The following is a 57,671-nucleotide window of genomic DNA, read 5'->3' as shown; positions in this document are numbered from 1 at the left end:
CTTCATTAATTAACCACGCAACCACCACCACCTGCGGTACCGTCAATACCGGTAGCAACAAAGTCATCTTCCAGGATTGCGTGGTTTCTTTTAACACCAGAATTTCAGTGTAATCAGTAGCTACCCCAGACATTAGAAATGCAAAACTATTACCGGGAGCATTGGCGCGGGTTAATAGATCCGCTGCTATCGGCGTTGAACCTTCAGAGCAGACTTCCAATAGGGTGGCGACTAATACCGTTAAACCGAGGCCGGCAACCGTGGGGCCAAAGTAATGGCTAAAAGTATCGGGTGGCACTAAGGCTCTGAGCAGCCCTGCCAATACGATGCCAAAAAAAATCCAGCGCAGTATCATTCTTGACTCCTTAAGACCGTCCCAAACTAAACTGCGGCAAAAGCTTATATCAAATACGACGGTGGCCAGGCTTTTTTTAGCATTGCGCCAGAATTTAAAATCTGGCGGTAGTACCAGGGTGTTAGGGTTTTGCGGAAGCTTGCCGGCAGCTAGCAACTGCTCAAACACCAGCCCGACACTAAGCGCAATCATTAGCGATAAGACAATAAAAGCCAGCGTCCAGCCAATACCGATCAAGGCAAATAAAATGAAAGTGAGTGAAAAAGAATTCCAGGGGCTGGCAATAAGAAAGGCCATAACCTGGCCAATACTGGCGCCGCGGCGGTAGAGAGTGGCGGCCACCATTAAAATGCCATGGCTACATAAATCCAGTAACACACCAGCGCCTGCTGCTCGCAACAATCCCTTAAGTCCAGTGTTAGTCCCCAGCAGGGCAATCACAAACTCACGTGGTATTTTGGCTAATACCGCTACCATCACAATCCCCAGCGCTATTCCCCACCACATAGTATTGATTAACTGAAAAACCGATAAAGCCAGGGTTTGATACCAGACGGTATCAGGCAGGGTATGAGGGTACCAGAGATATTGGCTATAAAGTATGGCGATAACAGCCGCCGAACTCCATAACAAATAATCCGGTGGACTATTATGTCTGGTCTTGTGGCATTGCATTATTTTCCCGCTAAGAACCTGCTATGAAAATAGTGGCCTGTTCCAGAGATTGTACAGAGCGTGACTGAATGGGTGTTGATTTAGGTCAATCACTACGGATGATATTTACGCCAGTGGTTATTCCAGTGCATATTCGCTGCATGATTAACCGGCCTGTGCCGGTGGAGTAATAACTTATGCATCTCATCAACAATAATAAGTATTAACGCAATCATTAATAAACGGCTCCATAATTCCAATGTTACTGGTTCCACATTGAGCACATCCTTTAAGCCGGGGGTATACATGGCCGCGATATGAATACCTTGCGCTGCCAGCATGCCAAATAATAATAAAGGATTGCCAAAAAAGTCCTGCTTAAAAATAGACCGCGATTCAGAACGACTATTAAGCACATGAACATTTTCAAATAACACCATCAGCAATAAAGTGGTATTGCGCGCCGTCTGTTCACTCATCCCCTGGTCCAGGGACCAGATAAACACGAGAAAAGCCAGTGTTCCCATTACCACCGCATTAATCAGAATGCGTTGTAGCATAATGCGATTAAAAATCGTTTCCTTGGGTGGGCGTGGGGCTTGTTGTAATTCATCGCCTTCGGCAGGTTCAAAGGCCAGCGCCACATCCTGGATACCATTGGTCACCAGGTTAAGCCATAGTAGTTGAATGGGAAAGAGCGGAATAGGAAAGCCAAATAAAACGCTCAATATAAATAATGTAATTTCAGCCGCGCCAGTAGAGATAAGCAGAAACACCACTTTGCGAATATTGTTATAAACAATTCTTCCCTGTTTGATGCCCTGCACAATAGAGGAAAAATTATCATCGGTAATAATCAGGTCTGAACTTTCCCTGGCCACATCGGTACCGCGTTTACCCATGGCAATACCCACATGGGCATGGCGTAGGGCAGGGGCATCATTAACACCATCGCCGGTAACGGCAACAAAATGTCCATCGCTAATCAGTTGTTGGATAATCTGCAATTTCTGGGTGGGTTCTACTCGGGCAAAGACTTGTGTTGATTTCACCAGCTTGGCAAATGCCTTTGCGCCTTTTTCCCGAGCTGCATTTAATTGAGTGCCGCTTACCGCTACGGAGTGCTGGTCCGCAATCCCTAACTGACGCGCTAAGGCCAGTGCTGTTTTGGGGTGGTCGCCGGTAATCATACCCACCTCAATGGCCGCGTTATGGCAGTCTTTTATTGCTGTTACCGCTTCCGGGCGCAAGGGGTCGATCATGCCCACCAAACCCAGAAAATCCAGATCCTTTAATTGTGATTTTGGGTCCAGTGTTGCGCCACTCGTGTTGTTATCCCCCAGTGTTTTGCTGGCGAGTGCCAATACACGGTAGCCCTGATTGGCCAGTTGGGTCATTTGCCGCTCAATAGCTTTGGTATTAAACGCTGTACCCCTTGCCGATTGGCTACACATGGGCAGAATACGTTCCGCACTACCTTTGGCAAACAGGCAGGTTTTATCATTGACGCGATTAATACTGGCACTGTAGGCATTTTCAGATTCATAGGGTATAGCCTGGATTTCAGGGTAGAGATGCTGTCTTTGCTGGGGTTCAAACCCGTATTTGGCGGCCAGTACCAAAAATCCCACATCGACACCATCACCCCTTGCCAGCCAGTGGGATGAATGATTTTCCGGTGGCGATAGTTCAGCCTCGTTAGCCAGTAGCCCGGCCAGTAGAACCGGTTCTATCGCTTGCGCTTGCGCCCGAAGCCCGCCCCGGTCGCGAATATCACCGTGCACATTAATCCCTTCACCGCTGACCTCATAGCGGCTGCCATCACTAAGGATTATTTTCTTAACGGTCATTTTATTGACTGTTAAGGTACCGGTTTTATCGGAGGCGATATAAGTGCAGGAACCCAAAGATTCCACCGCAATCAGCTTGCGTACAATCACATTCACTTTCGCCATTCGTCGCATACCAATGGCCAGGGCAACGGTAATGGCAGCAGGCAAGCCTTCGGGGATGGCGGAGACTGCCAGCGCAACACCTAACAGAAAGACAGTGGCAAGGTCTTCGCCCCTTAAGAGGGTAATAGTAAACAGCAGGGCAATCACCACCAGTACGCTATAAGAAACCCGCAGGGTAAAGCGTTCGATACGCTGTAGTAGCGGCGGTTTGGTGGTTCCGCTCACACTAACGTCCTTTGCAATAAGCCCAATCTGCGAGCGGGCCCCAGTGGCAATCACTTCACCCTCGCCCCGGCCATGGTTGACGACAGTACCGGCAAACACGCGGTTGGATTGTTCTGCCAGTGGCGCGTCGTCGGTAATAAACTGTTCGGCCTGCTTGCTGGCGTCCATCGACTCGCCAGTAAGAATCGATTCATTAACCAATAATTCCTGGCAGTTAAGCAGTTGTAAGTCAGCGGGGACTTTATCCCCCGAGGCTAACTTCACAATATCCCCCGGCACAATGTCGGTGCTGTCCAGCGTGCAAATAACCCCATCGCGATAAACTGAAGCGGATTGCGGCACCATTTTACGTAGCGCAATAGCAGCCCGTTGTGCCGAGTATTCCTGCAGGGTACCGATGGTGGCATTAATCAATAGCACCGCAAAAATAAACAAGCCATTGACATAATGATTAAGCACAAAGGACAGCAGGGCGGCGACAAATAACATATAGATAAACGGGCTATTAAATTGCCGGATAAAAATAAGCCATAAACCGGCGCTGCGTTTTTCAGGCAGGCTATTGGGGCCATATTGTGTCAATTTTTCATTGGCCTGTGCGGTGGTTAAACCAATCACCCTGAAATCTCCCATTGTTATCAAGCTCAGTGGGGTAAATAGTAGTGGATTGATTGCACCGGATACTGACGGGGGACAACTTTTATGGTTTTTATTGCCGTATCTTTTTCCGCTACAACCATTGAAGCTAAAGGCGGAGGTATTTATGGAACCCAATAAAAAAATTATCTGGTTTGAGAAACTCAGGCTTGATGACTTACCGCTGGTCGGTGGCAAGAATGCCAGCCTGGGAGAAATGGTGCAGGCCCTGCAAAGCCATGATATTAAAGTACCGGCGGGTTTTGCGTTAACCGCCTCCATGTATTGGGATTTTTTGCGCGATAATGATTTGGACGACGCTATTACCGATCAGTTAGCCGCTTTAGATAACGGGGGTAAAACTCTGGCTGAAGTGGGTGCCGCTATTCGGGCATTAATCGGGGCGGGCGAGTTTTCAGCGTCGCAACGTGAGTCTATTGTTAATGCCTATCAGATGTTATGTCGACGCAGCGGCAAAATAGCAACCGATGTAGCGGTGCGCAGCTCTGCTACGGCAGAAGATTTGCCCACCGCCAGTTTTGCCGGTCAACAAGAGAGCTATTTAAATATTTGTGGCGCAGAGGCCTTATTGGCCGCCTGTAAAAAGTGCTATATGTCCTTATATACCGATCGAGCTATTGCCTATCGTCAGCAACAGGGCTTTGAACACCAGGCGGTGGCGCTGTCGGTAGGTGTGCAACAGATGGTGCATGCCGACAAGGCCTGTTCCGGTGTAATGTTTACTTTGGATCCCGACAGTGGTTTCCCTGATGTGGTGAGTATTAGCGGTTGCTGGGGGCTGGGGGAGACGGTGGTCAAAGGCAGGGTCAACCCTGATAGTTTTCTGGTCTATAAACCGTTTTTGTATGATTGGCATCTGGTGCCGATTATTCAGCGCACTATTGGCAGTAAATTGGAAAAAATGGTTTATGGGCGCTCTGGCATTGGCACTAAAACCCTGCCCACCAGTCAGGAAGAGCGTAATACTCAAGTATTAACGGATCAAGAGATACTAACACTGGCGCGATGGGGGCTGGTGATAGAGCGCCACTATGATGGCTTTATGGATATTGAGTGGGCGAAGGATGGTGATAGCGGCGACCTTTATATCGTCCAGGCCAGACCGGAAACGGTTGAGTCCAATAAAGACGTTGCGCTATTAGACAACTATCAGCTACAACAAACCGGTGAGGTGTTGGTTGAGGGAACCCGTGTTGGTAGTGCCATCACCCGTGGCAAAATCGTCTACCGGGCAGATGCCGGTGACTGTGATGACTTTCCGGAAGGAGCCATCTTATTGGCCGAGCGCACTGATCCGGACTGGGTGCCAATAATGCGCAGGGCTGCTGGTATTATTACTGACACAGGTGGTCCCACCAGCCATGCCGCCATTGTTTGCAGAGAATTAAAAGTGCCAGCGATTATTGGTACGGGCAATGGCACGACCCTACTTAAAGACGGCATGGAGGTGACGTTGGATTGTACTGATGGCGCTATGGCAAAAGTCTATGCTGGTTTATTGGATTACCGGGTTAATACTATTGCGTTGGATAAGATTCCCAAAACAACAACAGAATTAATGATTAATGTAGCCATGCCCGATACGGCGTTGCGCTGGTGGCAACTACCGACGGCGGGTATCGGTTTAACGCGAATAGAGTTTATTATTGCTGACCAAATAAAAATTCACCCCATGGCGCTATTGCACCCCGAAGCTATCGATAATACAGAGGTGCTTGAGGAGATTGAATGCATCACTCATGGTGTTATGCATAAGGAACTGTATTTTGTGGAGCAACTGGCGCAAGGTATCGGAAAAATTGCCGCCTCTTGTTATCCCAGGCCCGCTATTATTCGCTTCTCGGATTTTAAGTCCAATGAATATCGAGGTTTATTGGGAGGCGCGTTTTTTGAGTCCGAAGAGCCAAACCCTATGCTGGGCCTAAGGGGCGCTGCCCGTTACTATCATCCCCGTTACCGTGAAGCTTTTGAGCTGGAATGCCAGGCAATAAAGCAGGTGCGTGACACTATGGGCTTTAGCAATATTATCGCGATGATTCCTTTTTGCCGCACAGTAAAAGAAGCTGATGAAGTCCTGGGGATAATGGCGGGGCAGGGTTTGCAACGTGGCGTTAAAGATTTCCAGGTGTATATGATGTGTGAAGTCCCATCGAATGTAATTTTAGCCGAACAGTTTGCCCGGCACTTCGATGGATTCTCTATTGGCAGTAATGATTTAACTCAGTTAGTGCTGGGTATAGACCGCGATGCCTCGGAGCTAAATCCGTTATTTAATAGCAGCGATGAAGCGGTAAAACGGATGATTGTCGAGATGATTAAGGTGGGACATCAGCACGGTTGTAAAGTGGGGCTTTGCGGGCAAGCACCTTCAGATTCCTCGGAGTTTGCTGCGTTTTTAGTGGGTGCGGGTATTGATTCAATTTCGCTAAATCCCGATGCTTTTATAGCGGCCGCAGAGTCGGTTTATAGGGCGGAGCAAAGCGACATCGTCGTTCCCGCTAAGGCGGGAATCCAGCGCTGAAGATTTCCGCTTTAGCGGAGATAACAGCATAAGCATGCAGTCTGGATTCCCGCCTTCGCGGGAACGACGTTTATATTTGTGAGGGAATGACCAGTCCCGGATCAGTATCTCCTGCAGATAACTGTTGGTAATGATCCCACCGATAAGTCGGCCCATCCGCACAGCCATAACTATGGTGCAAATAACAATGCCCACATAAACCCACCGCACAATGCATCCTGCGTTCAATCGACAGCCAAATAGAGCTTTCAGCTAAACCTTTATCAATAAACTTTCCAGCCATCTTCTGCATCATAATTTCCGGCCCACATAATAATAAGGCCGTAGGAAATTCCCCTAACTGCCCCAGCACTGTATCTAACACATCAACCGGGGTGCCAGTTAATTCACTCTGCCCCGGCGCTTCTAATACTGTATACATCGGCATCTGTTGTTGCCAACGCAATCGTTGCGCCTTGAGCATTTCGGTTTTTTGGCTACCCGCACCATAGAGCAAGGCCAGGCTTTGATAAGAATTTTGTTGCAGTAGTGTCTCCGTTAAATTAACCAGTGGTGCAATGCCGCAACCACCGGCAACGATCAGAATTCGCTGCCCTGCCAAGGTTTTGATTGGCCAGCCTGTCCCAAAGGGGCCGCGAACACCAAGAGTGGTCCCCGCTTGCTGATTAAATAATGCCCGGGTGACTTTACCTACAGATTTTATCAGCGCATAAAAAACACCACGGCTATCCGGTGGTGTAGTAAAGGTAAAGGGCGCAGCGCCGATGCCGGGAATATGCAACATAAAAAATTGCCCAGGCTGCGTTTTTTTTATGGCCTCTGGGTCAAGTAGACGAAAACAAAAATGGCGAGTATCTTCACTGTCATTATAATAACTGACCAACTCAGTGGGCATGGGGGTAAGGCTTAGCATGGTGCTGATTCCGCTTGATAAGCCACAATACGTTTCATGGTTGAGTGCACGCCAACAACACCAGGGCAGGTTTGCTCACAACGACCACAGCCAACGCAGCCATGGCGACCAAATGCTTTAACGGTTTGTTGGCTGAATTTATGGGTCCAAAACCGTTTTAGCCTGGCTCCGGCTTCTTCCGATGGATTATGTTGGCTGGCCTCCCGTTGAAAACTTTCATACAGGCAAGAGTCCCAAAATCGCTCTTGATGCTGTCCCGTATCATCCACAAAGTCGCGTGTGCCATAGCAGGAGCAGGTTGGGCAAAGGGTGGTACAGCCGGAACAGGATAAACATTGCAGGCCCAGCTGTTGCCAAAAGTCGTTATCGATAGTTTCATTGGAAAGCTGGTCAATACCTTGTGCAAGGCTGGGGTCTTGTTCAAATTGTTCGATGCAGTTTTTCACCTGTTGATCACGGCCAACTAATGCCTGACTATCTGCGGCTGGTAAATTTAATCCCCTTAATGCTTGCTTTCCCTTAAGGCTGCTGACTAACACTAACCAATCCCCTCCGGGTTGGCGATGCAAAATAATATCGGCGCAATCAGGGTTAACCCCGGGACCGGCGTTAACCGTATGGCAAAAGCCATACTCACAGGGGGTGAGGCAATCAAAACCGACTAATAAAGCTTGTTTCCGTCGAGCCTGATAATAAGGGTCTTCGGCAAAAAACTGATCCTGGTAGGCAATCGCGGTTAAGTCACAACTTTGCACCCCAAACAGCACAAAGGGTTCTGGCTCCGGTACCGTTTCACGAAAACATTCACCATCAAAACTAAACAGGTTTTCCCGCTCGCTAAAAAAGAATTGTTTGGGTGAGCTAATCGGCAGTTTTTGCAGCGGCGTCACAGGTTGGGGTGACTCCATCGATTGCCAGTGGCTATCACCATTTTGCAGATCCACCCGTTGGTAAATCTGGTAGTGGTCCGCCAGATGATATTGCAGGGTTTGTGTTGTTTCCAATTGGTAGCTTTGCATTTATCGACTCCTGTGCAAGGTATCACTATCACGGGGTTGGCAGCCTGCAGCCAACGGGGTGACTGCCACTGCGCAGGCTTTTAATTCCGGCATTTTTGAAACCGGGTCCTGGGCGTTATTAGTTAACTGGTTTGAGGGCGCTTCGCGAAAATGATAAGGCATGGTAACCAATCCCGGGGGAACATCCTCGGTACAAATCGCCCGGGTTTCTATATAACCACGGCGAGAGCGAACCGCCACTGGGCCAAGATGGTGGATCTGGTTGGCGTCAGCATCTGCGGGGTTAATAAATAAAATTCCGGCGGGGGTTTCCCGTTCCAACAACGGTGACTTTCTTGTCATTGAGCCGCAGCCATAGTGAAAGTGAAGGCGGTTGGTGGTCAGCGTTAGGGGATACTCCGTGTCAGTGGTTTCATCAATGGCCACGGGATGCACGGGGATTAACTCGGCTTTGCCGGTACTGGTAGCAAACTGTTCCCGGTGCAAAATGGCGCTGCCCTGAGGGTATTGTTGATTACAAGGCCACTGCAGGCCATGGTTTTTTTTCAGCTTTTGATAGCTCATACCGCTATAGATGGGAGTTAGCCTGGCCATTTCGCTAAACACCGCTTCGCTTGTTTTCCAGTTAAGCTTATCGCTGCCAAGCTGTTGGGCTATATCAGCCAGCCACTGCCAGTCTGTTTTGGCTGTGCCGGGTGGTGATACTACCTGCTGGATATATTGCACCCGTCGTTCGCAATTAGTGAAGGTACCGTCTTTTTCTGCAAAGGAGGCGGCGGGTAAGATCACGTCCGCGAGCTTTGCCGTATCGGTCATGGTCAGTTCTGCCACCACCAATAGATCCAGTTTTTTCAGTGCGGCGCGCACCTGATTTTGGTCGGGGTCAGTAACGACCGGGTTTTCACCAAATAGAATTAAGCCATGGAAATCACCCTGCAGGCTGGCGGTGGACATCCCCAATGAGGTGAGGCCTTTCTGTAAGGACAAATGGCAGCCCCAGGCTTGACTGAATTTTTCCCGGTTGGCGATATCATCCACCGGTTGATAACCGGGGTAGACGTTGGGCAGGCAACCCATATCGCAGGCACCTTGGACATTATTTTGCCCCCGCAGGGGATTAATACCGGTACCGGGACGGCCAATATGGCCGCAGACTAAGGCGAGGTTGGATAGAGAGATAACATTAAAGGTACCACTCACATATTGGGTAATTCCCATACCGTATAAAATCATCCCATTGCTGGCCTGACTATAGGCTTTAGCGGCAGCATGGATTAATGCACCATTCACACCGGTGGTTTTTATCGCAGTGGCCATGGCGCCTTCTAACGCTGCGGCCAGACTAACAAAACCTTCGCAACGCCGGTGAATAAAATCTTTGTTATGCCATTGCTGTTCGATAATTTCTTCCAGCATGGCATTGATCAATTCAATATTACTGCCGGCTTTTAGTTGCAGATGGATATCCGCTAATTTTGCCAAGCGCGTTTTGCGCGGGTCAATCACAATCAGTGTGGTGCCCTGTAATTTTGCCCGCATAATATGGCCACCGAGAATAGTGTGGTTTTCTGTGGGGTCGGCACCGATGACCATAATCACATCGGCGGCAAAAATATCACTGGCGCTATTGGTCATCGCACCGGAGCCCAGCGTCATATTTAAACCGGCCACCGTTGGGCTATGGCAGATACGGGCACAGTGATCCACATTATTGGTATTAAAAACGGCCCGGGCTAATTTTTGTGCCGCGTAGTTATCCTCATTGGTGGCTCGGGCGCTGCTGATTATACCGACCGCATCCGCGCCATGGTTGGCGATAATGTCTTTGATTTTTTTACCGATAAAAGCCAGGGCATGGTCCCAGCTGGTTTCCTTAAATGATTGCTTATGGCGAATCAAGGGCTGGGTGATACGGTCATGGGTATCGATACCGTAAGCGGTACTCCAGCCTTTGGCACAGAGTTGCCCGCGGCTAATGGGGTGGCTGGCTTGAGGTTCAACACCAGTAATAGTGTTGTTATCCAGCAGCAGGTTTATGCCGCAGCCGACTCCGCAAAAAGGGCAGATGGTTGATTTTGAGTGAATAGTCATAGTGAATCATTCTCACCAAACTGCAGGATTTAAAGTTGACCTCGGTCATCTTTAAGGTCGGTTTGGTGGATTACAATCCACCTTCTTTCTTACCAGGCTTATACAAATAACAAAGCCAATAAACCATCGCCACCAACACACTGCCGCCAATAATATTCCCTGCTGTAACAGGTATTAAATTATTGGCGAAATCCATCCAGCTAATGGATGTGTCACCCTGAAAGATAACGCTGCTGATTAAATACATATTGGCGATGGAGTGCTCAAAACCCAAGGCGACAAAGGCGGTAATAGGGAATCCAACGGCGAGGATTTTTCCGCTAACAGTATGCGCTGCATAACAGAGCCAAACGGCAAGGCAGACTAAGGTATTACACAGCACTCCGCGCACAAAGGCTTGCAGGGGACTAAGGGCTACTTTGTGTTCGGCAATACTGATCGCGGTTGCAGCTACAGCACCTTCATTGCTATTCATTATCCCGGAAAATACGACCAGCCCGGCGCTACCCAGTGCGCCGATAAGGTTGGCAATATAGACCAATAGCCAATGTCCCAGCAGCACATCAATGGAAATCTTTTTTTCAGCCCAGGCAATAACGATGAGGTTGTTGCCGGTAAATAGCTCCGCTCCGGCAATAATGACTAATACCAAGCCAAGACTAAAAGCCATGCCACCCAGTAGCCGGGTAGGCCCAAAGCCCAATAGGCTGTCGGTAATCACCAGTGTATAAAACATCGCACCAAAGGCAATAAAAGCCCCCGCCAATATGCCAAGGGTAAGGGTTTGCAAAACGGGAAGTGTGGCCTTGTTAACACCGGCATTGTTAACGCGCTCGGCAATTTGTTGGGGTGAGTAAGCATCATTAACGGGGTCCATGGTTATCTCCTTTTGGTGCTGATTATGTGATAGAGGTGGCTATTAGAAAATATAAAAAAGTCGTTAAAATTGACGTCGGTCATTATCTGCCGAGGTATTGTTGATTAGAGTCCTCACTACAGTCTAACCATTAAGGAGAAAACCATTATGAGCTTACTACCACGAACCACTGCTTTTGATTTTGGTGATTTTGGCGATTTTTTTGATAGTTTTTATTCGCCGCTTTCCAATCAGCAAAGCCCGGAATTTTTTAGCCCTAAAGTGGATATAAGAGATAGGGCAGACCACTATGAAATTATTGCCGACCTGCCGGGGATTGATAAAGATGATTTGTCAGTGACTGTTGAAAATAATGTACTGACCATTGAGGCCAGTGCTGAAGAGGAATCGGAAGAAAAGCAAGGGCGACTGCTTCGCCGGGAGCGCCGTGCGGGTAGTTATTTGCGCACTTTTAATCTGGGTCATGAAATTCGTGAGGCGGATATTAAGGCATCCTTTAAAAATGGTGTGCTGACGCTGGAGGCGCCCAAATCAGAAGAAGCTATGCCCGACAGGAAAAGGATTGAAGTTCAGTAGCTGGCAGCTAGAAATAAATCGATGCAATTTAGTTTGGAAAATTTTTGTCAGGTGACGGAATTACCCACGAAAATCGTTATTGATATAGTGGAGGAGGGTATTGTAGAGCCCCGCGGTGAATCTCCAGACACCTGGCTTTTTGACAGGAAAATGGCCTCTATAGCGGAAAAGGCTTTTCGCTTGCATAGGGATCTTGATATTGAGTGGGCGGGTATTGCCCTTGCGATCAGTTTATTGGAAGAGTTGGAGCAGGTGCGGGCGGAGAATCAGCAGTTGCAAAGGTTGCTGCGGCGTTATGTTGATCGGCGTTTGTGATTGTGATGTAGGGTGGATTGTAATCCACCCTACAGCTTATTCTGGTATCAATATCAGGCCTGCTAGAGGAGGTAGGGTAAGAGCAATAGACTGCTCATAACCCATCCATGGAATGGTATCGACCTTAACCTCCCCCCAATTACCCACATTGCTGCCATCATAAATACTGGAGTCGGAGTTTAACTGTTCTCGATAGCGCCTGGCCTTTGGCACTCCGATGCGATAAGTGTATCTTGGTACCGGGGTGAAGTTTACTATCACAATAATATGTTGGCCCTCACCATAACGACTATAACTCAATACCGATTGATCACTATCATGGCAATCCAGCCACTGAAAACCAGCTTCAGAAAAATCACCGGCATACAGTGCCGGTTGTTGGCAGTAGAGTTTGTTTAAATCACTCACTAACTGCTGTACTCCACGGTGAGACTGGTGTTGTAGCAGCGACCAGTCCAGACTCTGGTCATGGTCCCATTCATTGCGCTGGGCAAATTCACTGCCCATAAATAATAATTTTTTACCGGGGTAGGTGAACAGGTAGGTATAGAGCAGGCGCAGGTTGGCAAACTTTTGCCAGTTATCACCAGGCATTTTTTCCAGTAGCGATTTTTTCTCATGCACCACTTCGTCGTGGGACAGGGCCAGGACAAAGTTTTCAGACCAGGCATAGAGTAAACCGAAAGTGAGCTTGTCATGGTGGTAATGGCGGTAAATGGGGTCCTGCTGCATATATTCCAGGGTGTCGTGCATCCAACCCATATTCCATTTCATGGAAAATCCCAGTCCGCCCAGATAAGTGGGGCTGGATACCTGCGGCCAGGCAGTGGACTCCTCGGCTATCACTACCACGCCAGGGTGGTTATGGTGGACCCTTTCATTGAGGGTTTGCAAAAACGTTACCGCTTCAAGATTTTCATTACCGCCATGGATATTTGGCTGCCATTGACCCTCGGGGCGGGAGTAATCCAAATATAACATTGAGGCGACCGCATCAACGCGCAGACCATCAAGATGAAACTCTTCTAGCCAGAACAGGGCATTGGCGATTAAAAAGTTTTTGACTTCATTGCGGTCATAATCAAATACCAGGGTGTCCCAAGCCTGGTGTTCACCTTTTAAAGGATCTCCGTATTCATACAGGGGGCCGCCATCATATTCCCGCAGACCATGATCATCTTTCGGGAAATGCGAGGCCACCCAATCCAACAGTACACCGATATGGTGTTGATGGCAGTAGTCCACAAAATAGCGAAAGTCATCGGCATCACCAAAACGGCTGCTAGGGGCGAAGTAGCCCAGGGTTTGATAACCCCAGGAACCATCAAAGGGGTGTTCGGTGATGGGTAGTAATTCAATATGAGTAAAACCTAAGGATTGAATATAGGGGACCAGCTGTTCGGCAAGCTCGCGGTAATTTAACCATTGACCATGCTTATGTCGTCGCCAGGAACCCAGATGGCATTCGTAAATTGACATTGGCCCATGCTGCCAGTCACGTTGTAGCCGCTGTTCCAGCCATAGCTGGTCATGCCAATGGTAATCGCTGTTGGCTTTAATCACCGAGGCAGTTTTTGGGCGCAGCTCAAACTGCTGGCCATAGATATCCATTTTTTGCAGCAGCTTGCCGCTATCCCGATGGCAAATCTCAAACTTATAGCAATCACCCGGTCGCACTTCGGGAATAAACAATTCCCAAATACCTGAACTGCCACGGCAGCGCATAGGGTGGCGCAAACCGTTCCACCGATTAAAATCGCCAATCACACTGACCCGCTGGGCATTGGGTGCCCAGGTAGCAAATAGCACGCCACTAATCCCGTCGACCTCACGATGGTTAGCGCCCAGTACCTGATAAATTTTGTGGTGTTTGCCTTCTTTGATCAGGTGTAAATCAAAGTCTGTAATTTGCGCAGCAAAACTATAGGGGTCGATCGTGCTAAACGTTTGGCCCTGCTTATCTTGCCACAGCAGCCGATAGTGTGGTGGCAGATTTTCATAACCGCTGTACTCGAATAGATCGGTTTCCCCGATACGTTGCATGATTAAGTCAGGTCGCTGGAAAATGGAGTGGTTAAAATCCGTATGTTCTATCCGCACCTTGTTTGCCCCGGGTAACCAGGCGCGAATAATGCTGTTATCAGCGATGTAATGTTTACCCAGTACTATAAACGGGTCGTGCAATCGTCCCTCGGTAAGCCGTTGCATATCCTTGCTTAATTGCCGAGGGGTTAGTCGTTTACTGGATGCTGTAGATTTTTTTACCATACGGCTAAGTTAACGGCCTAAAACATCCCCAAGTTGACCAGCGTCAATATTTATTGGGTAAAAATATCGGCTAATGACCGCTGAATAAAGGTGAACAGGGGAAGCTATGGACGGGGGAATCGATGGATAACCACGCCGGGGTCGTGACAAACTATCAATCACGCTTTGTTAGCAAATTAACCAAAGATACCCTGGCGCTGGTGTTGGCTGGCGGTCGCGGTTCGCGGTTAAAAGATTTGACCACCTGGCGGGTAAAACCGGCGGTGCCCTTTGGTGGCAAGTACCGGATTATTGATTTTCCTTTATCTAATTGTGTGAATTCCGATATACGCCAGATTGGCGTGATCTCTCAATATAAAGCTCACTCTTTGATACGCCATATCCAAAAAGGCTGGCAGTTTTTTCGCGGTGAGTTTGGCGAGTTTATTGAGTTATTACCGGCGCAACAACGTTTGGAGAACTCCTGGTATTTAGGCACCGCCAACGCGGTTTACCAAAATCTGGATATTATTCGCAGCCATAACCCGGGGCTGGTTTTAGTGCTGGCCGGGGATCATGTTTACAAAATGGATTATGGTCCCATGCTGGCTTTTCATGTAGAAAATAGTGCCGCCCTGACCGTGGGTTGTATTGAAGTACCTATTGCCGATGCTGGTTCTTTTGGGGTAATGAGTATTAATAGCGATAAACGTATTCTGGCTTTTACGGAAAAACCGGAACAGCCAATCCCCATGCCTGATAAGGATAATGCGGCTTTGGTGTCTATGGGGATCTATGTGTTTAATACGGAATTTTTAATAGAGCAATTAATTCTCGATGCCGACAACCCCAATTCGATACATGATTTTGGTTTCAATATTATTCCCAGTGTGATTGATCAGTATCGGGTTTTTGCTTATCCCTTTTACGATGGTGCCAGGGGCCGGCAAGCTTATTGGCGGGATGTGGGTACGGTGGATTCTTATTGGCAAGCCAATATGGAATTAATCGGTGTGTCACCGGAACTCAATTTGTACGATAAAGAGTGGCCCATCTGGACCTATCAGGAGCAGGCGCCGCCGGGCAAATTTGTGTTTAATGATAATGAGCGTCGGGGTAGTGCGCTGGATTCTTTGGTGGCCGATGGCTGTATTATTGCCGGTGGCGAGGTGGTGCATTCGATGCTATTTAATAATGTTAGGCTTGATGCCTATTCGATGATTACGGATTCTGTTGTGCTGCCTGATGTGCATATTGGTGAGTACTGTCGAATTAGCAAGGCGGTTATTGATAAAGGGGCGGTGCTGCCAGCAGGTACGGTGATTGGTCAGGACCTTGCGCAGGATAGTGAACGTTATTATGTGACCGAGCAGGGGGTTGTTTTGGTGACGCCGGATATGTTGGGGCAGAGTTTGCATTTTGCTCGTTAAAGGTGGTTTCGACCTTTAAGCTAACCAAGCTCGTCATTCCCGCGCAGGCGGGAATCCAGACTGCATGCTTATGCTGTTATTTCCGCCAAGGCGGAAATCTACAGTACTAGATTCCCGCCTGCGCGGGAATGACGAGCTTGTTTCCTGCCTATGAAAAACTATGAGGCAGCAGTGGATTATAATCCACTCTACAGCCAGCGCATAAATCCCATTTCAAAGTTATGGCTGAGTAAGGCATGGAAGGGATATAGGCGCAGTTTGTAATGGTAAATACCCGAGCTTTGCGGTTCTATTTCCAGACGATAAACCACTTCTTGTGGTGCTTCAGTATCGGCGGCAGGTTTTGACTCGACGTTAAAGGTATAGCTAGTATCCAAACGAAAAGCATTAGTGGCATCCAGATAACCGCTTAGGCATTCGACAATAATATCTTTTGGTGACAAGCCATTAAGATCCACTCCCAGTGTTATCGATAATTTATCACCATAATGTATACCCAGCGCGGACTGTTCAATGACCCGGGCCTTAACCCCGGGCCAGCAGCTACGTATCTGTTGTTTCCACTGTGCCAGAATGATCGCCGCCGAGTGCTTATTTTTCCCCAGGCGTTGGTTTTGCCGTTTCGCGGGCAGATAAAATTTTTCTATATAATCCATTAGCATACGCTGGGCAGAAAATTGGGGAATACAGGATTTCATCGATGCTTTGGACAGCCTTAGCCATTCAACAGGCAGGTCGCTATCATCCCGCTCAAAATAGGCCGGTATCACCTCATTTTCAATAATATCCAACAGGTCGCTGGCCTCCTGCTGGTTTCGGTAGTCGTCTCCGTATTTATCGCTATGGGGTTCAATGCCCCAGCCATTCTTTTCATTAAAGCCCTCAGCCCACCAGCCATCCATAATGCTAAGATTAACCACACCATTAATGGCTGCCTTTTGCCCCGAGGTGCCGCAGGCTTCTAACGGATAAACCGGGGTGTTTAACCAGATGTCACAGCCAGCGACCATATAGCGAGCCAGAGCCAGGTCGTAGCCTTCCAGTAAAATAATTTTACCGATAAACTCCGGCCGTTCGGAAAATTGGTGAATATCCCGGATCAATTGTTGTCCCGGTTCATCACTGGGGTGGGCCTTGCCGGCGAATAGAATGATCACTGGACGCTCTGGATTATTAAGAATTTTTTCCAGCCGTGGCAAATCTGAAAACAATAAGGTGGCGCGCTTATAAGTCGCAAAGCGCCGGGCAAAGCCCAGCACCAGAATATCCCCGGCGGTATTTTTTATCTGGCAGGTACTGGATTTTTGCAGGGCCAGGCTGCAGGCATTGCGCTGTTGTTGAATCGTTAGCCGCTTACAGGCAACGCTTAACAGCTGCGATTTTAATGCCCGGTGCGCGCGCCAGTAAATCCCATTGGGAATATTGTCGATACACTGCCAATAATCCTTATCCAATAGATGGTGTTGCCATAGAGATAAGTGCTGGTCAAAAACGGCGGCCCATCTTTTTGCTAGTATGCTATTGATATGCACACCGTTGGTAAGAAAATCCAGCGGGTTATCTTCCGGCGGGACTTCCGGCCAGATATAACTTTCCATAGCCGAGGCAATACCGCCATGAATTTTACTAACACCGTTATGAAAGCGCGATCCGCGCAGGGCGAAGGCGGTCATATTAAAGGGTGAGTCGTCGCCGTTGGCATAGCCCAGTGCCATTAAGGTTTCAAACTCGATACCCAGCTGCTCGGCCATCTCGGCAAAATAGTTTTCCATGGTGTCACGACTAAAACTATCATGCCCGGCAGCGACCGGGGTATGGGTAGTAAAGACCGTAGACCCTGCCACCCATTCAAGGGCGGCATCAAAAGGCGTACCCTGTTCGACACCTTCCAGGCAGCGCTGCACAATCTGGAATGCAGCATGGCCCTCATTGATATGCCAAATATTGGGTTGCAGACCCAATGTACGCAGGGCTTTAACGCCGCCGATGCCCAGTACGATTTCCTGTTTAATGCGGGTGTCCACCCCGTCACCGTATAACTGCCGGGTAATGCTGCGGTCTTCTTCCCGGTTGCAAGCAAGATCGCTGTCCAGCAATAATAATTTAACGCGGCCAACCTTTGCCTCCCATAATCGTAATGTTAGCTTGCTGCCATTCAGGCTTAACTCGCAATGTAGCTCATTACCCTTGTCGTCCTTTAGCAGGCTAATAGGTAAATGACCAAAATAGTGATTAATATTGGTGGCAATTTGGTTGCCATCGGGGTCAATGGTTTGGGTGAAGTAGCCTTGATGGTATAGCAGGCCCACGGCGATAAAGGGCAGACAAATATCGTTGGCTGCCTTGCAGTGGTCGCCGGCTAAAATGCCCAGACCACCGGAATACACCGGTAAACTTTCATGCAAACCAAACTCACTGCAAAAATAAACCACTAAATCTTTTTTGGGGTTAAGTAAGGTGTTGGTATCCTGGTTGGGTGGCCCGTTACTGTCCTGATAATGCCGGTACCACTCAACAGTCTGCCGGTATGCGGTTAGGTAATCAGCATCAACGGCGGCCTTGTCCAGTTTATGTTGTTCAATACGGCGTAAAAATACACTGGGGTTATGGCTGCAATGTTCCCATAACTCTGGGTCAAGTCGAATAAATAATTGCCTGATGGGTTCTTTCCAGCTGTAGATAAGATCTTTTGATAACAGGGGTAACTTGGCTAGCTGGGGTGGGATATTAGGTTTGACTTCGAAGAGGTAGTGTTTGGCTGTCATTGTTAATGCCCTGTTGTTTAGAGGCTTTAAGCCGTCATCCCCGCGAAGGCGGAGATCCAGACTGCATGCTTATGCTGTTATTTCCGCAAAAGCGAAAATCTACAGCACCGTACCCCCGCCTCCGCGGGGATGACGGGTTGTTGGATAAAAGCTTTTCTACGATAAATTACAATGGTGTAAATTTATGCCGATAGCCGTAAAAAATATTGACCGCAGTCAATAAGGCTACCCACTAAAGGGATTAATTTTTCTTCTGGTCAAAGACTGAGAAGGGGAACTACCATGGAATTTAAAAATCTATCGCCCTGGAACTGGTTTCATAAAGAGCGTGGCACTCATCCTGCCACTATTCCTATTACCTACCGCCAGCAGGACTCTTACCTGCCCGTAAACCGTTTACATAATCAAATTGATCGTTTATTTGGTGATATGTTTCTCGGGGATAGCGATGGTTTCTTTCCGCGGCTATGGCCTACACAGGATTCAGGTTTATCATTTTTCCCACGGCTGGATATCAAAGAGTCAAAGAATCACTATGATATCCAGATAGAGGTACCGGGAATGGAGCGTGAAGATTTTGATATCCAGATGGAAGGGAATAACCTGCTAGTGCGGGGCGAAAAAAAGTTTGAGCAAGAAAGCAATGAAAGAAATTACCATTGCAGGGAGCGCAGCTTTGGTGAATTCAGGCGAGTACTTATGCTGCCAGAGGATGCCGATGTAAAGTCTATACAGGCTAATTACAATAACGGGGTTCTCTCGGTCAGTATTAGTAAAAAACCTAGAGCACAGGTGCCAGGGCGTCGTATTGAAGTCAAGGGGTGACGGCTAATGAAACGTATTGCTATTAACGGTTTAGGCAGGGAAGGTCGCTCGATACTCCGGCAATATGCCCAGTCAAGCTTTGATCACCTGGAGATTGTTGCCGCTAACGATATTCTCAGTGCTGATAATATGGCCTATTTGCTGCAATATGATTCCGCCTTTGGACATTACCCACATCCGGTGTCTGTATCAGGTGATACGCTGTCCATTGCGGATAAAACCCTGGCTTTATTCCATGAGGAAAATCCGCAGAAGATACCCTGGATGGACCTGGATATTGATATGGTGATCGAATGCACGGGCAGGTTTGCTGATCGTGAAGCGGCCTTTGGCCATATAGCGGCAGGTGCGCGCCGGGTACTGATTGCGGCGCCAGCCTATGATGCCGATATTATGTTGGTGATGGGGGTCAATGAATATGATTTTGATCCAGAGCAACATAAGATTATTTCCAGCGCATCCTGTACCACTCATTCTTTGGCGCCGGCATTAAAATTACTACAGGATAATTTTGGTATTGAACATGCCATGGTCACCACCATTCACGCCTATACTGCCACCCAGTCCATGGTCGATACTGGCAGGAAAAAAATGATGCGTGGGCGTGCCGGTGCCGTCAATATTATTCCCACCACCACGGGTGCTGAGAAGGCGACTACGATGGTACTTCCCGAACTGGCAGGTTTGCTGACTGCGCTGGCGGTCAGGGTGCCGGTGGTTGATGGCTCCTTAACCGATGTTAGCGTTAAGCTCGCAACTCAGGTCACGGTCCCTGAGGTTAATCACTGTTTTAGAACCGCATCATCGGGCGATTTAAACCGGATCATTGGCTATACCGATCAACCTCTGGTCTCCTCCGATATTATTGCTGATCCCCATTCCTGTATTGTTCACGGCTTATCAACAAGAGTGGTAGCAGGCTCTGCCGTTAAGTTACAACTTTGGTATGACAATGAATATGCCTATGCCAGGCGCTGCCTGGAATTGGTGGATTTATTGCCTCTCCATTGAAAATAAATTCTGGATTTTAATCGGGTAATAGTATGAATGACGGCGGCCCTGATCATGATGTATTGGCTGATGCCAAAAAACTTCAGCCATTATTAACTCGTTTAAGGCGATCCCTGCATCGCTGTCCCGAGCTGGCTTTTCACGAGCATCAAACTGCCGGGATCATTATTGAGCAGTTAATCAAGCGAGATATTCCCTATGACTATGGCGGTGAAGGGCAGGGTGTTGTTGGTCGCCTGAACTGTGGTGACAGTGATGCCCCCACCATTGCCTTGCGCGCAGAAATGGATGCCTTGCCCGGCGAGGAGCATACCGGGCTGATATTTTCATCGCAGAATAAAGGTAGGGTACATGCCTGTGGTCACGATGCCCATATGGCTATGCTGGTGGGGGCGGCCATCTTATTACAACAGCAGCCTGTCGCCATTAATACCCTGTTAGTATTCCAGCCTGCGGAGGAGAGTGGTGGCGGTTCCCGTACAGTTATTGAGACGGGCCTGCTGGATAATGTGCGCGCCATTTTTGCGGGGCATGTTACCCATCATTATTCGCTGGGTGAAATTATGTTGGGGCAGGGAGTTGTTACCGCGCAGTCCGATCGTTTTGAAATTCGTATTCAGGGCAAAGGCGGGCATGGTGCAAGGCCTCATGAAGCCACTGATGCCGTGGTGATTGCGGCATCACTGGTTAATACCATTCAAACCCTGGTGGCTCGTGAGGTTGATCCCTTGCATCCGGCGGTGGTGACGATTGGGGAGGTGCATGCAGGTTCTGCCGCTAACGTTATTGCTGAGGAGGCCGTGCTGAGTGGTTCCATTCGTACCACCTTGTCAGCAACCCGCGATCGAATTCACCATGGCTTGCAACGCATGGTGTCAGCCTTCTCTGCTTTGCATGATGCCAGGGTAACGATGCAGATTACAGCCGGTTACCCACCGGTGGTCAATACTGAAGCCGAGGTGGAACTTGCCAGAAAGGCAGCGGAACAAGTTGTTGGGCAACAGGGCGTAAAAATAATGGACTATCCCAGTATGGGCTCTGAAGATTTTTCATTTTACTTACAGAAAATGCCCGGCTGCTATGTGCGTTTTGGTGCTCGCCAAAAAGACCAGCGCTTTGTGCCTTTGCATAGCCCGGAGTTTGATATAGATGAACAGGTTTTGCCGGTAGGGGCTGCGTTTTTTTCCCAAATTGCCAGGCAAGCTGAAACCTTATACCAGCACCGGAGGTAAAGGCCATGGCGGATAAAGAGGAGGTTATTCCCTTTAAGGCCGGTAGTGTTGATACCATAGGTATGGAAATTGAGTTCCAGTTATTGGACCCACTATCACTGGATCTGGTCGAAGGGATTTTGCCGCTAATGGAGTGCTATCCGGATAGCCCCTATATCAAACCCGAGTTTATTCAAAATACGGTTGAGGTGGCTACGCCGGTTTGTCACAGTATCGAAGAATTACATGACCAACTGCGCTATTTGGTAAAGGGGCTGTTAAGTCACTGTCAGGAGCTGGGAATCAAATTATGCGGCTCTGGTACTCACCCCTATAGTAAGCGGTTAGCGGAAATTACACCCCTGCAACGCTACCTCGATATGGAACAGGTAGAGGGCTATACCAGTCACACGCAAATTACCTTTGCCACTCATATTCATTTAGGTATGCGCTCTGGTGATGAGGCGATTGCTATTATGCAGGCGTTAACACCATACCTGCCGCTATTGATCGCCCTGTCTGCTAACTCCCCTTACTGGCGAGGTCATGATACGGACTACTGTAGCTTTCGGCATTTTATTCTGGCGGCACGCCGCAGTTATGGTGAACCTCCCTGGTTTAACCATTGGCAGAATTTTAATGAGTTTTTTAGTGTTGCCCAGCGCATTGGTATTTTCAAAACCATTCATGATATTCATTGGGATATTCGCCCCAGACCGCATTTGGGTTCCCTGGAAATTCGGGTGATGGATACCCAGCCCACGGTCACCGATGCCGTGGCCCTGGCCGCTTTTTTACAAATGCTGGTCGCTTATCTGCGCAGTGAGTCGGTGCCTGTTCGGCATTGCGCCCCTAATGCGCTACAGGATTGGATTAACCGGGATAATTATTATAAGGCGGCCCAGCAGGGTTTAGCGGCGCGGTTCTTTGATGAATACAGGGATATCAGTCTGCCGATAGTGCAATTATATTCCGAGTTAAACAGCCGGATTGATCCCGTGCTGATTGATCCTTTTACACGTGCCTGTTGTAAGCAGCTTGAAGAAAGAGTGTTTGCAGGTGGTAATGCTAAACGCCAGCGACAATTATTTAAACAATACGGTGATTTAAAGCCAATGACGGATTGTTTGGTGAATATGTTGGAGAAGGATCTGGCAAAGTGAAGAAAATAATAAAAAACGGTAGATTGCAATCCACTGCTGTCTCATAGTTTTTAGACGCTGGGAGCGAGCTGAGGTAGGCAGAGGGTTTTGAGACACGCTGCAAGCCGTCCATGGGCGCTCGACAAAATGCGTCCCTGCATTTTGACGGTCTCAAAACCCTCTACCTACCTCATCTCTTGCATATCGTTCACGTTTTTTATCACCATGGTAGGGGGTTTATGCTTTTTTTTGCAATAAAACTGAGAGAAAGCGTGATCTACAGGTAGTGAGCTGTCTGTTTTCAGGGGCGTCAAAATGCATGGAGGCATTTTGTCGAGCGCCCATGGATGGCTTGCAGCGTCCCCTGAAAATAGACAGCTTGCTACCGGATGGTTGGTGTGAAGGCTGTAAAATTCATGCCCCGAACCCACTGTACTCGATCTAACCAGCACGGAGAAAGAGCTGGAACGTCAATAGAAGAAAGTTGGTGAGACAGCAGTGGATTGCAATCCACCAAATCATTGCGGCTAAAACCGATAAGGAAATTTAAGCCCAAAGCTATAATCCGATGTATCCCGTGTCAGGCCAATGCCCAGCGTTGCCACAATGGAACTGTGCTGTGTTCTGGCATAAGTAACCCCTAGGTCAAAACTACCGGTACCGGGCTTGAGCCTGGTCGGTAAAAATCGGGGTAATAAGACTGGTTTGCCTGATATGTTTCCGTTTGGTGTCTAACATGCTTTATCAGCGGTAAATTTTATTGCAGCTCTTATTTGATGGCGATCAATATCTATGGCAGTAAAGGCCTTACTCTCGGTGACGTAATTCCAGTCTATACAACAACACCGAGGAGAACATTTATGAAAGTCAGTGAATTAATGAAGGCGGATGTACAAACCTGTCAGTCCAATACCAATCTTGAGACGGTGGCCATGCAAATGTGGAACTATGACTGTGGTGCCATTCCGGTGGTCGATGATGCGGGTATACCCACCGGTATAGTGACCGACCGCGATATTGCTATGGGGTCTGCGTTTCAGCATAAACCCTTGCAGGAGATAACGACACAGCAAGTGATAAATCACCGCGAGTTATTAAGCTGTAAACCGGATGATGATGTGGACACAGCTTTAACCATTATGATGGATGGGCAAATACATCGCTTACCGGTAGTTGATAATGAAGGTCTGCTAAAGGGTATTATCTCTATGGACGATATGATTTTAGTGGCCGATGCAAAAAAGACCAAAACTACGCCTGTGTCTACCGCGCAAGTGATAACAGCATTAAAACAAATCTGTGCCCCCGTAAAACAATCGCAGCAGATGGTGGGCTGAACATTATCGTTTGAGTCGTTGGCGCAACTGAGTGATCTGCTCAACGTTAGGTATTTGTGCCATGTAGCGATTAGTATTCGACCAGTTTAATCATGGCTTTGAAGCTTAATTTGATGGCGGTCAATAGGAGAATTCAAAGCGTAGTTACTATTTAAGCTCCAGTCAGTTCAAAACTCGTTTGTGGTTCTAATATATGGAGGTGATAATGGAGCACCGTAATGGTAACCGGGTAGCGATTAAGTTACCGGTGGAGCTTTTGCGCTGCGGCCGAAGTTTTGGTCGTTTTATGTCCCATAATATCGGTCGCGGTGGTTTGCAGGTGAATTGCCGGGGCGCATTAAAGAAAGGGGATTTTCTCACCGCTAAAATCGCCAAAAAAGCCGTTTCCCAGCGGCAAGCTAAAACAGCTAAGGGCTCTCAAACAAAAACAGCTAAAGGCTCTCAAATAAAAACAGCTAAAGGCTGTGATGGCAATTATTACCAGATGAAAGTGATAGTGATTCACTGTTCGGTTGATGGTGTTGGGTTGATGTGGGTCGATGGTGATATTCCATTTTTCCATACCCTTGACCGGTTGTTTTCTACGGCTGCATAACACAACTATAAAGTTCGGCTTAGCGTTTATGTTATAAGACTTGTATTTATTTTCGTTCTATTGCGATCCCCCCTGTTTGTTGACGATCTTTTTCGCGATAATCTGCGTTATACGGAATCCGTTAGTTATGGTCACGCCATAATAGCGGTGATTTTAATAAGGACCTGCAGTTTATATGAGCGAAACGAAAGCCAGTCAGCCCGATATTTGTCATCTGCGTGAAAGCGCAGATATGGGGGGCTTTACCACTGCGATAAGACAATGCGTGCGGGTACGAAAGAGCTCGATAAAATAAAAGAACAGCGAGAACAGTTACTGGCTCCTTTAATGGTTAACTTCTACGAGTGGTTAGAGACACTCGCTAACTCCCTCTAGCGACGACCGTCGAGGACATTGAAGCCTTGCTGCCTTGGAGTGTTGATCTCTCCTAGAAAATCCCTTTAGTAATTTACAATAATGGCTATCACAGGCGTGAGGCTGGCAGAACCCTGTCGTTAAAATACCGCTTACGAGTTAACTATTATTGACGATGGTGTTGGTTTTGACCTGGACGAGTTAATGGGATAGGGTGGTTTTGGTATTAGGATTATGCATTACTTGGCCAGTAGTATTGGTGCCTGTCTCAGGATTGATACTGGGCTGGGAGCGGGTGCTCATATTGTTTGTATTTACCCTTACCAGTTTTTGCCCATGAGTTAGTGGCAGAGCGTACTCAGTAAGATAAAGCAGCAATAGAGCGTATTGAGGTGACCTTATAGTGAAGCCTGGTGACAATATGGTGGCAACGGAAAAGCCAAGACCGGATACTGCTACATTAAAAAATATTTTTATTGTTGATAATCAACCGCTAATTCGGCGGGGTATACGCCAGTTGTTTGAGTCCGAACAATGGTTAAGCATTTGTGGTGAGAGCCAGAATGCTAAGGGTACCCCGCAGGCGATCAAGCAATGTTCACCGGACCTGGTGATTCTTGATATTAGCCTGCCCGATGGCAGCGGTCTGGAATTGATAAAACGGATTCATGCTATTGCTCCCAATCTACCGATACTGGTGTCTTCGATGCACGATGAACGGCTGCTCGCCGAACGAGCCCTGCAGGCAGGAGCTTTGGGCTATGTCAGCAAGCAGGAGGCGCTGGAGCATTTGGTAGGGGCGGTTAAAAAAGTCCTTGGGGGCAAAATCTATTTGAGCGAGGCGATGACCGACCGTTTATTGTTACAGCGTTATGCCAACTTTGAGGCTGGCATAGCACCTTCACCTATTAGTACACTGACCAATCGTGAGTTGGAAGTGTTTGAGCAAATCGGTGGCGGTTGTAGTACCTTGCAAATCGCCGAGCACCTTAATCTCAGTGTTAAAACTATTGAAACCCACCGAGCACACCTTAAAGAAAAACTCAATTTGGCGTCTTCTGCAGAATTAACCCGTTACGCTATGCAATGGTCTTTGCAAAGTACGATCGAATAGTGCTGGTTATGGCAGCAAGGATTCATCAACCATCGCTTTAAGCTCTGCGACTTTATTGATTCTGACGTAGGGCCGTTTAATCATTAGTATGCTGTGCTCCTGCAAACGAGTGAAGACGCGTGATACCGTCTCCAAAGCCATATCCAGGTAATGGGCAATATCCCGTTGTGGCATGGTCAGTTTAAATTCAACTTCAGATAACCCCCTGGCACGGTGGCGAGCCGACAGTTCCAGTAGAAAATAAGCGACTCTTGTATCGGCGCTGTATTTTCTTGCGGTCATCAGCATCAGCTGCCGTTCTCGCAGAACCTCCCCATGCACTTGTTGCAGCAACCAGTTGGGCGCAAAACGATTAGCTAAAGTTTTCAATGTATTAACAGGTGCCACACATAAAGTGGAAGTTTCCAGTGCCATGTATGACAAATTGTGACGTTGGTCGGCAAGGGCATCGGCACCCAGGATATCGCCGGGTAGCGCAAACCCCATCACTTGTTCATCGCCTTCTTCGGTACAAAAATAGGTTTTAAAACTCCCTGATTTAATAATATACAGTGTGCTTAAGCTGTCGCCGGCATAAAAAAGATGTTTTCCTTTTGCGAATCGCTGGGTGCGAAATAAACGGCTGTGGTAGCTGGCGGGCATATTGCGTTTCAACACGCCAGCAGCACAAACGGGTTTGGTGACGCAGTCATCACAGGATTGTCGGGCTATATGGGGTTGGGGTGGTTCTATGGTTAACGGTTTGGCGATATTGGCGGCGTTGAGCTCCGCCTTGGGTTTGGAATAATCAGTTTGAGTTGTTGTTTCCATATCAGATCCTTAATGGTTGGCGTCCACTAGCGTTTTTGTTAGTCCTGAATAACCTCTTGAAAAGAGGTGTATTTATAGCTGATACCGGGTTGCAAAGTGTTTCATAGTGGGGTGATGTTAAAACTAGGGGATAACCTGAAATGGTGGTCGGGGTTTTCGCTAAGGGGAGTTTAGGGTTCTGTTAGTACAGGTGAAATAAACATGTTACCCCAGCTATTACCCCGGAGGCCTTTTGTCCAGACATAAAAAAAGGCCTGCATCTCTGCAGACCTTTTAGAATTTGGCTCCGGATGTTGGGATCGAACCAACGACCAATTGATTAACAGTCAACTGCTCTACCGCTGAGCTAATCCGGATTTAACGTCAACTTCCGTCAACGAGGCGCGAATATTAAAGGGCCAGTAGGGGATCGTCAACCGTTTTTAGGCGCTAAACCCATGAATTTTTTGGTAAAAGCACACAGTGGCTAAGATTTGAGCTGATCGTCAATACAGGGTTGGTGAAGCTGGCTCAGGGTGTAGTAAACTGCTCCTTTTACCCGGATACTGTTAATGAGTAAACCCTTTGAAGTTGTCTCCAAATTTGCCCCTGCAGGTGATCAGCCTACAGCTATTACCGGTCTATTGGAGGGGGTGAAAGCGGGGCTGCGAGCCCAGACTTTACTGGGAGTAACCGGTTCCGGTAAGACATTTACCATTGCCAACGTGGTTGAGGGTATTCAGCGTCCCACCATTGTTATGGCTCCCAATAAAACCCTCGCGGCCCAGCTCTATGGGGAATTTAAGGAATTCTTCCCCAAAAACGCGGTTGAGTACTTTGTTTCCTACTACGATTACTACCAGCCTGAAGCCTATGTGCCTTCCTCTGATACCTTTATCGACAAAGATGCCTCGGTGAACGAGCATATCGAGCAGATGCGTCTTTCAGCCACCAAGGCGTTAATGGAACGGGAAGATACCATCGTGGTTGCCACCGTTTCTGCTATTTACGGTCTGGGTGACCCTTCGCAATACCTGAAAATGATGATGCACCTTGATCGGGGTGACCAGGTTGACCAGCGCTATATCCTGCGTCGTTTAGCGGAGTTGCAATACACTCGAAATGATATCGATTTTGCCCGGGGTACATACCGGGTAAGGGGCGATGTTATTGATATTTTTCCGGCAGACTCTGAAAAAGAAGCCGTGCGGGTTGAGTTGTTTGATGAGGAAATCGACAACCTATCCACCTTTGACCCACTGACTGGCGAGGTCTTACGCCGCTTACCCCGTGTGTCGATTTACCCTAAAAGCCACTATGTGACTCCCCGCGATACGTTGCTGGGCGCCCTCGATAAAATTGAAGAAGAGTTGCGGGGGCGTTTAAAACAATTGCGAGATAACAACAAGCTCGTTGAAGCCCAGCGCCTGGAGCAACGCACCCGCTACGATCTGGAAATGATTCGCGAGCTGGGTTATTGCACCGGTATTGAAAACTACTCCCGCTATCTGTCGGGCCGCGATTCTGGTGAAGCACCACCAACCTTGTTTGATTACTTACCCGATAATGCTTTGGTGGTTATCGATGAGTCCCATGTAGGAGTACCGCAATTAGGCGCTATGTATAAAGGCGACCGCTCCCGTAAAGAAACTCTGGTTGAATACGGTTTTCGTTTGCCGTCAGCGCTGGATAATCGCCCGATGCGTTTTGAGGAGTGGGAAAGCGTTGTACCGCAATTGATTTTTGTTTCGGCCACACCGGGCAACTATGAGGCGGAACATTCTGATCGCACCGTAGAGCAGGTGGTGCGTCCCACCGGTCTGATTGATCCTGAAATAGAAGTGCGGCCCGCTACCACACAGGTTGATGATTTACTGTCTGAAATCAATATTCGGGTGCAACAAGAAGAGCGTGTATTGGTCACGACACTGACCAAGCGTATGTCCGAGGATTTAACCGAATACCTGGGTGAGCACGGTATCAGGGTTCGCTACCTGCACTCTGATATTGATACGGTAGAGCGCGTAGAAATTATTCGCGATTTACGCTTGGGTGAATTCGATGTGCTGGTGGGCATTAACCTGTTGCGAGAAGGTTTAGACATGCCGGAAGTGTCTCTGGTAGCCATTCTCGATGCCGACAAAGAAGGCTTCTTACGCTCTGATCGCTCACTTATCCAAACCATTGGTCGCGCTGCCCGAAATCTTAACGGTAAAGCTATTCTCTATGCTGATAAAATCACCGGCTCCATGGAGCGCGCCATGGGTGAAACCGAACGACGACGAGAAAAACAGCTAGCCCATAATAAAGAAAACAATATCGTGCCTATCGGTGTGAAAAAGGATATTGCTGACATTATGGAAGGGGCCAGGGCCCCTGGGACGCGATTTGCCCGCAACGCCAAAGGCAAGTTGGTTGCTGAAGCGCCCGCTGATTATCAGGTTGAAGCTGCAGCTATGACGCCCAGGCAGCTGTCGCAAGAGATAAAGCGCCTCGAGCAGAAGATGTTTGAGCACGCTAAAAACCTTGAATTTGAGGAAGCTGCTGCTACTCGAGACAAGCTCACTGGCTTAAAAGCACAGGCCTTTGTCAGTTAAGCGCTAAGCCGCAGCGGAAAAGCACTCGAATCAGCTATTGGCGCTTGTGCGTGGGGCTGTGTCTCATTATAATCGTCGCCCTCAATACGACCGTAGCTCAGTTGGTTAGAGCACCACCTTGACATGGTGGGGGTCGGTGGTTCGAATCCACTCGGTCGTACCAGACACAAAAAAGCCCGCCTTGTGCGGGCTTTTTTGTGTCTGGTTTTCGCTGATCGCCTCGTCAGTCGACTATTTTGTAAAAACTCTGGTACCAATGCATCCGCTAACGATAACTCGTCAAATGGAACCAACAACAAGTGTATTAGCGGTGCCGGTGATGACAACCTGCCTTCGTTGGAACCCAGGGCTAACCTCTGTATAATTGCCAAGGTTAAAGTGACTAATACAAAGTGATACAAGGGTTCTTATGTCTTCTCCTTATTGGAGCGATTTTGTCCAAGGTTTACATCCCTACGTGCCCGGTGAGCAGCCCAAGGTGCAGGATTTAGTCAAGCTCAATACCAATGAAAACCCATATCCGCCTTCACCCAATGTGCTAAAGGCTATCAGTGATGAAGCTATTAATGCTTTGCGTTTATACCCTGACCCTAAAAATAGTGCTTTAAAAAAGTCTTTGGCCAAAAGCTTTGCGTTAAATGAAAACCAAATCTGTTTGGGTAATGGTTCTGATGAGGTTCTGGCGTTTGCCTTTCAAGGACTGCTAAAGCACAACAAACCCGTGCTATTTCCTGCTATTACCTATGGCTTTTACACCGTATATTGTGGCCTGTATGAAATTGATTATGTCGAACTGCCACTGGCTGACGATTTTTCGATTAACCTGGCCGATTACCAGCGTGACAATGGAGGTGTGATTTTCCCTAATCCCAATGCACCAACCGGAATAGGGAAGGGGTTGGCTGATATAGAAGGTTTTATAAAAGGCAATCCTGATAGCGTGGTGATTGTTGATGAGGCCTATGTCGACTTTGGTGCTGAGTCTGCCGCTAGCTTAATTGATCGCTACCCTAACTTATTAGTGGTACAGACCCTATCCAAGTCTCGCTCGCTGGCGGGTAGTCGTGTCGGTTATGCCCTTGGTAATGCAGACTTAATAGAAGCTTTGGAGCGAATCAAAAACTCATTTAATCCTTATTCTATCGATCGCCTGGCGGAACTCGCTGCAACGGCTTCTATAGAAGATGTGGATTATTTTAATCACTGCCGCCAAAGAATTATCGCTACCCGAGAGTGGACGGTGGAGCAGTTGCAGGCATTGGATTTTGATGTATTACCTTCAATGGCCAACTTCGTGATGGTAAAGCCAAATAGTATTAGTGCGGAGTCTTTATTTACTCAGCTACGTGAGCATAAAATCCTGGTACGCTACTTCCAAAAGCCTCGCATCGAAGAGTATTTACGTATTAGCATCGGCACTGATGAAGAAATGCAGGCTTTGGTGGCGGCTATAAAGAGCATTCTTTAACTACCCATCCTTGTCATTCCCGCGAAGGCGGGAACCCAGATTGCATGCTGTAGATTTCCGCTATTGCGGAAATCTACAGTGCTAGATTCCCGCCTGCGCGGGAATGACGTGACGTGACGTGACGTGACGTGGCGTGACGTGGCGTGACCTGACGTGGCGCGGGAGTGACGGGAAGAAATAGTAAATCTTCCAGCTTTACAAACCACTCTGCTCTGGTAGAGTGTCCGACTCTTTTACCAATAAGCAATACAGATCAAAAACTACAACTTCACGCGGGCTTTGGTAAGGTTCGCCACTGAAATAGGAAAGTACAATGCCTGTCATAACTCTGCCTGACGGAAGTCAGCGTTCATTCGATAACCCCGTTTCTATTTTTGATGTCGCCATGGATATTGGTCCAGGGCTGGCTAAAGCGTCGCTTGCCGGAAAGATTGCTGGTGAGCTGCTGGATACCTCCTATTTGATTGAGAGCGATGTTGAACTGGCGATAGTTACTGAGCGCGACGAACAGGGGCTGGAATTAATTCGCCACTCAACCGCTCACCTGATGGCTATGGCTGTACAGGAGCTGTTCCCTGGTGTTCAGGTCACTATCGGGCCAGTTATTGACGATGGCTATTACTACGACTTTGCCTCAGGTCATGCATTTAGCGAAGAAGATCTGGCGAAAATCGAAAAGCGCATGGCGGAAATCGTCAAAGATGACCTGCCAATTGAGCGGGTAGTGATGGAGCGTGATCACGCGGTAAAAACTTTCCGTGAAATGGGTGAAAACTACAAAGTACAAATTATTGAAGCCCTTCCTGAAAACGAAGAAGTGTCTGTCTATAAGCAAGGTCCCTGGATGGATCTATGCCGCGGTCCCCACGTGCCGAGTACTGGCAAACTAAAAGCTTTTAAATTAATGAAAGTGGCCGGTGCCTATTGGCGTGGTGATTCCAACAATGAAATGCTGCAACGTATTTACGGTACAGCCTGGACCAATAAGAAAGAGCTAAAAGCCTATTTACGTCGTTTGGAAGAAGCTGAAAAGCGCGACCACCGTAAACTGGGTAAGAAATATGACCTGTTTCATATGCAGGAAGAAGCTCCGGGTATGGTGTTTTGGCACCCTAAGGGCTGGAATATTTATAAGACCATTGAGGGGTATATGCGCGAGCAGCAAGCCCTTAATGATTACCAGGAAATCAAAACACCGCAGCTGGTTGACTTCAGCTTATGGGAAAAATCAGGCCACGCCGATAAATTTGGCGATGATATGTTTGCACTCAAATCCGAAGAGCGTGATTTTGCTATCAAGCCGATGAATTGCCCCTGTCACGTACAGGTGTTTAACCAGGGTTTGAAGAGCTACCGTGATCTACCACTGCGTCTGGCGGAATTTGGTTCCTGTCACCGCAATGAGCCATCGGGCTCTCTACACGGGATTATGCGGGTTCGTGGTTTTGTGCAGGATGATGCCCATATCTTTGTCACTGAAGAGCAGATTCAGCCGGAAGTATCCGAGTTTATCGACTTTCTGCACGATGTTTATAAAGACTTTGGCTTCAGTGATGTGATTTACCGCCTCTCGACTCGCCCGGAAAAGCGGGTAGGTAGTGATGAAAGCTGGGACAAAGCCGAGAAAGCTTTGGCTGAAGCCCTTGATAGCAAAGGCCTACCCTGGGAAGAGCTGCCCGGTGAAGGCGCATTCTACGGTCCCAAGATCGAATTCTCGCTTAAAGATTGTATCGGCCGAGTCTGGCAGCTAGGGACTATTCAGGTGGATTTCTCTATGCCTGGCCGTCTTGATGCCCAATATGTTGCCGAAGATGGCTCGCGCCAGACACCGGTTATGCTGCACCGGGCCATTCTGGGTTCATTTGAGCGATTTATCGGTATTTTGATCGAGCATTATGAAGGCGCATTTCCGGCTTGGTTGGCGCCAACTCAGGCCGTAATTGCCAATATCACCGACAAACAGTCCCCATTTGTGAAAAAAGTCCATGAATCCTTGAAAAATAAAGGCTTTAGAGTGGATGCGGACTTGAGAAATGAGAAGATCGGCTTTAAAATCCGCGAGCACACAATTCAGAAGGTTCCTTATCTGCTGGTAGTCGGCGATAAGGAAGTAGAAAATCAGACCGTGGCCGTGCGTGCGCGTAATGGTGAGGATCTTGGCTCAATGTCAATTGAAGCCTTTGAACAGCTCCTCGCTGATGACGTAGCCCGACGCGGCCGTGTTGCTTCTGCAGAAGCAACGACTGAAAACTGAACCTGGAAAATATCGGAGAATTAACGATTAAGCAAAAAGGTAAAAGCAAGCGGGCCACGATCAACGATGAGATCGAAGCCAAAGAGGTCCGCCTAATAGGTGCCGAAGGTGAACAAGTTGGCATCGTACCCATCGAAGAAGCACGCGCAGCGGCGGCTGAAGCGTCACTCGATCTGGTACAGATAGCAGATTCCGATCCGATAGTCTGTAAAGTTATGGACTACGGTAAACATGTGTTCGAAGCGAAAAAACAGCAGGCTGCTCAGAGGAAGAAGCAGGTGCGGACACAGGTTAAGGAGATGAAATTTCGTCCTGGGACGGAAGAAGGGGATTACCAGGTAAAACTACGCAACCTGGTACGTTTCCTTGAACATGGGGACAAAGCTAAGGTGACATTACGTTACCGAGGCCGTGAAATGGCCCATCAGGAAATTGGTATGGAGCTACTTAAGCGCATCGAAAAAGATCTCGAAGAGCTAGGTGCTGTAGAGCAGTTTCCAAAGATGGAAGGTCGTCAATTGACGATGGTCATTGCCCCACGCAGTAAGAAGAAGTAAGTAGTGAGCTCATAGGGCCTATTAACTTCTATTTTTTTAACTATTATTTTGAACCCGCTGAAGGCTCTCGACTGAGCTTTGATGGTTCCCAAATGCGGAGTATCTAACGATGCCAAAAGCTAAAGTACATAGCGGGGCAGCTAAACGTTTCAAGAAGACCTCTTCTGGTTATAAACGTAAAAGCGCCCATAAAAGTCACATCTTGACCAAGATGACCACTAAACGTAAGCGTCAGCTACGTGGAACGTCTCAAGTTCACGCTTCAGACAAAGTGTTAATCGATCGTATGTTGCGGGCGAAGTAAACGCCATCACACTCACTGGAAAAGATTTAGGAGACTAATATGCCTCGCGTAAAACGTGGTGTGGTAGCACACCGTCGTCACAAAAAGATTTTAAAACAAGCCAAGGGTTACTACGGTGCCCGTTCACGTGTATTTCGTGTTGCCAAGCAAGCTGTCATCAAAGCTGGTCAATATGCCTACCGTGACCGTCGTCAGCGTAAGCGTCAGTTCCGCGCCCTTTGGATTACTCGTATCAACGCTCAGTCACGTGCTAACGGTTTGGCTTATAGCCGTTTAATCGCTGGCCTTAAGAAAGCAGAAATCGGCCTGGATCGCCGTGTTCTTGCTGACTTGGCAGTACATGACAAAGCCGCTTTTGCCGCTATCGTAGAGAAAGCAAAAGCAGCCTTGGCGTAACACGAGGCGGCCGCAAGGCCGTTTAGTATTACCATTCAATAGGGAAAGGGCTGCCGCTCTTTCCCTATTGTCGTTTTAACAGTACAGAAAATAAAACACAGAATAGAGAAGCGAATAGATGGAAAATCTGGAGTCTCTGGCCAATGAAGCCCGTGAAGCCATAGCGAGTGCAACCGATGTTGCCGCGCTGGATGCTGTTCGGGTTGAATACTTGGGTAAAAAAGGCAGCATCACCGGTCTACTTAAAGGCCTGGGTAAACTCTCTGCGCAAGAGCGTCCCGCAGCGGGTGCTGAAATCAACAAGGTTAAGCAAGCCCTGCAAGAATTAATTGGCGAGCGCAAAGATAATTTGGAAGGCGCCGCCGTTGCTGAAAAGCTGGCGAACGAAACCATTGATATCACCTTGCCCGGTCGCGGTGAAGCAACCGGTGGTTTACACCCGGTGACCCGTACCATTGAGCGCATTGCTGAGTTTTTTGAGGCGATTGGTTTTGAAACCGTTGAAGGCCCGGAAATCGAAGATGACTACCATAACTTCGAAGCGTTAAATATTCCTGCACATCACCCGGCAAGGGCGATGCACGATACTTTCTATATTGATGAAACTACCGTACTGCGTACTCACACCTCACCGGTACAAGTACGAGTGATGGAAGCTACCGAGCCACCATTAAAAGTAATTTGCCCCGGACGCGTTTACCGCTGTGATTCCGATTTAACCCATACACCGATGTTTCATCAGGTAGAGGGTTTATTGATTAGCGAAAACTCCAGTTTTGCTGATCTAAAAGGCATCGTAGAAGAATTTCTACGGGTCTTCTTTGAAAAAGAACTGGCGGTACGTTTCCGCCCTTCATATTTTCCATTCACTGAGCCTTCAGCGGAAGTCGATATTCAGTGTGTGATGTGTAATGGCGAAGGCTGCCGTGTTTGTAGCCATACTGGCTGGTTAGAGGTGATGGGTTGCGGCATGGTACACCCACGGGTTTTTGAGTATTCAAATATTGATACCGAAAAATATACCGGCTTCGCCTTTGGTATGGGCGTCGAACGTTTAGCCATGCTACGTTATGGCGTTAACGATTTACGTCTGTTTTTCGAGAATGATTTACGCTTCCTCGAACAATTTAGGTAGGGTGGAATATATTCCACCATCACCACGGCAAAGCACCAGAACCCAATATTAAGTTAGAGATTAGATCACAATGAAAATCAGCGAAAAGTGGCTGCGCGAATGGGTAAACCCCAACGTTACTACCGATGAATTAGTTGAACAAATCACCATGGCCGGTTTGGAAGTCGATGGCACCGAAGGTGTTGCCGGTGAGTTTACTGGTGTCGTGGTCGGTGAAATCCTTTCAGTCGAACAACACCCCGATGCCGATAAATTACGCGTTTGCCAAGTGGCCGGCGGTGAAGAAGTGGTACAAGTAGTTTGTGGTGCACCCAATGCCCGTGCCGGTATTAAAATTCCTTTTGCCACTGTTGGCGCGAAGTTACCATCAGATGATGCTAAAGGTTTCAAAATTAAGAAAGCTAAACTGCGCGGCGTAGAATCCTTCGGAATGTTATGTGCTGAAAAAGAATTACAGCTCTCCGATGCGGACGAAGGTCTGATGGAGTTAGCGGCGGATGCGCCAGTGGGCACTGATCTACGAGATTACCTTGAGTTGGACGATACCATTATCGAAGTCGATCTTACGCCTAACCGTGCCGACTGCTTAAGCATTGCCGGTATCGCCCGTGACACCGGTGTACTTTATAAAGCGGAAGTCACTGCCCCAGCGATTAACCCTGTTGCTGCCCAAATAGACGACACACTACCCGTTGAAATTCAGGCTGGTGCCGATTGCTCTCGTTATGTGGGTCGTGTTATCCGCGGTGTCGATGTTTCCAGGCCAAGCCCATTATGGATGCAGGAAAAACTGCGCCGCAGCGGTATTCGCTCTATTGACGCAGTAGTTGATGTGACTAACTACGTTTTATTAGAGCTAGGCCAACCCATGCATGCCTTTGACTTAAACCTGCTAGAAGGCGGTATTCGTGTTCGCCACGCTGAGCAGGGTGAGAAGTTAGTTTTGCTAGATGGCCAAGAGCTAGAATTAAAGGCTGAGAGCCTGGTTATTGCCGATCACCAAAAAGCGGTCGCCCTGGCTGGTATTATGGGGGGCGATGCCACCGCCGTTAATGCCGAGACTAAAGATATTTTCCTTGAAGCGGCATTCTTTACGCCGGTTAAGATTGCGGGCCGCGCACGTAATTACGGTCTACATACAGATTCTTCACATCGCTTTGAGCGCGGTGTCGATTACCAACTACAGGTCACCGCTATGGAGCGTGCGACACAATTGTTGCAAAGCATTGTAGGTGGCGAAGTAGGGCCGGTGATTGAAGTGACTTCAGAGGCAGACTTACCCACTTCGGCCACTATCGAATTGCGCGAGGCCAGAATCGAAAAGCTTCTAGGTCTAAATATCGAAAAAGCCGAAGTGACCGATATGCTGAGCCGCTTAGGTCTTGCTGTGACTGAAAATGATCAGGGCTGGAGTGTGGGTTCACCTTCATGGCGCTTTGATATCGCTATTGAAGCCGATCTGCTAGAAGAGATTGCTCGCATCTACGGCTATAACCGCCTGCCGGTTACCAGTATTACTGCGGATTTGAAATTAAAGCCTAAAACCGAAACCAAAATTGGCCTTAAAGCTATCCGCCGCCAGTTAGTGGCTAAGGGTTATCAGGAGGCGGTCACTTACTGTTTTGTCGAGCCCAAAGCCCAGCAGCTAATCTGTCCACAGGATGACACTGTACCACTGGCCAACCCAATTTCTGCCGATATGTCGGTAATGCGTACTAGCCTATGGCCGGGTTTATTAAATACCATGGAGCACAACCTCAATCGCCAGCAAAGCCGTGTGCGTATCTTTGAGAGTGGCCTGCGGTTTATCCCTCAAGCTAATGGCCTGCCACAGCAGGATGCCATGCTAGCGGGTGCCATTACTGGCCGTCGCGAGCCTGAATCATGGTCTGAAAATGGCGATGTGGTTGATTTCTATGACCTGAAAGGAGACCTTGAGTCGGTTATTGCTCTCTCTGGTAAAAATACCGATCTGGCTTTTGCCAAGGGCGAGCACCCAGCACTGCATCCAGGGCAAACTGCCGCCATCAAACAGGATGAAGAGATCGTGGGCTATATTGGTGCTATCCACCCCGAACTCCAGAAAAAACTCGGTTTCGCGCAAACAATCTATCTGTTTGAGGTGAAATTGTCGGCTATTACCGAATCAGAGCTGCCAAAGTTCACAGAACTGTCGAAATTTCCGGAAGTTCGCCGAGACTTGGCTATCCTTATAAACCGTGAAATTGAGGCGGGTGCAGTGCTGAAAACCGTTCAATCCGTAGCCGGTGAAGACCTTCGTAACCTCAGGTTGTTTGACATCTATGAGGGTAAAGGTATTGATCTTAAAGAAAAAAGTCTGGCTCTCGGCTTGACGTATCAGCATTCTTCGCGCACTCTTAATGAAGATGAGGTCAATGCCTCTGTAGATCGCGTAGTGGCAGAACTGCAAACTCGGTTTGACGCTACGTTAAGGAACTAAACAAGTCGGCAATCACGCTGACGATACTAGTTATGGGAAGCGAGTGAATGACAGCTTTGACCAAGTCCGAAATGGCCGAAAAGCTATATGAAGAGTTAGGGCTTAATAAACGAGAAGCCAAAGAAGTGGTAGAACACTTCTTTGAAGAGATCCGGCACTCTCTCGAAGACAATGAGCAGGTGAAGCTGTCAGGTTTTGGCAACTTCGACCTCCGCGACAAGAGCCAGCGCCCGGGTCGCAATCCAAAAACAGGGGAAGAGATCCCCATTTCTGCCCGCCGAGTGGTGACATTCCGCCCCGGCCAGAAGCTAAAAGCACGAGTAGAAGCCCATGTTGGAACCGAGCAATAACGACGAATTACCGGTAATTCCGGGTAAGCGTTACTTTACCATTGGCGAGGTCAGTGACCTGTGTGCGGTTAAGCCCCACGTATTGCGTTATTGGGAGCAAGAATTTCCCAATCTAAAACCTGTTAAGCGTCGCGGTAACCGCCGCTACTATCAGCGTGAAGATGTTATCCTGATTCGCCAAATCCGCAGCTTACTCTATGATCAGGGCTATACTATTGGCGGTGCGCGCCAGCGTATGTCGGGTGAAGAGACTGATGTCGAGCCAGGTGATTACAAGCAGATGATCCGTCAGATGATTAATGAATTGGAAGATGTGCTGTTGGTATTAAAAGCTTAATCAACCGTTGCTAAATCCTGAGAGGCCGCTCCCCGAGCGGCCTTTTTTATTGCCGTTGGCAATGCAGGCTGATGGCCCGGGCGAGCTTTCCCATCAAGGGGTCTGGCCTGTAGTTCAGGTTTGTAGTTCAGGTTTGTAGTTCAGGTTTATAGTTCAGGCTTGTAGTTTCCTAATGAACTTTTCCCATTTGCGGTTGATTTTCATACGGGTAAATACAGGGGTAAGCTCGGAAATAGGAATAAATTCATTATTGCCAATACCGTCAATAACCACGAGTCTAGTCTCATTCTGATCGAGCCGTTGCAGCAGTATATTGTCGTCCTTTAAATCCCGCATAATAATGGCGTGTTCAAGCAGGTAATCTTTTAGCCGTGACAGTTCCTGATGGAGCTGTGCTTTATCTATTGGGTGACCATTATTACGAATATAGTCCCTTAGACTTCTGGAGATACTGCCATCAAAATCCCGGACAACCTCAAATATTAAGCCGCTCCCCGAGCTGGTAGTGCAAAGTCCATAAAAGCGGGCAACTTGCTGCCAGCAAATATCGCGTTTTTGCAGCCGGTTGTAGTACTTAATGTCGTCGTTATGTTGCCGGTAATCACCAGAGATAGTGATTTTAATACATTTGCCGGGGTCATCCGGGTGGAGGTAGCATTCCCTATCCAAGCCTTGACCAATATAGAGTGCTTTATCGATTTGTATAACGCTCACTTAATCTCCCTATGGGGGTAGTCTCTATTAGTTGAGCGTTTTATGGATATAGGCATGGGCTTTCCGCGTTTTATTACTGTGTTTCTGTTTCTAGTCCAGACTAACAAAGCATGCCAGTTTCTATAGAGAAGTAAAGGTCTATACCGAAGTACCAGTGAGAGATTGAAGTCGGTATTGCGACCTTTAATAAGAGGGGCTAAGAAATCGCATCAAGTTGTTAATAACAGACGTCGTTCACCGGCTGACAGAGATGGCGAGCGATGCACTAAACCCGCGCCTTCATTCCCTTCCCAAAGCTCACCTTTCAATAAAATACGAAGACCTGCCTGGCCCAAGTCAAATTAACTTAATTCGTTAGATGACTGGACCGATATGATACAATATATCACAGATGGAGCAGTGCTTATTAAGCTCTATCAAACTCAGCCATTTTTAATATCGAAGTCCCGGTATAGCAGGCTTGGTTGAATACCCTGGTTATTTTGATATTTACCACCCGAATAGTTTTCGTGATCCCCTTCAATTGTATGGTAATAAATTTGGCATACTTCGACGTTTGGGTAAATTTTGATAGGTTGAACGCAGAAGATCTCTAAAGTCCAAAAGCCTTTAAAACCCACATCGCCAAAACCTGCGGTTACATGAACGAAAAGACCAAGCCTTCCAATCGAAGAGCGGCCCTCTAACATAGGAACTAAGTTTTTAGTTTCAGTATGCTCGACGGTTCTGCCCAGATATAAACGATTGGGTTCTAATATTAATCCTTCTTTCGGGATGATTAATTGCTCGACTTCATTATTCTCCTTCATATCGAGCAATGAATCTTTGTAAACGAGCAGTTCATTGTGCAAGGTTAAGTTATAGCTATTGGGATTGATCCTCGTTTTATCAAAGGGCTCAATAACAATGTCATCACCAATTCTCGATTCAATTTCTTTTCCCGCCAAGATCATCGTTTTTCCCGTATAGTAAAAATTAAATGCTCAATTTGAAATAGCGATAGCACCTTTTCCAACACCCTCATGCACAATACGCTGACAGTTGCCATCATGTTTTTTCAGGCCATGATTATAATGATAGTAAGCTGTGTCAATCTGCTCTGCTCGTAAGGAGAGTTGTAACTGTTGCACATTGGCGGGGAGTTCATGCCGGATAATCCCGCGCAGATAACCTGCAATGGATTCCTTATTGATGTTAGTCGTGTCTAAAAATGCGTAGGCTTCATCCGGACAATTTAGATGAATCGACTGGTTGCCAGGTCGCTCGAAGTCAACGCATACATTATTACCAGTCTGATGGATGGTTGTGACTGGATTGGCCTGTGGTATTAATATCTCCTACAATACCGCGATTTTCACAGAGATAGGAAAAATCTATGACAGTGAGGTCGTTAACAAATAAAAGCATGTGGATCTATATAGCCTGATACTGCAAAAAATTACTCGGGCATAGCTGATGAGTGGTGCTCGATGATCTTCCAGTTTTCGCCATTGAAGCGATAGACATAACTGAAACGCGCCCGAACCACAGCACCATCTTTGAAAGTAAAGGTATAAACACCTGAGTTGATAGCGATATTGTCAAAGGTACGGATATTAGATTCATTGATTTTTCCCTGTGGGCCTTTGGCGAGAAAATGAACAAAGTAATCTTCAATTTCTTCGTGGTTATGACGAACCTTATTCGATACTGTGGGTAGCAATATGGCGTTAGTTTCGTAAAGCGCCACTACATTTTTCGGGTTACCCGTTTGTAATGCATTATTCCACTGATCAAATAATGCTGCGATTTCGGTCTGATTCATTTTTTTGCCTTCAATTAAATGTATTACTATTTCAGCCTGCTAACTTGGCGAATATTATAACTAATTTTTTCAATGCTTGTATCAACTTTGGCTCGTACTCGTATTTTATTCAACGAATCGCATAATTGATCGGAATGATTGTTTCCAATAAATTATTTGAATAAGTTATTTTTTATCGACGTGCTTTTGGTCAATGACTACAGCATTGTGGGCATGCAAGCTTTCCTGGTGTTCAACGTTAAACCAGTAGTCGGTAACTAAGGGAACATTTTCCAAAAAGCTAGTGATGCCACCGGCAACGGCTGCTCGCGACTCAGTGGCAATCGAACCCTTATGAGTCAAGCCTTAGTAACAGGTATTGCCCATTTGCTTCGACAATCTGGTCTTGATGCGTTGACGTTAACTCGTTATCTATATGGCTGATGCGTTGCCCCGAGATTCTAAGGTCGGCCTCAATGATTTTACCTTCGTTGACTATGCGGGCATTTTTAATCAATGTAGAACTCATGTTTTTGATGCATCTGCGGAAATAAGCACACGTTGTTTTTCAGTATCAACTTTTAAATAGAAGCAGCCAGGACGTCCTGTATGACATGCTGCTCCTGACTGATCAATAAGACACAGTACAGCATCACCATCGCAATCAAAGGCCATAGAAACCAGTGTTTGGCTATGTCCGCTTGTTTCGCCTTTAACCCAAAGCTGCTGACGGCTACGGGACCAATAGGTCATACGTTTTGTCTCCAGGGTCTGCTCCAGAGCTTCTCTGTTCATCCATGCAAACATAAGCACTTCTTTGCTTTCGGCGTCTTGGGTAATGACCGGGATCAGTTTTGAATCATTGAATGACAAATTCTCAATGACAGTATTGAGTGACAGACTATCTTTATCTGAGAGGTTTTCTATAGAATGAAAAAACTTACGATACATGTTGATACCCTATCTATTAGAGTAGCAATGGAATCATGTAGTGCATCCATCAATACATCTCTATAAAACACATTAAAACTAATTAATAGTTGCCTTGTTTGTCGCATTCTTCGCACATACAGCCCAGTTCAATCTTGGGATTCGACAGTTTAAAACCTGCTTCTTGAACGGTCGTATTCATCTCTTCTATCATCGAGGGTTTAATGTTGATTTCTTTAACTTTGTTGCAGTTTTCGCAAATGAATGTGCTTTAAACGCGCTATTCGCCATGCCTCCAGGCAGGAAACGGATCGCGCAGTGTTTTCCAATACTCCTTACCCCTTAGAACGTCCTCTTCCGATAACAGGCAATCGTCGAGAGCACGGGTCATTGCTTCCTGATCTAAACTTTGGCCGATAAACACAAGCTCCTGGCGCATATCTCCAAAGGGCTCCACCCAATTCTCCTCAATTGAAGCAAGGTATTCAGGGTCTGTAGGCCAATTGTCCTTAGGTGTAGATTTCCAAAACATGCCCGCAAAACCATATCGCGCAATACCACCTGCCTGGCTCCACTGGCCAGCAAATTCGGGGCGAGTGGCTAGCCAAAAGTAACCTTTGGAACGAATCAACTTGCCGTAGTTTTTTGTGTTGTGAAGAAAGTTGTAAAACTTTTCCGGATCAAATGGACGGCGGGCGAGATAGCTGAAACTGCCAATGCCGTATTCTTCGGTTTCGGGGACGTGTTCACCACGCATCTCTTTAAGCCAGCCGGGGGCTTGTTGCGCACGTTCAAAATTGAATAAACCGGTATTAAGCACATCATCGATATTGACGTTGCCATCGGCGATAGGGATTATTCGGGCATGGGTATTGAGTGTCTTTAAAATGGCAACCAATCGGTCTATATCAGATTGCTCTACTAAATCCGTTTTGCTAATCAGCAACACATCAGCAAACTCGACTTGATCAACCAGTAAGTCTGCAACACTGCGCTCGTCTTCTTCCCCTAGAGATTCACCAGTTTCCTGTAAATTCCTGGCTTCATCGTAGTCCTTCAGGAAGTTTACTGCGTCTACCACCGTAACCATGGTGTCCAGTGTCGCCACATCGGATAATGAGTCGCCTTTTTCATCCGCAAAAGTAAAGGTCTCAGCCACCGGCAAAGGCTCGGAAATACCGGTTGATTCAATCATCAGGTAATCGAATCGCCCGTCTTGAGCCAGCTTATTAATCTCGAGCAGTAAGTCTTCACGCAGGGTACAGCAGATACAGCCATTGCTCATCTCAACCAACTTCTCTTCCTGGCGGCTCAGTTCAACGTCGCTCTGCACCATAGCAGCATCGATGTTGATCTCGCTCATGTCATTGACGATAACGGCTACTTTCTTGCCTTGGCGGTTATTCAAGACATGGCTTAGTACTGTTGTCTTACCGGCACCAAGAAAACCTGATAGCACAGTTACGGGTAATCGAGTCATTGTATGGAACGCTCCGATATTGGCGAATTGATGAGTGGTGGTAAAGTTAATTTGATATGATACAACATATCATTATTGGTGCAAGCGCTGTCTTATCTTAAGAATTGTTTGGGGTAGAGCCCGGAAGGGAAGGGCTATAAGCGTGGAAGTCACGCAGGAGGTTGCGCGCTGACAGTTTTAATGTACTGCCAGCGTAACCGATTGATAAATAGAAGGAATTTGGTCGGAACGGCAGGATTTGAACCTGCGACCACCACACCCCCAGTGTGGTGCGCTACCAGACTGCGCTACGCCCCGAAAGATTTAACTGCCTAGCAGTTTGGAGGACGGCCATTATACCGAAATGCCTTTCGGGAACAAGCCGAATTCGGGATAAAAATCAGTGTATTAGCGTATAAAAACAGCCTGATTTATGACTATTCCAGAGGGGTATCGTGCTACTATCGCGCTGCTAATAATCAAAGGAATAGAACATCATGATTAGACTTCTAACGCTATTACTTGTTTCGGTGACCTTGGTTGGCTGTGGAATCAATAACATCCCTACCAATGATGAAAAGGTGAAGTCCAGCTGGGCGCAGGTGCAGAACCAATATCAGCGCAGGGCAGACCTTATTCCTAACCTTGTGGCAACGGTTAAAGGCTATGCTGCCCAGGAAAAAGAAACCTTAACGGCGGTGGTAGAGGCCCGCTCCAAAGTGTCTTCTATGCAGGTATCCGGGGATGTGTTAAATAACCCGGAGGCTCTGCAAAAGTTTGAAGCTGCCCAAAGCCAGCTAGGCAGTGCTTTAAAGCGGCTAATGGTGGTGGTAGAGCGCTACCCTGATTTAAAATCCAACCAGAATTTTCTCGCTTTACAGTCTCAACTTGAAGGCACCGAAAATCGTATATCGGTAGCTCGCCGTGACTATATTGCTGCAGTGGAAATCTATAACACTGAAATCCGTACCTTCCCGGGTAAGATTTGGCATTCATTAATGTATAGCGATATGCCGATTAGAGATACCTACCAGGCGACAACGCAAGGCGCTGAAGCTGCCCCTGCGGTAGCGTTTTAATGGCTATTTCAAAACTGCTGGTTGGCTTGCTTTGCTGTTGGGTCAGTTTCTCCCAGGCTGCGCCAGAGTTCCCCAAACTCAGCGGACAGGTGGTTGATGCTGCCTCTTACTTAAGTAACTCTGCAAAGCGCCAACTGGGTCAGCAACTGCAAGCCCATGAACAAGCTACTGGCAATCAAGTGGTAGTGGCCACCTTTGATGATTTACAGGGTTATAGCATTGAAGAATTTGGTTATCAGTTGGGGCGCGAGTGGGGCATTGGGCAGAAGGGCCAGGATAATGGTGTGCTATTCATCGTTGCCAAAGCCGAACGTAAAGTGCGGATTGAAGTGGGCTATGGTCTTGAGGGAACGCTTACCGATGCCATCAGTGCCAATATTATTCAGGGGGTGATTTTGCCTGAGTTTAAACGGCGCCAGTTTGCCAATGGTATTGGCCGGGGTGTTACGGCGATTATTGATGCCTTAGGGGGTGAATATAAAATGGTCGAGCGTAAATCCCGCACTAACAAGCGTGGCTCAGGGTATTTTGGGTTTTTGCTGCTATTGATACTGTTGGGTCCTTTCTTGGGCTTAGGTTCTTCAAGGCGCGGATTTGGTGGTTATGGTAGTCGCTATGGTTCTGGGTATGGTTCTGGGTATGGTTCTGGCTATGGCGTAGGCGGCGGCTTTGGTGGTCGTCGCAGTGGTGGTTTTGGCGGTGGCGGCTTCGGAGGCGGTGGCGGCGGTTTTGGTGGCGGCGGCGCTTCGGGAGGTTGGTAATGAGTTTATTAGAAGAAAGTCAGTTGCAAGCAGTCAGTGATGCTATTAATGAAGTAGAAAAACAGACTGATGCTGAGCTAGTCACTGTGTTGGCAGGGCAGGCTGATGATTATCGTTATATCCCCACTTTGTGGGCGGCAGTATTAGCGCTGTTAGCACCGGGCGTTATTTGGTTAAGTGGTGTCTGGCTGGAAACACTGGATATTCTGTTCTGGCAATTAGGTGTTTTTGCCCTATTGGCAGCCGTATTAAGGCTACCTTTTATCCTGTTCAGGATCATTCCTTCCTCGGTAAAATATTGGCGGGCATCGAATTTGGCGCGCCGGCAATTTTTAGACAACAACCTGCATCACACCGAGCAAGACTGTGGTGTGTTGATCTTTGTTTCTGAGGCCGAGCACTATGTAGAAATTATTGCTGATAGGGGAATTAATCAGCATGTTTCTGCGGAGCAGTGGCAGGGTATTGTTGATGACTTTATTGCGGCGATTAAAGCAGGGCAAACCCAGCAGGGTTTAATTGCTTGCATTAATGCCTGTGGTGATTTGCTAGCGCAGCATTCACCAGCGACTAGTAGCAAAAATGAATTGCCAAACCATTTGATATTGATCTGACCACTATTTTTAAAAGAATTTCCTGTCACAGATCCAGCAGTGACAGAGTCAGGGCCTGATCCAATAAGTAGTGTTTCAGGCTACCATCAATCGGACACTGAAACCGAAGCTCGTAACAACATAGTTGCAAATCCCGGTCGTATTGCGGCGTGTTTCCATACAGCCGGTCACCCACAATCGGAAACCCCGCACGGCTTAAATGCTGCCGTATTTGATGTTTGCGACCAGTTTCAATATGGATACTGACCAGCGAGAATTGTTCGTTGCTCGACACCGTTTTAATATGACTAACCGCAGGCTTGCCATCAACGGGGCTGTTAATCGTTTCAGCTTTGTCTACCGCCGGAAAGTGACCCGCAACAATTGCTTGATAATGCTTTTCAACCTGTCGCTGTTCAAATAAAGCAGCCAGCGCCGCAGTGGCAGTTTTTTTATGGGCCACAATTACCAACCCCGTTGTGGCTCTATCCAGGCGATGGACAATAAAACAAGGCCGCTGCAATTGCCTCTCGGCGATGCGATTAATAGTGCAGTGATCCCCCCATTTTGTGCCCTGGCAATACACTCCATAAGGCTTATACCAAAGACTATAGCTGCCTTCATCGGCGATCATTATTGCAGGGTTGGGCTCACTGGCCAGAATCTGTTGGTCATAATAAAGGTGCAACTCATCACCTACCGAAAAAGTACTTTTAGCCCGACGTAGTCGTTGTGTTTGCTGTTGATGGCTAAGCCATACCGCCCCTTTTTGCATGGCGTCTTTAATCTGGTTTTTAGAGAGTTCTGTATGGATGGAAAGAATATCGACAGCGGTTAACTGATCGCTTTCAACAGGAATATGCTTTTCAAAATTGAGTGATGTTGGGCTCATGATGACTCAAGGTGAGTATGGATAAAGGTATTGTGCAGAATTTTAACCTTTCCCGCTAATATTATTTAACTTCAAGCTAAGCGATATGCCTAATATGCTAAAAGCGTCTAATCAATGGGGTGTAGAAGAAGAGTTATTGTCTATAGACTTAAGCGAAATGTTTTTTGTAGCTACAGGATATAGCTTGTAAAAATGAGTAAGAATATAAGATCTCTTTTTTACAATGCTCGGCTATTTAAAACAGTCAGTCGTAGCAGTCAGATGTATTAGTGTCGCGCCGCAAACCTTAACCGAAAGGATGATCTAGGTATGGCTTTAGCAATAATATTGGTTGTTCTTCTTATCGGTTCTACAATCTTTCAGTTTGTGAACCCCTGGTCCGCAACACCCGTCGCCTCCAACTGGGGGTCGATAGATAACATCATTGTCATTACTTCGGTGATTACCGGTATCTTCTTTGTGGGGATTACTTTATTTGTGGTCTATGCCCTGGTGAAATTCAGGCATCGCGGGCCGTCTGAAAATGGTCAACATCAAGCTTCCTACGAGCCCGATAGTAAAAAGCTGGAATGGTGGCTAACCGGTATTACTACGGTCGGCATCTGTGCGCTGTTGGCGCCTGGTTTGGTGGTTTATGACGATTTTGTTCATGTGCCGGAAGGTGCCACTGAAGTTGAAGTGGTTGGTAAACAGTGGATGTGGAGTTTTCGCCTTCCCGGTGAAGATGGAAAATTAGGGCATGCCAAAGTTAAATTAATCGGTATGGATAATCCTTTTGGTCTCGACCCCGATGACCCCAATGGTCAAGACGATTTATTAATCAATACTAATGTGCTGCATTTGCCGATTGATAAGCCGGTAAAAATGGTGCTGCGTTCACTGGATGTTTTGCATAACTTTTATGTTCCCCAGATCCGCGCCAAGATGGATATGGTTCCCGGCCAGGTCTCTTATTTTTGGTTTACACCTACTAAAGAAGGTCGTTATGAAATTCTCTGTGCCGAGTATTGTGGTGTCGCCCATTACAATATGAAAGGGCATATGATTATTGATAGTGCTGAAAATTATCAAGCCTGGTTGTCGGAACAGCCGACATTTGCCAGTAGTTTAGTAAGTGGTAGTGATGACGGTGGTGTTGAGCAAGGCAGGCAGTTAGCAGAAAGCAGTGGTTGTTTTGCTTGCCATAGTATTGATGGTAGTAAGAGTTTAGGGCCTACCTGGAAGGGCTTATTTGGAAAAACAGAAGTATTGATGGATGGCACAACAGTGGTTGCTGATGAGGCCTATCTTAAAGAATCTATTACTGACCCCAATGCAAAAATGGTAAAAGATTATGCGCCAGTCATGGTGGCTTATCCATTGAGTGATTCGCAGCTGGATGCCCTGGTTGAATATATTAAGTCAACTCCCTAAGGAGTAGAGAATGGCCTACGTACACGACGCAGAAAAAGAAGCACTCCACCAGCCCCATAGTTTTTGGAGTAAGTACGTCTGGAGTCAAGATCATAAGGTGATTGCGATTCAGTATTCGCTGATCGCTATTTTTGCCGGCATTATCGCTCTGGTGTTATCGGCCATGATGCGTATGCAAATTGGTTTTCCCGGTAGTTTGGAATTTATGGATGCCAATACCTATTACCAGGCTATGACCATGCACGGTATGATTATGGTGATCTATTTGTTGACGGCATTATTTCTCGGCGGTTTTGGCAACTATATGATACCGCTGATGGTGGGGGCTCGCGATATGGTTTTCCCCTTCGTCAATATGCTGAGCGTCTGGTTTTATTTTCTCTCAGTGATTATTTTACTGGCCAGCTTCTTTGTGCCGGGTGGGCCAACGGGGGCGGGATGGACGCTGTATCCGCCGCAGGCAATTACTGCGGGTACGCCGGGAATGGAGTGGGGCATTATCCTGATGCTGGTTTCGCTGCTGGTCTTTATCATTGCTGCAACCATGGGTGGCTTAAATTATGTCACCACCGTTATCCAGGCTCGTACATACGGTATGACCTTACTTAGAATGCCGCTGACGGTCTGGGGCATTTTTATGGCAACCATTTTAGCCTTGCTGGCTTTCCCTGCGCTGTTTGTTAGCGGTGTAATGATGTTGTTAGACCGCACTATCGGCACCAGCTTCTTTATGCCAGAAATGATTTCAATGGGGCAGCAAACCGACTATGACGGTGGTAGCCCGATTTTATTTCAACATCTGTTTTGGTTTTTTGGTCACCCTGAAGTTTATATTGTTGCCTTACCTGCTTTCGGGATGATTTCGGATATTCTCAGTGTGCATTCCCGCAAAAAAGTATTTGGCTATAAAATGATGGTCTGGGCCATTGTGGCGATTGGTGTGCTGAGCTTTATTGTTTGGGCTCACCATATGTATGTCAGTGGTATGAATCCTTACTTTGGCTTTTTCTTTGCGACTACCACTTTAATTATCGCTGTGCCAACGGCGATAAAAGTCTATAACTGGGTACTGACTTTATGGAAAGGTGATATCCATATGACGGTGCCGCTGCTATTTGCTGTAGCGTTTATCTTTACTTTCCTTGCCGGTGGTTTAACCGGTTTATTCCTCGGCAATGTTATCGTCGATATACCCTTGTCAGATACCTATTTTGTAGTGGCTCATTTCCATATGGTGATGGGTGTTGCGCCGGTACTGGTTGTGTTTGGTTCTATCTATCATTGGTTTCCCAAAATTACCGGCAGGATGATGAACGACAAGATAGGTATGTGGCACTTTTGGATTACCTTTCTTGGTACCTATGCCATTTACTTCCCAATGCATTACCTGGGGATATTGGGGATGCCAAGGCGCTATTACGATTCCACGGCCTATGAGTTTATTCCGCAATCAGCCCACGACTTAAATGCCTTTATTACCATCGCTGCTTTGATTGTTGGCGCTGCACAAGTTTTGTTTATTTACAATATGATCCACAGTGCTTTTAAAGGTAAAGAGTCGGGGCCTAATCCCTGGAATGCTGCTTCGCTGGAATGGCAGACGCCACAAACGCCCCCGGTGCACGGTAATTGGGGTGAGAAATTGCCTGTCGTGCATCGCTGGCCTTATGACTACAGTGTGCCGGGGGTGAAAGAGGACTTTGTTCCCCAGAACGTTTCGGAACAAGAGCTTGAAGCGAATAAGGTGAAACTATGACTGCGGCCCAGCTTATGAAAACATCTGGCTTTGAAAGTGTTGGTGGTGGTGCTAACGAGTGGCAAGAAACTCCAGAGGTCATTGCGCTTAGGGCAAAAACCGGTTTGCGGATTTTAATGGCGGTGATTACCTCATTATTCTTTTTATTTATTGTATCGTTTTTAATTCGTTCACAAATTGCTGATTGGGAACATTTATCAGCACCCTGGAAGCCCCTCGCGAACCCCTGGCCACTATGGATTAATACCGGGGCATTGGTGCTTGCCAGTATTTTTCTGCAATGGTCCAGAATATCCTCTCGCAAGCAGGAAGCCAGGCGTACTGTTGAAACACTGGTACTGGCAGGGTTTTTCTCGCTGGTATTTATTGGCGGGCAGTTGGCGGTGTGGCAGCAGTTAATGAGCCTGGGCTATTTCGTCTCGACTAATCCAGCCAATAGTTTCTTTTATTTATTAACCGGTTTGCATGGTCTGCATTTGGCGGGTGGCCTGATGGCCTGGTGTAAAACAGTTGTTAAAGCGTGGCGCGGCATGCCTATTAAACAGTTATCTTCAAGTATTGAATTGTGTGCCATGTATTGGCATTACTTGTTGGGTTTGTGGTTTGTTTTGTTAGGGCTGCTAACCAGTTCGCCTGAAACCTATGCGGCATTAGTGCGTTTATGTGGACTGTGATGACTAACGAAAGGGGAGTGCTATGTCTACAGTGACAGGGTCTTCAACAGGGTCTTCAAAAGAGTCGAAGGGCTGGCAAGGCGTTTCGGATGATTGGGGCGGCGAAATAGAAGCCTTTAGGGATGTGCCTTGGGGCAAGGCGATGATGTGGATCTTCTTGCTCAGTGATACTTTTATATTCAGCTGTTTTTTAGTGTCGTATATGACGGTGCGCATGTCGACAACCGTTGATTGGCCCCTGACCAGTGAAGTGTTTGCACTGACGGTTAATGGCGTACATGTGCCTTTGCTGTTGATTGCCATTATGACCTTTATCTTAATTACCAGTAGCGGCACGATGGCAATGGCGGTGAACTATGGTTATCGACGGGATAAGAAAAAAACCTTTTGGCTAATGCTGGTAACCGCAATACTGGGCGCCTCCTTTGTGGGGATGCAGGCCTTTGAGTGGTCTAAGTTAATTGAGGAAGGTGTTCGCCCCTGGGGAAATCCGATGGGGGCAGCGCAATTTGGTGCAGCCTTTTTTATGATTACCGGTTTTCACGGGCTTCATGTTTCTATCGGTGTGATTTATTTGTTGGTGGTTGCCTTTAAAGTTAAACGTGGGGACTACGATGACACCGGCTTTGAAATCGTTGAAATAACGGGGCTCTATTGGCACTTTGTTGATTTGGTTTGGGTATTTATTTTTGCGTTCTTTTATCTCTGGTGACGTGATGTAAGGCACAGCACTTCATTATGCACTACGAGGGAGGAGGTTTTATGTCAGATACAATTCATGCACAGGGTGATGGTCAGCAGCATCCTATTGGTATCTATTTAAAGATTTGGCTATTGCTATTTGTGCTCAGTACGCTGTCTTATATGGTGGACTATATCAATCTCCAGGGTTACTTGCGCTGGACTTTGATTATTATCTTTATGTTACTTAAGGCCGGTTTAATTATTGCCATCTTTATGCATATGATGTGGGAGCGGCTGGCGCTGGTGTATGCGATTTTATTGCCGCCTTTATGCTTGTTAATATTAATTGCATTGATGGCTGTAGAAGGTGATACAACCATGCTTTCCCGAATTATTTATTTTGGTGAGGGTGGCTAAGATTCTCTCACCCCTGTCATTCCCGCGAAGGCGGGAATCCAGCCTGCATGTTCCACTGGATTCCCGCCTTCGCGGGAATGACAGTCAAAAAAAAGGGAGCAAAGCTCCCTTTTTAAAAGCCTCTGTTAAGGCATCGTTTTAACAAACCCCTTCCAATTCTTCTGCCATTCAACCACCCACTCCGGTGTAGATTCTGCTTCACCGGCAGCTTCTAATTGAGGGTGCGCTTCCACAATACGAGCTAGCACAGTTTCCTGTTGCTCGGTGACATCAACAAATAAAATATGTTTGCCTTGCTTAAGCGTGTCCTGAAATTGCTTGAATTGATAATGGGGTTCCTGGATACCAAAAAGGCCTCCTTCCCAAGTGCAAAATCCTAATACAACAATCGCCAGGAATATAAACGGTATCCAACCGGCTGCGCTTTCAGTCCAGCCTGCAAAGTAGGCGATGGCTAAAACCAATATTGCTGCAACTACACCAACAATGGCACCGAGTTCCATTGAATGCACAACGTCTTTCTTGAGCACCGCTTCAACTTCATTGAGGTGATGATGTTGTACATCGGCATCGTTTTGGCTCAGTACGTGTATTTGTGGTGTAGCTACACCTTGATCTTCAAGCTCGTGTTCTACTGCTTCAAGATCATCGAGGTTTTTACTGATATAAAAGTGTCTTTTCATGGTCTACCCCTTGTTGTTAGCGTGTGCATCGGCCCTGTGAATCATTAGGTGTTAGCTGCAGTATGCATAACTAATGCTTTACTGTTAAAAGTGAGTACGCTTGCCCATGGGTTTTGGTTCATTAATGCTATACGCTCATCATCAAGTATAGCTCGCTGGGAATGATAATTAACTACCGTTTAAAGCAGATAAAAGAATAAGGAGGTTGTTTAATAGACTTTATCGGGATTTAATAAAATAGTTAGAGGTAATGCCATGCAAGGTGGTTAATGGCTATTTTTTCTTTGTTAAACACAATACCTTCTAACAGCAGCCGTTGCTTTTGTTCCTGGTAGGCGGGGGAGCCTATGGGAAATGAAATCTTTCTCTGGCTATTCACTACTCGATGCCAAGGCAGGTTGCTGCCTTCAGGTAGTTTGCGAAGTACATTACCGACTAATCGCGCCGCTTGAGGGATACCAGCTTGAGCGGCTACTTGACCATAACTGGCTATTTTACCCTCGGGGATTTGGCTAACAACCTGCCAGATACGTTGCTGATTGGATTCAGTCATGATTCACAGCATACGCGGTGAAGATGATTTTTCAAGGAGGACCGCCATTCCCGCCTGCGCGGGAATGACAAATGGTTAAATGCGTAAACCACCGTCCATTTCAACAACCCGGCCTGTGAAATAATCATTCTCAAAAATATAAGCACAGGTGTGACCGATTTCTTCAGGGGTACCCAGACGTTTTAAAGGAATACCGGCAGTCATTTTCTCAAGGGCTTCTGGTTTCATACTGGCAACCATATCAGTAGCAATAAAGCCCGGGGCAATAGCCGCTGCGCGAATACCGTAGCGAGCCAGTTCTTTAGCCCAGGTTACCGCCATAGCTGCAACACCGGCTTTAGCTGCACTGTAGTTACTCTGGCCCATATTACCGGCTTTGGAAATACTGGAGATATTGATGATAACGCCTTCAGTGCCCAGTTTGATCATACGCTCAGCCGCTTCACGACCACAGAGGAAAACACCGGTAAGGTTCACGTCAATAACCGCCTGCCACTCAGCAAGGCTTAACTTCTTAACAATCTCGCCGTCTTTAACTTTTAGCATCAGTCCATCACGAAGAATACCGGCATTGTTGATAACGCCATTAAATGTACCGAAGTCTTCAACGATTTGGTCGAAGGTTGAGATAACATCTTCTTCTTTGGCAACGTTGGCGATATAGGCTTTGGCATCACCGCCAGCGGCTTTACAAAGCTCTACCGCTTCGTCGAGTTTTTCCTGGTTTAAGTCTATCAATGCCAGCTTGGCACCTTTAGCTGCCAGTACCAATGCCATGGAGCGGCCAAGCCCTTGTCCGCCGCCAGTAACCGCTATTACTTTCCCGTTAAGATTCATGATATCTGCACCTTTGTTGTTGCCTTTATGAAGCTGGAAGTATTTGTTTGGGTAAAAAATCGGGGCGCATTATTTCAGTAAACCGGCGGTTTTACAATTGCAGCCCTTGCTATCAAAAGCCCCGGGCTTGAAATTGGCCTCTTGTGCCCCCATTGTTCGGTTATTAGTCTTGCCCATTATTGAGATCATAGAGACCTGCCTAATGCGACTTTTCCTACTGTTGTTTATTACCATTCCTATTATTGAAATGTGGGTGTTGATTGAAGTTGGCTCCGAAATCGGTGCCTTAAACACTATCTTTCTGGTTTTTCTTACAGCGGCCATCGGCTTGGCTTTGCTGCGACAGCAGGGGATGAATACCTTACTTCGTGTAAACCAGCAGATGGAACAGGGGCAGTTACCTGCGGGTGATATTCTGGAAGGGGTGATGCTGGCCGTGGGCGGTGCGCTGCTACTAACGCCCGGCTTTATTACCGATGCCATTGGCTTTGCCTGTTTATTGCCTTTTAGCCGTAAATTACTGGTGGCTCTATTGCTAAGGCAGGGGATGGTGATGGCCTCCTATGGCCGCAATGCCAACTTTAAGTCTTCATTTCGCTCTTCAGAGAGTTTGGGAGCTTCAAAAACTCGACCTGGAGAGCAATCCGGTTCGGTGATTGAGGGTGAGTACAAGCGCGATGAGTAATATAAGCTTTTGTTTTTATTAGTTGTTTTTCTATTTTTAGTACTCGTGGCAATAGAGCGCTAAAAAAATCCATCACTCCCCTTGATATCGATTCACCCGCCCCCATCATACAGCAGCATCCCGGTTTTCCGGCATTCAATAAACCATAAGCATCCACTAACAATTTTGGGAGATCTACCAAAATGAATATTCGTCCGTTATACGATCGCGTTGTTGTGCGTCGCAACGAAGAAGAAGCAACCTCAGCTGGCGGTATCGTACTGACTAGTGCCTCTAAAGAAGTTCAAAACCGCGGTGAAGTTGTTGCCGTAGGTGAAGGCGTAGTTTTAGAAAACGGTGATGTGCGCGCTTTGCAAGTTAAAGTAGGCGACAAAGTTATCTTTGCCCAGCATATGCATGGCGCCCTTACTATCGAAGAAGATGGTGAAGAGTACGTCATTATGTCTGAGCGTGAAATTGCGGGTATCCTGGGTTAAGCCCAAGAGATTCAAAGATTTATTAGATAAAGAATTCAGTTTAAAGGAAAGAAATCATGGCTAAACAAGTAATATTCGGTGATGAAGCTCGCCAAAGAATGCTGAACGGCGTAAACATTCTTGCTAACGCGGTAAAAACAACTTTGGGCCCTAAAGGTCGTAATGTCGTTTTGGATAAAGCTTTCGGTGCACCTACGGTCACTAAAGATGGTGTGTCTGTTGCAAAAGAAATCGAGCTGGAAGACAAGCTTGAAAATATGGGCGCGCAGATGGTTAAAGAAGTGGCTTCTAAAGCGTCTGACGACGCTGGTGACGGTACCACGACTGCTACCGTTCTTGCTCAAGCTATCGTTAACGAAGGTTTGAAATCTGTTGCTGCCGGCATGAACCCAATGGACCTTAAGCGTGGTGTTGACCAGGCTGTTGCCGCTGCGGTTGCTGAAGTTGAGAAAATGGCCACGCCATGCGCCGATGGCAAAGCTATCGCCCAGGTGGGTTCTATCTCTGCTAACAGTGATGAGCAAGTGGGTGACATCATTGCAGAAGCAATGGAAAAAGTCGGTAAAGAAGGTGTTATCACGGTAGAAGAAGGCAACGTACTTGAGAATGAATTAGACGTTGTTGAAGGTATGCAGTTTGATCGCGGTTACCTGTCTCCTTACTTTATCACTAACTCTGAAAACATGACCGTTGAACAGGAAACTCCGTTCATCCTGTTAGTTGATAAGAAAATCTCTAACATTCGTGAGTTGCTACCTTTATTGGAGCAGGTTGCTAAAGCCGGTCGTCCATTAGTTATTATCGCTGAAGATCTTGAAGGCGAAGCGCTAGCGACTCTGGTTGTTAACAATATGCGCGGCATTGTTAAAGTGTCAGCTTGTAAAGCACCGGGCTTCGGTGATCGTCGCAAAGCTATGCTTGAAGATATCGCTGTTCTAACTGGCGGTACTGTAATCTCTGAAGAGATCGGCCTTGAGCTTGAAGCGGTTACTCTTGAGCAATTAGGTACTGCCAAGCGTGTCACTATGGATAAAGACAACTCTGTAATCGTTGATGGTGCTGGTGATGCGGCTGCCATTCAGGATCGCGTTGGTGCTATCCGTGTTCAAATCGAAAACACTTCATCTGACTACGACCGTGAGAAGCTGCAAGAGCGTGTTGCCAAGCTGGCTGGCGGTGTTGCAGTAATCAAGGTGGGTGCTGCCACTGAAGTTGAAATGAAAGAGAAGAAAGCCCGTGTTGAAGATGCACTTCACGCAACTCGCGCTGCGGTAGAAGAAGGTGTTGTACCTGGCGGTGGTGTTGCCCTGGTTCGCGCTTTACAGGCTGTTGAAGGCCTGACGGGCGCGAACGATGACCAAACTGTGGGTATCAATCTGGCACGTCGTGCGATGGAAGCGCCTTTGCGTCAAATCGTTGATAACGCGGGTGATGAGTCTTCAGTAGTTCTTGATAAGATCAAGAGCGGTGAAGGTAACTTCGGCTTTAACGCTGGTACCGGTGAGTATGGCGATATGATCGAGATGGGTATTCTTGATCCTGCCAAAGTAACGCGTACTGCACTGCAGGCTGCTGGTTCTATTGCTGGTTTGATGATCACGACTGAAGCTATGGTTGCTGATCTTCCTGTTGAAGCTGCTGCCGCTGCTCCTGCTATGCCTGATATGGGCGGCATGGGTGGAATGGGTGGAATGGGCGGTATGATGTAGTGCGACGAGAGTCGCAAGGTGGCTAACCTGCTGGGCTATACAAATCCAGCAAAATAGTAAGTAGAACGAACCGGTGATCCGGGTGAATAGCCCGGATAACTGGTCTCGTTAGCGCTTTTAGCGCATACGAGCCTGGAAACTCGGGCTTGTTCACTCAGGGGTTTATCGCAACCGCGATGAGCTTCAACAAGTGATGGCAGATGTTTTGTCATTACTTTTCACATCGGCTCTTTCTGGCAAACCACCTTGGTGGCGAAAGCCAGGTCAATGATTGTCTCACCCAACAGGGTATCGAGACCTATTGTTCAGCCATTAGTAGTCTAGGGATAGTGCATCGCCGGTAACGGTTTTGTGCGAAGCTTCCTGACAATGTAACCCCGAAAGGGATGACTCTTCCGTGAGGAAAGGTTGTCGATTCTGCCAGCTACAAGGCGGATGAGGTGCTAGGCTGGGTGACACGGCGAACGTAAGTGAACTGCTGATAAACACCGTCAACCGCGAAGAGCTAAAGTAGCTGTTAAGCTCTGACCAAAAGGTATGTGGCTGGTTATTCCTCTTACATCTGGGAATACGTTGACATTAAGCCACCGGTGGATAGGCAGCGCCTAAATCACTCTTGTCATTGGACTGGAACTCGGTAAGCCCGTAGTTCCGCCCCAGTAATATCGGGGCAGGTGGACCGCAAGGAACACTGTTGGAATTGTGGGTAGAGGAGGGCGGAAAAAGCGAATGCCTT

At 47.3% G+C, this 57,671-nt stretch carries 53 protein-coding genes and 3 tRNA genes (1 of these 56 running past the window's edge); 33 read left to right on the top strand and 23 right to left on the bottom strand.

The window, feature by feature from the left end:
* Together P8H32_RS03500 and P8H32_RS03495 are read right to left on the bottom strand one after the other, a co-directional pair.
* A protein-coding gene (locus P8H32_RS03500) for a permease (RefSeq protein WP_301088475.1) crosses the window boundary here: on the bottom strand, window positions 1–1,030 show its 5' portion. The gene continues 11 nt to the left of window position 1, outside the view; the window shows 1,030 of its 1,041 coding nt (coding positions 1–1,030); it begins with the start codon at window positions 1,028–1,030; its stop codon lies beyond the left edge, outside the window.
* 92 nt (window positions 1,031–1,122) lie between these two features.
* Entirely contained in the window at window positions 1,123–3,822 is a 2,700-nt protein-coding gene (locus P8H32_RS03495; protein WP_301088474.1) for an HAD-IC family P-type ATPase, read from the bottom strand.
* A 130-nt stretch (window positions 3,823–3,952) separates the two neighbouring features.
* Between P8H32_RS03495 and ppsA the strand changes: the two genes are divergently transcribed.
* Window positions 3,953–6,367, top strand: a complete 2,415-nt coding sequence (gene ppsA, locus P8H32_RS03490) for a phosphoenolpyruvate synthase (RefSeq protein ID WP_301088473.1) — start codon at window positions 3,953–3,955, stop codon at window positions 6,365–6,367.
* Between the two features lie 70 nt (window positions 6,368–6,437).
* Here the strand turns inward: ppsA and P8H32_RS03485 are convergent, their stop codons facing one another.
* The 4 genes from P8H32_RS03485 to P8H32_RS03470 all read right to left on the bottom strand — a co-directional run bounded on the left by P8H32_RS03485 (window position 6,438) and on the right by P8H32_RS03470 (window position 11,267).
* Window positions 6,438–7,280, bottom strand: coding sequence for an FAD-binding oxidoreductase (locus P8H32_RS03485; RefSeq protein WP_301088472.1), 843 nt, complete (start codon window positions 7,278–7,280; stop codon window positions 6,438–6,440).
* Entirely contained in the window at window positions 7,274–8,299 is a 1,026-nt protein-coding gene (locus tag P8H32_RS03480) for a 4Fe-4S dicluster domain-containing protein (protein WP_297292949.1), read from the bottom strand. The genes P8H32_RS03485 and P8H32_RS03480 overlap by 7 nt, the downstream gene beginning before the upstream one ends.
* Complete coding sequence (gene fdhF, locus P8H32_RS03475; RefSeq protein WP_301088471.1) at window positions 8,300–10,390, bottom strand: formate dehydrogenase subunit alpha; 2,091 nt, start codon at window positions 10,388–10,390, stop codon at window positions 8,300–8,302. It lies immediately after the preceding gene.
* A 70-nt stretch (window positions 10,391–10,460) separates the two neighbouring features.
* Window positions 10,461–11,267, bottom strand: a complete 807-nt coding sequence (locus P8H32_RS03470; protein WP_297292947.1) for a formate/nitrite transporter family protein — start codon at window positions 11,265–11,267, stop codon at window positions 10,461–10,463.
* Between the two features lie 147 nt (window positions 11,268–11,414).
* Between P8H32_RS03470 and P8H32_RS03465 the strand changes: the two genes are divergently transcribed.
* Entirely contained in the window at window positions 11,415–11,843 is a 429-nt protein-coding gene (locus P8H32_RS03465) for an Hsp20/alpha crystallin family protein (protein ID WP_297292946.1), read from the top strand.
* Between the two features lie 21 nt (window positions 11,844–11,864).
* Window positions 11,865–12,158, top strand: coding sequence for a chaperone modulator CbpM (locus P8H32_RS03460; protein ID WP_297292945.1), 294 nt, complete (start codon window positions 11,865–11,867; stop codon window positions 12,156–12,158).
* 36 nt (window positions 12,159–12,194) lie between these two features.
* On the opposite strand, the gene glgB is transcribed toward P8H32_RS03460, so the two are convergent.
* Window positions 12,195–14,366 (bottom strand): 1,4-alpha-glucan branching protein GlgB, encoded by a 2,172-nt coding sequence (glgB, locus tag P8H32_RS03455; RefSeq protein ID WP_301088470.1) that lies wholly within the window; start codon window positions 14,364–14,366, stop codon window positions 12,195–12,197.
* Between the two features lie 182 nt (window positions 14,367–14,548).
* Between glgB and glgC the strand changes: the two genes are divergently transcribed.
* Window positions 14,549–15,835, top strand: coding sequence for a glucose-1-phosphate adenylyltransferase (glgC, locus tag P8H32_RS03450; RefSeq protein ID WP_297292943.1), 1,287 nt, complete (start codon window positions 14,549–14,551; stop codon window positions 15,833–15,835).
* Window positions 15,836–16,023: 188 nt separating this feature from the next.
* Here the strand turns inward: glgC and glgP are convergent, their stop codons facing one another.
* Window positions 16,024–18,600: an alpha-glucan family phosphorylase gene (gene glgP / locus P8H32_RS03445; protein WP_301088469.1), complete on the bottom strand. Its 2,577-nt coding sequence runs from the start codon at window positions 18,598–18,600 to the stop codon at window positions 16,024–16,026.
* A 282-nt stretch (window positions 18,601–18,882) separates the two neighbouring features.
* Here glgP and P8H32_RS03440 point away from each other — a divergent pair, with 282 nt between their 5' ends.
* From P8H32_RS03440 to P8H32_RS03410, 7 genes are all read left to right on the top strand, one after another.
* Window positions 18,883–19,425, top strand: coding sequence for an Hsp20/alpha crystallin family protein (locus P8H32_RS03440; RefSeq protein WP_297291057.1), 543 nt, complete (start codon window positions 18,883–18,885; stop codon window positions 19,423–19,425).
* A 6-nt stretch (window positions 19,426–19,431) separates the two neighbouring features.
* Complete coding sequence (gene gap, locus P8H32_RS03435; RefSeq protein WP_297291056.1) at window positions 19,432–20,436, top strand: type I glyceraldehyde-3-phosphate dehydrogenase; 1,005 nt, start codon at window positions 19,432–19,434, stop codon at window positions 20,434–20,436.
* A gap of 32 nt (window positions 20,437–20,468) precedes the next feature.
* Window positions 20,469–21,668, top strand: coding sequence for a M20 family metallopeptidase (locus P8H32_RS03430; RefSeq protein WP_301088468.1), 1,200 nt, complete (start codon window positions 20,469–20,471; stop codon window positions 21,666–21,668).
* Between the two features lie 5 nt (window positions 21,669–21,673).
* Window positions 21,674–22,810 (top strand): YbdK family carboxylate-amine ligase, encoded by a 1,137-nt coding sequence (locus tag P8H32_RS03425; protein WP_297291054.1) that lies wholly within the window; start codon window positions 21,674–21,676, stop codon window positions 22,808–22,810.
* An 839-nt stretch (window positions 22,811–23,649) separates the two neighbouring features.
* On the top strand, window positions 23,650–24,126 hold the full coding sequence (locus P8H32_RS03420; RefSeq protein WP_297291053.1) for a CBS domain-containing protein: 477 nt from the start codon (window positions 23,650–23,652) through the stop codon (window positions 24,124–24,126).
* A 205-nt stretch (window positions 24,127–24,331) separates the two neighbouring features.
* Window positions 24,332–24,721 (top strand): hypothetical protein, encoded by a 390-nt coding sequence (locus P8H32_RS03415; protein WP_297291052.1) that lies wholly within the window; start codon window positions 24,332–24,334, stop codon window positions 24,719–24,721.
* 757 nt (window positions 24,722–25,478) lie between these two features.
* A complete protein-coding gene (locus tag P8H32_RS03410; RefSeq protein WP_297291051.1) occupies window positions 25,479–26,189 on the top strand; it encodes a response regulator transcription factor in 711 nt (236 codons plus the stop codon).
* A 6-nt stretch (window positions 26,190–26,195) separates the two neighbouring features.
* On the opposite strand, the gene P8H32_RS03405 is transcribed toward P8H32_RS03410, so the two are convergent.
* Together P8H32_RS03405 and P8H32_RS03400 are read right to left on the bottom strand one after the other, a co-directional pair.
* Entirely contained in the window at window positions 26,196–26,999 is an 804-nt protein-coding gene (locus P8H32_RS03405; RefSeq protein ID WP_297291050.1) for a cyclic nucleotide-binding domain-containing protein, read from the bottom strand.
* Window positions 27,000–27,280: 281 nt separating this feature from the next.
* Window positions 27,281–27,355, bottom strand: a tRNA-Asn gene (locus P8H32_RS03400).
* A 195-nt stretch (window positions 27,356–27,550) separates the two neighbouring features.
* On the opposite strand from P8H32_RS03400, the gene uvrB reads away from it, so the two are divergent.
* The 11 genes from uvrB (at window position 27,551) to P8H32_RS03345 (ending at window position 38,837) form a co-directional block, all read left to right on the top strand.
* Window positions 27,551–29,575, top strand: a complete 2,025-nt coding sequence (uvrB, locus tag P8H32_RS03395) for an excinuclease ABC subunit UvrB (protein ID WP_301088467.1) — start codon at window positions 27,551–27,553, stop codon at window positions 29,573–29,575.
* 86 nt (window positions 29,576–29,661) lie between these two features.
* A tRNA-Val gene (locus tag P8H32_RS03390) sits at window positions 29,662–29,738 on the top strand.
* Between the two features lie 246 nt (window positions 29,739–29,984).
* The gene (gene hisC, locus P8H32_RS03385; RefSeq protein ID WP_301088466.1) at window positions 29,985–31,043 is read left to right on the top strand and encodes a histidinol-phosphate transaminase; all 1,059 of its coding nucleotides are present in this window, start codon (window positions 29,985–29,987) and stop codon (window positions 31,041–31,043) included.
* Between the two features lie 313 nt (window positions 31,044–31,356).
* Window positions 31,357–33,297 (top strand): threonine--tRNA ligase, encoded by a 1,941-nt coding sequence (gene thrS, locus P8H32_RS03380; RefSeq protein WP_301088465.1) that lies wholly within the window; start codon window positions 31,357–31,359, stop codon window positions 33,295–33,297.
* A gap of 26 nt (window positions 33,298–33,323) precedes the next feature.
* Window positions 33,324–33,854, top strand: coding sequence for a translation initiation factor IF-3 (gene infC, locus P8H32_RS03375; RefSeq protein WP_297291061.1), 531 nt, complete (start codon window positions 33,324–33,326; stop codon window positions 33,852–33,854).
* 109 nt (window positions 33,855–33,963) lie between these two features.
* A complete protein-coding gene (gene rpmI / locus P8H32_RS03370) occupies window positions 33,964–34,158 on the top strand; it encodes a 50S ribosomal protein L35 (protein WP_085756977.1) in 195 nt (64 codons plus the stop codon).
* A 39-nt stretch (window positions 34,159–34,197) separates the two neighbouring features.
* Window positions 34,198–34,554 (top strand): 50S ribosomal protein L20, encoded by a 357-nt coding sequence (rplT, locus tag P8H32_RS03365; protein WP_085756976.1) that lies wholly within the window; start codon window positions 34,198–34,200, stop codon window positions 34,552–34,554.
* A gap of 118 nt (window positions 34,555–34,672) precedes the next feature.
* On the top strand, window positions 34,673–35,689 hold the full coding sequence (gene pheS, locus P8H32_RS03360; RefSeq protein WP_301088464.1) for a phenylalanine--tRNA ligase subunit alpha: 1,017 nt from the start codon (window positions 34,673–34,675) through the stop codon (window positions 35,687–35,689).
* 70 nt (window positions 35,690–35,759) lie between these two features.
* Window positions 35,760–38,150, top strand: a complete 2,391-nt coding sequence (gene pheT, locus P8H32_RS03355) for a phenylalanine--tRNA ligase subunit beta (protein ID WP_301088463.1) — start codon at window positions 35,760–35,762, stop codon at window positions 38,148–38,150.
* Between the two features lie 47 nt (window positions 38,151–38,197).
* On the top strand, window positions 38,198–38,500 hold the full coding sequence (gene ihfA, locus P8H32_RS03350; protein WP_297291044.1) for an integration host factor subunit alpha: 303 nt from the start codon (window positions 38,198–38,200) through the stop codon (window positions 38,498–38,500).
* A complete protein-coding gene (locus P8H32_RS03345) occupies window positions 38,481–38,837 on the top strand; it encodes a MerR family transcriptional regulator (RefSeq protein ID WP_297291043.1) in 357 nt (118 codons plus the stop codon). The genes ihfA and P8H32_RS03345 overlap by 20 nt, the downstream gene beginning before the upstream one ends.
* Window positions 38,838–38,990: 153 nt before the next feature.
* Here P8H32_RS03345 and P8H32_RS03340 read toward each other — a convergent pair whose 3' ends face one another.
* From P8H32_RS03340 to P8H32_RS03300, 9 genes are all read right to left on the bottom strand, one after another.
* Entirely contained in the window at window positions 38,991–39,551 is a 561-nt protein-coding gene (locus tag P8H32_RS03340; protein ID WP_301088462.1) for a YrbL family protein, read from the bottom strand.
* 209 nt (window positions 39,552–39,760) lie between these two features.
* A complete protein-coding gene (locus tag P8H32_RS03335) occupies window positions 39,761–39,859 on the bottom strand; it encodes a DUF1826 domain-containing protein (protein ID WP_301088513.1) in 99 nt (32 codons plus the stop codon).
* Between the two features lie 114 nt (window positions 39,860–39,973).
* Window positions 39,974–40,504, bottom strand: a complete 531-nt coding sequence (dcd, locus tag P8H32_RS03330; RefSeq protein ID WP_301088461.1) for a dCTP deaminase — start codon at window positions 40,502–40,504, stop codon at window positions 39,974–39,976.
* A gap of 485 nt (window positions 40,505–40,989) precedes the next feature.
* Complete coding sequence (locus P8H32_RS03325) at window positions 40,990–41,355, bottom strand: SgcJ/EcaC family oxidoreductase (protein ID WP_297291040.1); 366 nt, start codon at window positions 41,353–41,355, stop codon at window positions 40,990–40,992.
* A gap of 165 nt (window positions 41,356–41,520) precedes the next feature.
* Window positions 41,521–41,697 (bottom strand): hypothetical protein, encoded by a 177-nt coding sequence (locus P8H32_RS03320; protein ID WP_301088460.1) that lies wholly within the window; start codon window positions 41,695–41,697, stop codon window positions 41,521–41,523.
* Window positions 41,687–41,863, bottom strand: a complete 177-nt coding sequence (locus P8H32_RS03315) for a hypothetical protein (protein ID WP_297291039.1) — start codon at window positions 41,861–41,863, stop codon at window positions 41,687–41,689. Before P8H32_RS03315 ends, P8H32_RS03320 begins: the two co-directional genes overlap by 11 nt.
* A complete protein-coding gene (gene hisI, locus P8H32_RS03310) occupies window positions 41,860–42,285 on the bottom strand; it encodes a phosphoribosyl-AMP cyclohydrolase (RefSeq protein ID WP_301088459.1) in 426 nt (141 codons plus the stop codon). Before hisI ends, P8H32_RS03315 begins: the two co-directional genes overlap by 4 nt.
* A 259-nt stretch (window positions 42,286–42,544) precedes the next feature.
* A complete protein-coding gene (zigA, locus tag P8H32_RS03305) occupies window positions 42,545–43,744 on the bottom strand; it encodes a zinc metallochaperone GTPase ZigA (RefSeq protein ID WP_301088458.1) in 1,200 nt (399 codons plus the stop codon).
* Window positions 43,745–43,964: 220 nt separating this feature from the next.
* Window positions 43,965–44,041 (bottom strand) — tRNA-Pro (locus P8H32_RS03300).
* Between the two features lie 179 nt (window positions 44,042–44,220).
* On the opposite strand from P8H32_RS03300, the gene P8H32_RS03295 reads away from it, so the two are divergent.
* From P8H32_RS03295 to P8H32_RS03285, 3 genes are read left to right on the top strand one after another with little or no spacing between them, the layout of a single operon-like run.
* The gene (locus P8H32_RS03295) at window positions 44,221–44,802 is read left to right on the top strand and encodes a LemA family protein (RefSeq protein ID WP_301088457.1); all 582 of its coding nucleotides are present in this window, start codon (window positions 44,221–44,223) and stop codon (window positions 44,800–44,802) included.
* Window positions 44,802–45,563, top strand: a complete 762-nt coding sequence (locus tag P8H32_RS03290) for a YgcG family protein (RefSeq protein ID WP_301088456.1) — start codon at window positions 44,802–44,804, stop codon at window positions 45,561–45,563. The genes P8H32_RS03295 and P8H32_RS03290 overlap by 1 nt, the downstream gene beginning before the upstream one ends.
* Window positions 45,563–46,177 (top strand): TPM domain-containing protein, encoded by a 615-nt coding sequence (locus P8H32_RS03285; protein ID WP_297291034.1) that lies wholly within the window; start codon window positions 45,563–45,565, stop codon window positions 46,175–46,177. The genes P8H32_RS03290 and P8H32_RS03285 overlap by 1 nt, the downstream gene beginning before the upstream one ends.
* Before the next feature lie 25 nt (window positions 46,178–46,202).
* On the opposite strand, the gene P8H32_RS03280 is transcribed toward P8H32_RS03285, so the two are convergent.
* On the bottom strand, window positions 46,203–47,048 hold the full coding sequence (locus P8H32_RS03280) for an RluA family pseudouridine synthase (RefSeq protein ID WP_301088455.1): 846 nt from the start codon (window positions 47,046–47,048) through the stop codon (window positions 46,203–46,205).
* 309 nt (window positions 47,049–47,357) lie between these two features.
* Between P8H32_RS03280 and P8H32_RS03275 the strand changes: the two genes are divergently transcribed.
* From P8H32_RS03275 to P8H32_RS03255, 5 genes are read left to right on the top strand one after another with little or no spacing between them, the layout of a single operon-like run.
* Window positions 47,358–48,461, top strand: a complete 1,104-nt coding sequence (locus P8H32_RS03275; RefSeq protein ID WP_297291032.1) for a cytochrome c oxidase subunit II — start codon at window positions 47,358–47,360, stop codon at window positions 48,459–48,461.
* A gap of 10 nt (window positions 48,462–48,471) precedes the next feature.
* On the top strand, window positions 48,472–50,217 hold the full coding sequence (locus P8H32_RS03270; RefSeq protein WP_297291031.1) for a cbb3-type cytochrome c oxidase subunit I: 1,746 nt from the start codon (window positions 48,472–48,474) through the stop codon (window positions 50,215–50,217).
* 14 nt (window positions 50,218–50,231) lie between these two features.
* A complete protein-coding gene (locus P8H32_RS03265; protein ID WP_301088454.1) occupies window positions 50,232–50,891 on the top strand; it encodes a cytochrome c oxidase subunit 3 in 660 nt (219 codons plus the stop codon).
* Between the two features lie 22 nt (window positions 50,892–50,913).
* Window positions 50,914–51,603 carry a heme-copper oxidase subunit III family protein gene (locus P8H32_RS03260; RefSeq protein WP_297291029.1) on the top strand — a complete coding sequence of 230 codons (690 nt, stop codon included), beginning with the start codon at window positions 50,914–50,916 and terminating at the stop codon, window positions 51,601–51,603.
* Window positions 51,604–51,653: 50 nt separating this feature from the next.
* A complete protein-coding gene (locus P8H32_RS03255) occupies window positions 51,654–51,992 on the top strand; it encodes a cytochrome C oxidase subunit IV family protein (RefSeq protein WP_297291028.1) in 339 nt (112 codons plus the stop codon).
* Between the two features lie 125 nt (window positions 51,993–52,117).
* Here P8H32_RS03255 and P8H32_RS03250 read toward each other — a convergent pair whose 3' ends face one another.
* The 3 genes from P8H32_RS03250 to P8H32_RS03240 all read right to left on the bottom strand — a co-directional run bounded on the left by P8H32_RS03250 (window position 52,118) and on the right by P8H32_RS03240 (window position 54,065).
* On the bottom strand, window positions 52,118–52,675 hold the full coding sequence (locus tag P8H32_RS03250; RefSeq protein WP_297291027.1) for an NAD/FAD-utilizing enzyme: 558 nt from the start codon (window positions 52,673–52,675) through the stop codon (window positions 52,118–52,120).
* A 241-nt stretch (window positions 52,676–52,916) separates the two neighbouring features.
* Window positions 52,917–53,228 (bottom strand): MGMT family protein, encoded by a 312-nt coding sequence (locus P8H32_RS03245; protein ID WP_297291026.1) that lies wholly within the window; start codon window positions 53,226–53,228, stop codon window positions 52,917–52,919.
* A 75-nt stretch (window positions 53,229–53,303) separates the two neighbouring features.
* A complete protein-coding gene (locus P8H32_RS03240) occupies window positions 53,304–54,065 on the bottom strand; it encodes an SDR family oxidoreductase (protein WP_297291025.1) in 762 nt (253 codons plus the stop codon).
* A gap of 202 nt (window positions 54,066–54,267) precedes the next feature.
* On the opposite strand from P8H32_RS03240, the gene P8H32_RS03235 reads away from it, so the two are divergent.
* The 3 genes from P8H32_RS03235 to groL all read left to right on the top strand — a co-directional run bounded on the left by P8H32_RS03235 (window position 54,268) and on the right by groL (window position 56,935).
* Window positions 54,268–54,750, top strand: coding sequence for an FxsA family protein (locus P8H32_RS03235; protein ID WP_297291024.1), 483 nt, complete (start codon window positions 54,268–54,270; stop codon window positions 54,748–54,750).
* Between the two features lie 182 nt (window positions 54,751–54,932).
* Window positions 54,933–55,226 carry a co-chaperone GroES gene (locus P8H32_RS03230; protein WP_301088453.1) on the top strand — a complete coding sequence of 98 codons (294 nt, stop codon included), beginning with the start codon at window positions 54,933–54,935 and terminating at the stop codon, window positions 55,224–55,226.
* Between the two features lie 53 nt (window positions 55,227–55,279).
* Window positions 55,280–56,935 (top strand): chaperonin GroEL, encoded by a 1,656-nt coding sequence (groL, locus tag P8H32_RS03225; protein WP_301088512.1) that lies wholly within the window; start codon window positions 55,280–55,282, stop codon window positions 56,933–56,935.
* The last annotated feature ends 736 nt before the right edge of the window (window positions 56,936–57,671 follow it).

Source organism: Oceanicoccus sp. (assembly GCF_029238675.1).
Classification (GTDB): Bacteria; Pseudomonadota; Gammaproteobacteria; order Pseudomonadales; family Dasaniaceae; genus Oceanicoccus.
This window is presented reverse-complemented; position numbering and strand designations above follow the sequence as displayed.

Excerpts from the sequence above, each read along its gene's own strand:
- P8H32_RS03480 (WP_297292949.1), bottom strand. The coding sequence starts at position 8,299 with ATGCAAAGCTACCAATTGGAAACAACACAAACCCTGCAATATCATCTG.
- P8H32_RS03235 (WP_297291024.1), top strand. The coding sequence starts at position 54,268 with ATGCGACTTTTCCTACTGTTGTTTATTACCATTCCTATTATTGAAATG.
- pheS (WP_301088464.1), top strand. The coding sequence starts at position 34,673 with ATGGAAAATCTGGAGTCTCTGGCCAATGAAGCCCGTGAAGCCATAGCG.
- P8H32_RS03495 (WP_301088474.1), bottom strand. The coding sequence starts at position 3,822 with ATGGGAGATTTCAGGGTGATTGGTTTAACCACCGCACAGGCCAATGAA.
- glgC (WP_297292943.1), top strand. The coding sequence starts at position 14,549 with ATGGATAACCACGCCGGGGTCGTGACAAACTATCAATCACGCTTTGTT.
- hisC (WP_301088466.1), top strand. The coding sequence starts at position 29,985 with ATGTCTTCTCCTTATTGGAGCGATTTTGTCCAAGGTTTACATCCCTAC.
- uvrB (WP_301088467.1), top strand. The coding sequence starts at position 27,551 with ATGAGTAAACCCTTTGAAGTTGTCTCCAAATTTGCCCCTGCAGGTGAT.
- gap (WP_297291056.1), top strand. The coding sequence starts at position 19,432 with ATGAAACGTATTGCTATTAACGGTTTAGGCAGGGAAGGTCGCTCGATA.
- P8H32_RS03230 (WP_301088453.1), top strand. The coding sequence starts at position 54,933 with ATGAATATTCGTCCGTTATACGATCGCGTTGTTGTGCGTCGCAACGAA.
- P8H32_RS03275 (WP_297291032.1), top strand. The coding sequence starts at position 47,358 with ATGGCTTTAGCAATAATATTGGTTGTTCTTCTTATCGGTTCTACAATC.
- P8H32_RS03290 (WP_301088456.1), top strand. The coding sequence starts at position 44,802 with ATGGCTATTTCAAAACTGCTGGTTGGCTTGCTTTGCTGTTGGGTCAGT.
- hisI (WP_301088459.1), bottom strand. The coding sequence starts at position 42,285 with ATGTATCGTAAGTTTTTTCATTCTATAGAAAACCTCTCAGATAAAGAT.
- zigA (WP_301088458.1), bottom strand. The coding sequence starts at position 43,744 with ATGACTCGATTACCCGTAACTGTGCTATCAGGTTTTCTTGGTGCCGGT.
- glgB (WP_301088470.1), bottom strand. The coding sequence starts at position 14,366 with ATGCAACGGCTTACCGAGGGACGATTGCACGACCCGTTTATAGTACTG.
- ppsA (WP_301088473.1), top strand. The coding sequence starts at position 3,953 with ATGGAACCCAATAAAAAAATTATCTGGTTTGAGAAACTCAGGCTTGAT.
- thrS (WP_301088465.1), top strand. The coding sequence starts at position 31,357 with ATGCCTGTCATAACTCTGCCTGACGGAAGTCAGCGTTCATTCGATAAC.
- P8H32_RS03425 (WP_297291054.1), top strand. The coding sequence starts at position 21,674 with ATGGCGGATAAAGAGGAGGTTATTCCCTTTAAGGCCGGTAGTGTTGAT.
- P8H32_RS03315 (WP_297291039.1), bottom strand. The coding sequence starts at position 41,863 with ATGAGTTCTACATTGATTAAAAATGCCCGCATAGTCAACGAAGGTAAA.
- P8H32_RS03485 (WP_301088472.1), bottom strand. The coding sequence starts at position 7,280 with ATGCTAAGCCTTACCCCCATGCCCACTGAGTTGGTCAGTTATTATAAT.
- P8H32_RS03345 (WP_297291043.1), top strand. The coding sequence starts at position 38,481 with ATGTTGGAACCGAGCAATAACGACGAATTACCGGTAATTCCGGGTAAG.
- P8H32_RS03415 (WP_297291052.1), top strand. The coding sequence starts at position 24,332 with ATGGAGCACCGTAATGGTAACCGGGTAGCGATTAAGTTACCGGTGGAG.
- P8H32_RS03285 (WP_297291034.1), top strand. The coding sequence starts at position 45,563 with ATGAGTTTATTAGAAGAAAGTCAGTTGCAAGCAGTCAGTGATGCTATT.
- P8H32_RS03280 (WP_301088455.1), bottom strand. The coding sequence starts at position 47,048 with ATGAGCCCAACATCACTCAATTTTGAAAAGCATATTCCTGTTGAAAGC.
- dcd (WP_301088461.1), bottom strand. The coding sequence starts at position 40,504 with ATGATCTTGGCGGGAAAAGAAATTGAATCGAGAATTGGTGATGACATT.
- P8H32_RS03470 (WP_297292947.1), bottom strand. The coding sequence starts at position 11,267 with ATGGACCCCGTTAATGATGCTTACTCACCCCAACAAATTGCCGAGCGC.
- P8H32_RS03255 (WP_297291028.1), top strand. The coding sequence starts at position 51,654 with ATGTCAGATACAATTCATGCACAGGGTGATGGTCAGCAGCATCCTATT.
- P8H32_RS03265 (WP_301088454.1), top strand. The coding sequence starts at position 50,232 with ATGAAAACATCTGGCTTTGAAAGTGTTGGTGGTGGTGCTAACGAGTGG.
- P8H32_RS03405 (WP_297291050.1), bottom strand. The coding sequence starts at position 26,999 with ATGGAAACAACAACTCAAACTGATTATTCCAAACCCAAGGCGGAGCTC.
- glgP (WP_301088469.1), bottom strand. The coding sequence starts at position 18,600 with ATGACAGCCAAACACTACCTCTTCGAAGTCAAACCTAATATCCCACCC.
- P8H32_RS03440 (WP_297291057.1), top strand. The coding sequence starts at position 18,883 with ATGGAATTTAAAAATCTATCGCCCTGGAACTGGTTTCATAAAGAGCGT.
- P8H32_RS03460 (WP_297292945.1), top strand. The coding sequence starts at position 11,865 with ATGCAATTTAGTTTGGAAAATTTTTGTCAGGTGACGGAATTACCCACG.
- P8H32_RS03250 (WP_297291027.1), bottom strand. The coding sequence starts at position 52,675 with ATGAAAAGACACTTTTATATCAGTAAAAACCTCGATGATCTTGAAGCA.
- fdhF (WP_301088471.1), bottom strand. The coding sequence starts at position 10,390 with ATGACTATTCACTCAAAATCAACCATCTGCCCTTTTTGCGGAGTCGGC.
- ihfA (WP_297291044.1), top strand. The coding sequence starts at position 38,198 with ATGACAGCTTTGACCAAGTCCGAAATGGCCGAAAAGCTATATGAAGAG.
- rpmI (WP_085756977.1), top strand. The coding sequence starts at position 33,964 with ATGCCAAAAGCTAAAGTACATAGCGGGGCAGCTAAACGTTTCAAGAAG.
- P8H32_RS03295 (WP_301088457.1), top strand. The coding sequence starts at position 44,221 with ATGATTAGACTTCTAACGCTATTACTTGTTTCGGTGACCTTGGTTGGC.
- P8H32_RS03465 (WP_297292946.1), top strand. The coding sequence starts at position 11,415 with ATGAGCTTACTACCACGAACCACTGCTTTTGATTTTGGTGATTTTGGC.
- P8H32_RS03270 (WP_297291031.1), top strand. The coding sequence starts at position 48,472 with ATGGCCTACGTACACGACGCAGAAAAAGAAGCACTCCACCAGCCCCAT.
- P8H32_RS03245 (WP_297291026.1), bottom strand. The coding sequence starts at position 53,228 with ATGACTGAATCCAATCAGCAACGTATCTGGCAGGTTGTTAGCCAAATC.
- P8H32_RS03420 (WP_297291053.1), top strand. The coding sequence starts at position 23,650 with ATGAAAGTCAGTGAATTAATGAAGGCGGATGTACAAACCTGTCAGTCC.
- P8H32_RS03240 (WP_297291025.1), bottom strand. The coding sequence starts at position 54,065 with ATGAATCTTAACGGGAAAGTAATAGCGGTTACTGGCGGCGGACAAGGG.
- P8H32_RS03430 (WP_301088468.1), top strand. The coding sequence starts at position 20,469 with ATGAATGACGGCGGCCCTGATCATGATGTATTGGCTGATGCCAAAAAA.
- rplT (WP_085756976.1), top strand. The coding sequence starts at position 34,198 with ATGCCTCGCGTAAAACGTGGTGTGGTAGCACACCGTCGTCACAAAAAG.
- P8H32_RS03325 (WP_297291040.1), bottom strand. The coding sequence starts at position 41,355 with ATGAATCAGACCGAAATCGCAGCATTATTTGATCAGTGGAATAATGCA.
- P8H32_RS03260 (WP_297291029.1), top strand. The coding sequence starts at position 50,914 with ATGTCTACAGTGACAGGGTCTTCAACAGGGTCTTCAAAAGAGTCGAAG.
- pheT (WP_301088463.1), top strand. The coding sequence starts at position 35,760 with ATGAAAATCAGCGAAAAGTGGCTGCGCGAATGGGTAAACCCCAACGTT.